Source organism: Paenibacillus sp. SAF-068 (assembly GCF_051967555.1).
Lineage (GTDB): Bacteria > Bacillota > Bacilli > Paenibacillales > Paenibacillaceae > Paenibacillus.
Genome location: NZ_JBQCJX010000001.1, coordinates 652,147 through 709,817 on the forward strand (window position 1 = coordinate 652,147; position 57,671 = coordinate 709,817).

Sequence of the window (57,671 nt, forward strand, 5' to 3'; positions counted from 1 at the left end):
CGGGATCCATGCCTCGTCCATTATCGGCAAACTGAATGCTGAATGCATCTGTGTGTTCACCAGAATGCACACTGACAACCAGGGTGGACTCGGGCGGATTATGAAGAAGGGCATTGGCGGTCAGATTATCCACAATTCGTTCAAACGAAGGAATATGGACAAGTCCATACACAGGCACTTCGGAAGGTTGGAATATGATGCGACCTTCCCCATAAGCCGGGTTTCGTTCAGCGCGCTGGATCAAATCACGGAGTAACGTATTTACGTCAGTCTCTTCCACCACAGGTTGATATCCCCCACTGCGTAATCGATAGGTCATGGCAAGGTCGTTGACAAGCCTGTCCATATACATGGATTTATCGAGCATAATGCCTGCAAATTCCCTGACTTCTTCCACGGTCCAGCTGTATTTATCCGCCTCAAGCATATGAGCATATCCCTGAATGGAGGAGAGGGGTGTCTTCAGGTCATGTGTTATGCCAGCAATCCACTCCTCCCGCAGAGAATCGGTCTGTTTCCGAAGTTCTTCATCTTGCTTCAGAGTGTGAGACAGGGCCTGCATGGAGCGAAGCACTTCAGCATACACGTTGTATTTTCGCTTCCACTTTCCATTACGACGCTGACTGCGAGGTACTCCGAAGGCTCCGGTAGGTTCCTCGTAATGTCCTCGCTCCAGACGCTGTAACCATTGGAGCATATGCAGCATGGGCGAGCCGAAGCGGTTGGCATACCAGAAGGCAAGCAAAATGAGCAGAATGATGATGGACAAGATCAATACAATTAATGCCGGTTCCAGAATAAAATTGTAGGGGTTTTGATTTCCGGTCGCCAATGGATCATTAGGTATGCTAATCAGCCAGGTAGCTTCATTCTGTTCGTCGTACCACGTTGCAACAGACATACCTGATCGACTGGGATAGCGAACTTGCAGAACAAGTTCCTGAATGGTGTATTCGCTAGGTACGCCCATGGCCGGTTTGTTATAGGAGGAGAGTTCGCTTCCTGATGCGTCCAATACTTGAAGATAAGCATTGGCGGTACGAAGGGCCTCCTGTTGGTCGGGCTGAAGATCAAGTTTTCCGTTGGTGAAAGCAAGGTCTGAACGAATGTTATTCATTAAGGACTTAGCAGGGTTACTCTCGCCATATAACAAGGTGAATTCCTTCCCATTTTTCTCCCGGATCAGCATCACAATCTGATAAGGGAACGGCTTCTGGCTTTCCCAGTATGCAATCAATTCCCCTGGTTTATAGTGAGTGGGGACATCAGCAGGTGTGTGATATTCATCAATGGCGTAACCTTGTTCATCCAGAACCTGGAGCCAACCTTTATTTTTATCCACTTGTTTCAGCAATTCGGGGTCATATCGGATCGTATTATCTGGCAGAATCTCTGCTGTATTAATCAATTGGTCCAGACCATTAACAGCAAAATCATCCACCAGATTCACTTCATTTACCTTTTGCACGACCCAGTAGGTAGCTACAGACCCAAGCAGGATGATAAGAACGACTGCACCAGCAAGCATCCCGATAAACCGGGTCATTAATTTGCGACGAATACTCATGGGCGTGACACATGTTCCGGCTGAATGAGCTTGTATCCCAGACCTCGGACGTTAACGAGATACACTGGATTGGAAGGATCAGCTTCAATGCGCTCCCGAATGCGGTGAATATGAACCATCACGGTATTGTCATCACTAATGGCTTCTGAGCCCCAGACCCGCTCATATAGATCAGACTTGGTGAAGATGCGATTGGGATGTTTGCAGAAAAAGAGCAGCAGTTGAAACACAAGCGCCGGACAGGATACGGATTCTCCTTCAACTCGAAGCTCACCAGCCCATTCCAGCACCTGGAATCGTCCAAAGTCGTACATGCCTTCCGGCATGCTGGGAGATGACGTATTTACGTTGGATGAGCTGTGATCCGAGATTGCTACTGTTTTTAAAGGTAAATAACGCTTCAGTAATGATTTAATTCGAGCAACGACTTCCAGCGGATTGAAGGGTTTGGGGACATAGTCGTCGCCACCAACGGCGAATCCCGTTAATTTGTCATAATCGGTTGTTTTGGCTGTCAGAAACAGGATGGGCGCATCGGTGACCTGACGTAGAAAAGGACAGATCTCCAGTCCGCTTTTGCCGGGAAGCATGATGTCGAGCACGATGCAATGGTACGTTTTGTTGTTGCAGGCCTCAATGGCAGCTTCACCTGTTGTTACGGTGTCAATATCGAGAAACTGTTCTTTGAGCAGAACGGTTTTGAGCATATGCAGAATAGCTTGTTCATCATCCACAAGCAGTATTGAGACGTTATCCATAGTTAGAAAATGACCTCCTGATGCTTCCATTGTGTTTATTGGTAATCATACCATCCTATGGGGCTGTATAGCGTACACGCTATCTTAACGGAATCTTAATTATGCAGGCTAAGAAGACATGGTGAGTTTAACTACTGGTAAGTTGGGGTTAGACGAAGGATAAGACTCATTCTGTACACTTAACTGGAAAGTATAATGAATTAGCAGAAGGGATGTTGAAAATGAACAGGGAAGGTCATGTGAAAACAGAGCAACAGACACATCAGATCGTTAAGCATAGGAAAGGTTGGAAGGTAATCGCAATTACCGTTGGAGCTTGCGTGATATTGTCTGCTTGCGGCAATGGTAAATCCATTACTTCCGACCAGGCGGAGCAGCAGTCAGCCGAACAGGCATCCAATAATGAAGCGAGCGAGAACTCCAATCAGGAGCAGAACTCAAGTTCAGAGGTGAGCGCAGTGGTTACACCGGACAATTTAATAGATACGTTGATGAAGGGTTCCATTGAAGATATTTACCGTCAGTTTAGTCCTCAGATGAAGGAAGCGATCACACTTGAAAAGCTTAAGACGTCTGCTGACGAGTTCCTGGAGGGAGTAACTTCCCTGGATCAAGTGTTCGCAGCTGAGATGAACAATCTGACCGAGTTCGCCTGGAAGGATCAAACAGGGACAAAAGGGATTCGAGCCTATTTTACCGAGGCCAATCAGATTGATGGTCTGTTGATCCAGCCGCTGGAAACGCATGAGGATACAGATCAAAAATTCACCAAAACCGAATTCCATTTCCCTTTAAAGGGTGAATGGTATGTGTTCTGGGGAGGCAACGATGTGATGTCGAACTATCATTATGAGCATGAAACGCAGCGGTATGCACTGGATATCGTACGGACAAAAGAACAATCCAGTTATCAAGGTGATGCAACGGTAAATGAAAACTACTATGCTTTTGGTGAACCGCTCTATGCAGCTGCGGATGGAAAGGTTGTCGACATCAAGAACGATATACCGGACAATGTACCGGGTGTCATGAATCCGGAAGAGCCGGCGGGGAACTATGTGGTGATCGACCATGGAAATGGGGAGTACAGCATCACAGGGCATATCAAAGAAGGTAGTGTTGCAGTCCAAAAAGGAGATAAGCTCAAGCAGGGAGACTTGATCGGTGAGCTTGGTAATTCAGGGAACTCCAGTGAAGCTCATCTGCATTTCCAAGTGTCTGATGGTGCGGATCTGTTCACATCGCGCTCCATTAACATTCGTTGGGTAGACCAGAGTCAGCAGTTAACGCGTGGCAACACAATACAGGGACTCCCAGAGTGAGGATTGAGTAACTCTCTGTCAGCATGTTGGGGATGACGAAGACTTCTACTTTCCATTATAATATCCTCTATGAGAATAGAACGATCTGGAATGATGGAGGAATAGCGATGAAGCTGGAAGATGTGCAGATTGAATATGCGCGCCTGGAGGACTTGCCGAGGATAGTAGAAATTTATAATTCCACCATTGAGAGCCGTATGGTCACTGCGGACTTGGAGCCGGTGACGGTGGAGCAACGTATGACCTGGTTCGAGGACCATTCACCGAAACATCGTCCGCTTTGGGTGATGAAGCAGGCAGGGCATGTGGTGGCTTGGGCAAGTCTCAGCTCGTTCTATGGACGCCCTGCGTATAATGGAACGGTGGAAGTCAGTGTATACGTGGATCATCAATGTCGCGGAATCGGGGCTGGCGGACGGTTGCTCGAAACCATATTTGCGGCGTGTCCTGCACTGGGCATTACGACCATTCTCGGATTTGTCTTCGGGCATAACGAACCGAGTCTGGGGTTGTTGCGCAAGCATGGTTTTGAACAGTGGGGATATTATCCCGAAGTGGCCGTGCTGGATGGCGTGAATAGAGATCTGGCGATATTGGGCAAAAAAATATAAGTGTCGTTCTTATTCGTGAGATAAGAACATGGAAAACCTCCAATCTAAGTAATAGGATTGGAGGTTTTTTTGTCGTTCGAATATCGTGCTCTCTATGAGAAATGGAGGTGCTATTTATACACCAAGCTGATGTTTAATCCCTTGGATCTGTCCCAGGTGACGCTCCTCATGATAACTTGCAAAGTCAATCCATTGGATCAGATCCATCTCACCGAATACGGGATGTGGGAAGGACTTGCTGCGCAGCAGGTCAGGGTCATGATCCAATGCAAAGTTATTTAGCGCTTGGTGGGATTCGTCCAGATCATTGCGTACATGTGCGAGTGCCTCAGGCGTTGCTGGAGGCTGAAGATGGGGCGGTGCATCAATGGAGCGGCTGCGGTCCAACGATAATTCATATGGTTTTTTGTCCACAGATGTAGTCTGGTTCTTCTCTAGCGCAAAGCGGGCTTGCTGACCGATTACATTCTCCATCAGATTCAAATGACGCAGAACTTGCAGGATACTCCATTGTTCGGGTGAAGGTTTCCGGTTCAATTGTTCTTCGTCTAATCCGGAGATGGCATCCCAAATCTGATTACGTATATCGTCATTACGAGTAAACATTGTACAATCTCTCCCTATCAGTGGATTCTGTGATGATATTGGCTGTGTATGTCCATTACCCAAAACGTGGATGCTTACTCTATAAGCAGAGTAATTGGAATAAGTAAGTGTGAAAATTAGCGACTATTAACCTTGTTAGATGAATTTATAATGAAATAAAAAAAGCCATTCTCGATGATCGGTTTATTTCAAAAAAGTACCAACTCCAAAAAAAGATTGACGGACAGACCCCGGCAAACTATAATCGGTAACAAGTAACTTCACATGTAAGGAGTCCTGACATGATATGTTAGTGATCGACGAGGTGTATCACCATACAGCATTGCAAATATCATCGTCCGATTTATTGTACCTTATTGAACGGCTGAAGGTCAAAAAAGAAAATGAGATCCAAACGCTCAAGCAGAAGATCGAACAGTTTGAACAAAAGCGTCGAGCGGAAGAGATTGCTTATCAATCATTGTCGACCGTACGCAAATGGTTTGCGGGACGCCCCGCATCCCATCATCAGGCGGTGGAATACATGGTTCAGGTCAAGGAACGTTTTCGCAAAATGGAACAGATTCGCAGACGCATTCGTGAATTGGATCAGATCGCAGAACGAATTAAACATCCGGACAGCATTGAGCGGGACGAGATTGAGCTTGCGCCTGATACAATCCGTGAGCTCAGACAGCTTAGTGAAACGGAGGATGTAGCAACATGACTTTGGAGACGTTAAGCACCGGGATCGACACGGTCTGGGTCGTACTGAGTGCAGCGATGATTTTATTGATGGAGGGTGGATTCGCCCTGCTCGAGGCTGGCTTTGTGCGTTATAAAAATAGTGTGAACATTATTATGAAGGTTTTTGCGGACATTACGATTGGAACATTGTTATTCTATGCCATCGGTTTTGGACTCATGTATGGTTCGGACGTTGGTGGTTTTGCGGGAGTAACGGGATTTTTCCTGAATGGGGATTTGTCTCATCTGGATGTGCCGGTATCTCTGGAGACATTCTGGTTGTTCCAGGCTGCCTTCACCATTGCCGTTATTTCCATCGTTTCAGGAGCGGTAGCCGAACGGATCAACTTCCGTGCTTATCTTCTGTATATCATATTGATGACGGCGATCATCTATCCAATTGGTGGGCACTGGGCATGGGGCGGCGGCTGGCTTAATCAGTTGGGGATGCAGGACTTTGCCGGTTCGGCTGTCATCCATGCGCTTGGCGGATTCTCGGCTCTGGCTGCTGCGATTATCATTGGTCCGCGTAAAGGCAAATACACGCCACTTGGCGTAAGTGCCATTGCACTTCCAAGCAATCTGCCACTGGCATCTGTAGGTGCATTTCTGTTGTGGTTCGGCTGGTTTGGCTTCAATGCGGGTAGTACACTCAGTGCAACGGATGTAAGAATTGGTCACATTGCGATTGTCACGATGTTATCCGCGGCTTCGGGTGGTGCAGTTACGCTGCTGTACACGTTATTCCGCTTCAATCGTTCAGATGCACCATCAGTCATTAACGGTTCGCTTGCGGGACTGGTCGGAATTACGGCAGGCTGTGCTTTTGTTGGTGATGTAGCAGCGATATTCATTGGGGCCGTATCCGGCTTATTGATGATGGCTGCCACCAACTGGCTCGACCGCCGGCAGATTGATGATCCAGTTGGAGCATTCCCGGTGCATGCCGCATCAGGAATGTGGGGCACGATTGCGGTAGGTTTGTTTGCCACGGATGGTGGATTATTCATGGGCGGCGGCTGGAGGTTGCTGGGTGTTCAGGCGCTTGGCCTTACAGCCCTTGTCATCTGGGGATTCGCCATGACCTGGATTGGGTTAAAGCTGATTGGCAAAATTGTGCCTGTACGTTCCACAGAAGAAGAGGAGGATTTGGGTCTGGATATCAGCTATCATGGTGTGATGGCAGCTCATCAAGCCCCCGAATTCCTGGACGGTGAGGAGCATATGCGTGCTTACCAGGAAAATTCTTCTGATCCAAATCGTTAAACGAAAATAATGGGTAAAGAAGTAGACTGACAAGGAGAGTCAGTCTCTTTTTTCTATATAAGTTGAACTACACATTTACACGAGGACGTAGAGGACAGAAAGAACCTGAAGAAGCGAAGCTAAAAGCTTTCTGCAAGAAAGCTGCTTCGGAAGCACACGGTTCGCCTACAAGCTTTCTGCAAGAAAGCTACATCGGAAGCATACGCTATCCCCGGATTTTTACCTTTGCAAAGGTGAATCTAAAAAATTCTGGGGATAACAGCGATCGGAAGGTTGTTCTGTCATCGGAGTGGTAAGTGTAAAATATTCTTAAGTTCAATTTATATAGAAGCAGGGAAAGACGTCCAGGCGGAAGAATATACAGGTGTGAACCTGAATATGTCTCAGCATAGGTGTATTGTCTGAAGGGGAGGATCTATATGATTAAGCCAGAACAATGTGAACGTCTGACCAGAAAAGCCCGTAAAACACTTGAGGAATATGGTTTGGGAGTTGCTGCCGATCTGCTGTTGTCCTCGAGCCGCTGGGGAATTCGTCTCGATGTATCCACACTGGACGAATACCGCAGGACAGGAAACTCACGTGTGGGTGGACATCCGGATTTGCCGAGTCATATGGAATGGCCCGTAACAAAAGAAGGCGTTCCAATGACTTTCCTGGCCCAGTTGAACCTGGTGGATTTGTCGCCGTATACGCCGAATGACGGGCGCGGAACTTTGCCTGAACGTGGAATGTTATACTTTTTCGTTGGCACGGATGAATCGGCTTGTCCCATTGAACATCGTGTGATTTTTGAGCCGAGTTCTCATAACCTCATAAAGCGAGAGCCTGAAGGGAATACCGCGCTGGACGAAGCCCCGTTTGTTGCACATTCGGTGACCGTGCTGCCTAATCTTGAGTTTCCTACATATGCATATATTGATGTCAATGCGCTGAATGAACTCTCGGAGCCACGGCCTGAGACCGATGAAACCGAAGCGGAAGTAAGTCTGTATGACCGATACCTTGAATTTGAGTCGAGCTGGAATCATCCAAGTACGCTGAACTGGGGTGGTATGTTTGGATATCCTGACGGGCAGCATCCGGATGCCGAACATCGGGCCTTGTTACAGATCGCATTGGGTGAAGAGTACGATTATGATGAGCAAGCGTGTGAGAATAAGCTGACCAAGCACTACGGCGGAGATGAGGATCGGACATGGCAGGAACTATCCGATACGCTGCTTCTGTTGAAGATAGATACACATGATGCCATAGGTTTCCAATGGTGGGATTGCGGGGAACTGCAATTTTTCATTCGCAAGTCTGACCTGGAGGCAGGGCGATTCGAGCAAACGTATTGTTCGTTATACTCAAGTTGAGCGATGATTTGAACTCATACAAGCAACAAAATGTCCTGAATCCCGTCTATATGAAGGAGGAAGGACTTTTTTTGTTCGTAGATTGTTAGATTTGGTGTATAGCTCGTTTATATATAGGGAGGGATATCTTGGTTGAAAAGCGATCATATGTTCTGTATAATGGGATGAAAAGGAAGTGTGTCTGTTGATTCAATCTGCGTTCAAACATATTGACGTGGCCGTGACATCGTTGATTGATATATGTGATCAGCTGTCAGAAGAAGATTTGGCCTTGACTCCAATTGAAGGTAAACGGCCTGTTGGAGAACTACTAGCTCATCTGTCTGTGATCTGCCGAGCGGATGTTTATATTTCCGAAGGTGCATCGGAGGAAGAGATGGCTCAATTCTACGCAGAGAATCAGGTGCATTCGCTCCGTGAGATCAAGCAGGCTTTAATTGATAACCAGATGTATCTATATCAACGGTACAGGCAGTTTAACACGGAAGAGTTGCTGCAAGTGACGGATTCGTACTGGGGAGCATCCTATAGTCGGCTGGAGTGGTTGCTTGAGATTATGGGGCATGTATATCATCACAGGGGGCAATTGTATACGATGCTGACCCTGACTGGCAAAGAACCCGAATCAGTGCTTTTTAAATAGAAATGATTACAATACATATAAACATGTTATGGGAAACATCATGGGTTGAAACGGGAATAGACCGACGATACTACACGCTATACGTGAAATAACGGAGGATTCGGGACGTGGAACAACACAATACATGGCGTACATCGATGGATAATACGTTGATTGACAGGTTAAAACAGATTCCTGAACTTGGTCAGGCTACACGGATTGAACCGATTATGAAGGGTTATTCAGCGGATGCTAAATTCAAAATGTTTGTCCCTGGCTATGGCCATGTGTTGGTAAGGGTATATGATGTTGCTGAGGAATGGACGAAGCAAAAGGAATATCAATGCTTGAAGAGCATGCAACAATTAGGTGTACTGTGTCCGGCAACGTTGGGCACAGGTAGATTGGATGAGAAGAAAGGATATATGATTCTTAGCTACATCGAAGGCGAAGATGCTTCCGAGAGACTGCCTCAACTGAATGAACAGCAACAGTGGGCCGTTGGCTTGGAAGCAGGAGCGCAGTTACAGCTGATTCACCAGTTGCCGATGGAGGAACAGACCGAATCATGGTACATACGCAAGAGCACGAAGCATCAACGTTACGTGGAGCGCTATAAACAGTGCCCTATCGTGATGAAAGAGGATCAGGCTATTCTAACGTTTATCGCAGACCATCTCGGTTGGATGAAAAATCGTCCGGATGGATTTCAGCATGATGACTTCCACCCGAGCAATCTTGTGGTTAAGCAGGATAAGCTCGCAGGAGTAATTGATTTTAATCGTTATGATCAAGGTGATCCCATTCATGAATTTTTGAAGGTGGGTTTGTTTGCTTCGGAGATCAGTATTCCATATTCCATAGGTCAGATTCAGGGCTATTTCGATGACCATGAACCGGATGAGTTATTCTGGAGATTGTATTCGCTGTATATGGCTATGGCGCTGGTGTCTTCTGTGGTATGGATTCAGCAGGTGAAGCCAGAAGAGACACATGAGATGATGAACAAGATTGAGCGTGTCCGTGAAGATCACGATGATTTTCGCAGTTTCATCCCTCGGTGGTATACTTTGAACAGATCGTGAATTATGGAAGGGAAAGGAATAATGCCGTGGCACAGCCAGCAACCATTCTGCTTGTGGATGATGAGCAGGAGATTATTAAACTGATGGAAATTTATTTTGGCAACGAGGGTTATCGGATTCTCACTGCGAATGATGGGCTTGAAGCACTGGAACAACTGAAAAAAGAGTCAATCGATCTCATTATTCTGGATGTCATGATGCCGAATATGGACGGAATTGAAGCTTGTATGAAAATTCGGGAAGAGCAGAAAATGCCGATCATTATGCTGTCTGCCAAAAGTATGGATATGGATAAAATCACCGGACTAAGCATCGGTGCTGATGATTATGTGACCAAACCGTTTAACCCCCTTGAACTTGTCGCACGGGCGAAATCCCAGCTACGCAGGTATCATACCTTCAATGAAGGTCGGGAGAACAAGGAGCACGAGTGGATTATTGATGATCTGGTCATTAATACCGATACACATGAAGTCTGGGTGGATGAGCAGCCGGTTCGTCTGACTCCGCGTGAATTTGCTGTTCTCGAATTACTGGCACGCCATCAGGGTTCAGTACTCAGTATGGAACAGATCTATCGCCAGGTCTGGAAGGAAGAATTCATGGAGTCGAACAATACAGTCATGGTGCATATTCGCAAAATTCGTGAGAAAATTGAACTTGATAGCAAACATCCCAAGTTCATTCAGACCGTATGGGGTGTTGGTTACAAGATGATCAAACCGCAATAAACATGTACATCGACAAGAAGTCATGTGACATGAACACAGGCAGGGAGTTCCGACTATGAATTCAAAGCTGATTAATACAGTTCGATGGAAATTTATCTATGCATTTCTGCTGAGTGGCATATTAACCGCAGTTATTTTGTACGGGGGCAGTCAGGTAGGGCAGACCATCCTGGAATCTCAGACGTATCCGAATTATTCCATTCCGGCCCAAGGGATCAGGTGGTTGGTGAATCATATCGGTTCGGGGCCTTTGATGATTGTGGTAGGCGTGCTCAGTTTTGTGCTGTTTTTTTTCTTGTTCTCTCGTAAGGTGATGCGGGTTCTGGATGAAATAACGGCAGGTATTCAGGAAGTTGCCAAAGGAGAGTTATCCCATCGTATCGAAGTGAAAACCTCGGATGAATTCGGAGTGGTTGCTGCAAGCATTAATCAGATGGCTGAACAATTGCAGTTATCGCTTCAGGAAGAACGTAATGCAGTTGCTGCCAAAAATGATCTGATTACAGGGATATCACATGATCTGAGAACACCGCTCACTTCTATTCTGGGATTTCTGGAGTACATCGAGAAGGATCGCTACCAGAATGAGATTGAGATGCGCTATTACGTTAGCATCGCCTATGAGAAATCCCTGACTCTTCGTAAGTTGATTGATGACTTGTTCGAATATACGCGTGTGAGTGGCGGGAGTCTTCCGTTGTCTTTGGAAGCGTTAAACCTGAATTCGTTTCTGATGCAGCTGGCTGAAGAGTTTGCTCCCATGCTGGAGGATGCGGGCATGACCTACAAGATCATCGGCGGGCAAGAGCCACTATGGATACAAGCTGCTCCGGGGGAACTTGTAAGAGCGTATGAGAATCTGTTCAGCAATGCCATTCGGTATGGTTCGCAAGGTAAACTCATGGAGATTGGGTTGGCTCTTGAAGGTCAAGAGGCTGTAGTCCGTATCAGTAATTATGGTGAACCGATTCCGGCACAAGATCTGCCCCATCTATTTGATCGATTCTATCGTGTGGATAAATCCCGTTCCCGTGAAACGGGAGGTACCGGTCTCGGGCTCGCAATTGCCAAATCGATGATTGAATTGCATCAAGGAAGTATTGTTGCTTACAGTGAAAATGGCAGAACTGATTTTGTTACCCGATTCCCTGTAACTGCTGCTCCGCCAAGTAATTAATCAGAGTAGTCATAATTAAGGATTTGCTAAGAAGTTAACTACTTCCTCATTAAGAAATATTCGGTATGCTACCTCTATTAACAATTTTTTATAGAGGAGGATACCGAATATGAAGAACCGATTCAGTACTGTAAGACTAGGATACATATACATTGGAGGAGCAAGCGCGTTACTGAGCGCAGCGCTCCTTTTTGTCGTTTATCACGTGCTGCGATTTGCGCATCGGCATGTCCTTCCGGATACCGCATGGATAACAGGTATGATGAACTGGGGAATCAACCATATCGGAACAAAGCCGTTCTTCCTTTTCATTGGTGGAGCTGTGTTTGCGATCTTTTTCTGGATTCGAACCCAGCAGATTGCGGAAGATCTCAGTCAACTTGCGCGCGGAACAGCCGAACTTGCATTGGGCCAGAATCCTGGAAGAATTGATGTTCTAAGTGGTGGTGAACTGCGACAGATTGCTGCGAATCTGAATACGATTGCTGTTCTTCTGCATGAGGGAGAAGACAAGGAGAATGCTCAGGCTGGTTCTACGCTGGTTGATTTACCGATAAAACTCACTCTCTACGGTATTCAATCTTCTCTGGATGAGATCATTCAAGGGCGGTGTCAGGACGAGACGGAAGTTCAACATTGGGTCAAGTTGGCGTACGAACAGACATTGCTGCTCCATCAAGCTCTGGAGATTACACAACGAGATAGACAGGAACACGAAGTTTCAATTGAACGGATACACAAGGAGCCTGAATGTTGAAGCACGGGAGCAAGCGATGGTTATATTACGTATTCGATGCAGCTGTGGTTGTCGTTTTGATGTTGACCTTTTTCTATCTCTATCTGATTACTTATGGCGAAGGAATGCTTCGCCATCGTCCCGAGGCTATGCAGGTGGCCGCTTCAACCATTATTACGAATGCAGAGGGGACCGAAATTTCGAGGTTGCTTACGCAGACCAAAGGGTATTCCGAATATGCTGATCTGAACGCCATGCCGGATTTATTAAAGAAGGCTTTTTTGGCTACAGAAGATCGACGTTTCTACAACCATGATGGACTGGATTACATCGGACTCGGCAGGGCCATTGTGCAAGACATTATACATATGAATCTGGGTCAGGGTGGAAGTTCCATCACGCAGCAACTGGCAAGGAATCTGTATTTGAATGGGAATAAAACGTTAAGTCGAAAGGTGAATGAGATATCGATTGCGATGGCCCTGGAGAAGAAATACAGCAAGGATGAAATTCTGGAGATGTATCTGAATCAGATCTACATGGGGCGTCAGCAGTATGGTGTAAAGGCGGCAGCCTGGCGGTATTTTGGCATTAAGGATATGCACCAGTTGGAACTATGGCAGATGGCTACATTGGCCGGAATGCCCAATGGTCCATCCCTATACAATCCAGTAGATCATCCTGAACTTTCCAAACAAAGACGTGCCGTTATCCTTGGACTCATGCATAAACAGGGACGAATTACACGAAAGCAGATGCTCGAAGCGCGGAGCGTCGATTACACGCCTCCTGAAACGATGTCAAATACAGCAAATTCACCGGGCTTGAGCGAGCCGGGATATGTGTCTGCCGTGGATGCTGTGATTCAGGAGGCTTCTCGGCTCACAGGCAGAAGTGAAGCGGAGATTCAATCGGCAGGCTGGGTTATTCAAACCGGGCTAGACCAACAGGCGCAACTGGCGATGGAAGACACATTTGCGGACACTACCCGATTCCCCGATGATCGCCACGACGAACTGGTTCAGGCAAGTATGGTGATTATCGACCAACATAATGGTGAAGTGAAAGCGATGATGGGTGGACGCAATCCCTTGAAAGGGGACATCAACCGGGCGATTATGGATGCGAGGCAGCCAGGCTCTTCTTTCAAACCGATTATTGCATATGGCCCTGCGTTGGAGTTGGGGAAGTTCAAGCCAGAGAGCATACTGCCGGATAAACGCATGAGTTATGGCAACTATCAGCCCAGCAATCTGGGTGGGCGTTACAGCGGTTCAATATCGATGTCCCAGGCCCTGCAAAAGTCCATCAATGCCCCAGCCGTATGGCTGCTTCATGAAACCGGACTGAAATACGCACATCAATTTGCCGCACGGCTCGGTATTGAACTGGGGCAAGAAGATCTAAACCTCTCGATTGCCTTGGGAGGTGTGCATCAGGGGGTGTCTCCAATGAAGATGGCGCAGGCTTATACCGTGTTTGCGAATAATGGAAAGTTGAATACAGCCCATCTTATACGCAAGATTACAGATTCCCATGGACGAACAATATATGCTCATAAGTCGGAAAATAAGCAGGTAATCTCCTCTGGCACGGCGAATGACATGACCAGAATGCTGCAAAATGTAGTCAGTCAGGGAACAGGAAGTCGGGCACAGTTAGGTCAGCACAAGGTAGCGGGTAAAACGGGAACAACACAGGCAGCATTACCTGGTGTGGGAAGGGAGGCCAATCGGGATCTGTGGTTTGTAGGCTATACGAGTAACTGGACTGCGGCAGTCTGGATGGGATTTGATCATACGGATGCAGAACATTATATGAGATCAGGAAGTGGTATTGCAGCTGATTTGTTTGGAGCAGTAATGAAACGTGCGATGCGATAAACGTCTAAACAAGGAGATCATAGGCCAGATGCTCCGTTCATCCTCTAAAGTACACCGAATCCAGATTTTAATGTATAATATGTTTTCTTATCCAGTGTACAAGGAGGTTGAAATGGAACGTAGATATAGTGACTCGGATACAGATATGGATATGAACTCGCTGCAACCCAAAACCGGTATCAGACCGGAACGGCCCGGTATCTCCGGCTTGGGCGGATGGCTTATACTGATTCAGATCAGTCTTTGGCTTGCGCTGGTGTTTCTCATCTCGGATGTATCGCAGGTGAATGTCATCATGGACCCTGCCAGATGGGAAGTTGACCGTGGTGTCGATCCTCAGATTTACACGGAGATGATCCGTCCACTCCTGTGGTTTGGTTTCATAAGCAGTACCATTCTATTGATCATCGTTATCGTGAATCTCACACTTCTATATAGGCGGAAGAGACAGTTTCCACGTATGATGATGGTGATGTACATGATGAATGTGATCATAAGCATCGTGACCTGGATTCTGATTGCGCGAAATGAAATCCCAAGAGATCAGCATGTGCTTGATGCAACTCCGGCTTTTCAGCTGATCGTACGATCCATTCTGACGTGCTGTATCTTCATCCCGTATTTCCTGAAGTCGGTACGTGTGAAGAATACGTTCGTGAAGTAAAAAGAATAGATTGAAAAAAAGTGATACGTAAGGCCCGCTGGCATACAGGAGTTCATCCTGTGTGCTAACGGGCCTTACGTGTGTTACATATGTAAAAACTAATCATTTCGATGATGATTTGATCCGGATCGAGGCGGGAATTCGGCGTATCATCTGGTTTAATACCTCGGATAGCACCAGGCCTACGGCAATGGCACCGGATAACATGAGTGCCTTGGCGGCCATCTCCATGGCGGCACTATAGTCATTTTGCACAAAACTCCGCATCGCATTATACGCCAGCCCACCAGGAACCAGAGGAATGATGCCTGCGACGCTGAAGATGATGACGGGTGCACGAAACATGCGAGAGAATACCTGGCTGATGACACCTACGGCTATGGTCGCTGCAAGTGTAGCAGGCACTGCATCTGCAGCATATTCAAGCACGATATAGATGATCCAGCCGATCATGCCGACAAATCCACCGTGAAGCAACATGCGCCGTGGTGCGTTGAAGATGATCCCGAATGCGGCTGAAGCGACAAAACTGGTTAAGGCTTGTTCAATAAAATGGAGCATATCCTGCATTCCTCCGTCTTACATAAAAAGTGAAAATACAACTGCAATGCCGGTACCTATGGCAAAGGCGGTCAGAAATGCCTCGGCTCCTTTGGATAATCCCGAGACGAGATGTCCGGCCATCAGGTCACGTACAGCATTGGTAATCAGCAGCCCCGGAACCAGCGGCATAACCGAACCAATAATAATTTTGTCCCGTTCATGCCCGACTCCCATATAGATCAGGAGAAAAGCGAGTATGCCAATAACAAAGGATGCCGTAAGCTCGGCAAAAAATTTGACTCGTACCAACCGGTGAAAAGCAATAACGGCTGCATAACCTGTACCCCCGCAGATCAGCGCAGGAAGAAAGTCGCTCCAGCCCCCGCCAAACATAATGGTAAAACAACCACTGGATAACGCTGCGGCCGTAAGCTGCACAGCCGTAGAATAGGAGGAAGGCTTGCCTTCGATCTGTACCAACAGATCATGGGCTTCCTGAACAGTAAGTTCCCCTTGTCCGATGCGGCGGGAGACCGCATTCACCTCGGATACCTTGTCCAGATCCGTCGTACGCTCGGAGATACGAATCAGCTTGGCGGGTTCGGTTGCATTAACAGAGAAGAAGATGCCTGTCGGCACAACGTAACTGTGCGAGTGGGGTAAACCCAGCGCTGCGGCCATGCGTTTCATGGTATCTTCCACACGGTAGGTCTCACCGCCGCTTTGCAGCATGATTTTGCCTGCGAGCAGACAGATGGCAATCACGCGGGATTGTTCAGTAGGGTTGCTGCCAATCATCCCCGTCTCGACTTGTGATACGGGTGATGAATCAAGACGTATGTATTCCAACCGGATCAAGCTCCGTTTCATAAGTGATATGGGGTGGTGCGACACCATTGTATCATATTTCACACGCTTGCAAGGAATCATACCGCACCATCCCCAAGACCATAAAAAAGCCTCGTTCCCAAGACTTGAAGATCTCAGGAGCGAAGCTTCGTGGAACAGGTTCGGATTAGGGGCACAATACCACTACATCAACAGTGTGATAACCAACAATTCATACAGCACCAGCGGCAAAATCGTGGGTCCAAACAAGGCGCGCGGTTCAGGGTATCCATGCATCGGAGTAACCTGAAGATACAAAATCCCCCGGTCTGCACTGATGATGACACCTTCCCACACTTGACCATCGATATTCTGGACTTGTACCTTCTTGCCTATGTGCTGCCGGGCTGTATGATGAAGCATATTCCGCACACTTTGCACGGATTGAAGCATCGGTTGATTGGCTTGATACACGACACGCGCGGATGGCGTGGATGTGGATTCAGACATGATGCACAACCCTTCCTCAAAATAAGTTCTTACTTCAAGGTATGCATCTGCCTATAAAAGGTGATTACACAAACGCCATGTCAAGGCTCCCGCGTCCATGTTCATAAGCCACTTTGCCCAATGCTCCATTCACAAAGGTGAGCTGGGGCGGCATATGACCGAGATCCACATCGTACAGTACAGGAACATCCAGATCCCCAAGTGCAGCGGATAGGGCATCCGTGAAATTGAAATCCGCTGTATCGGAATAACCCGCAGGCCGGCCGAACATGAACCCTTTCACGCCTGCAAACCAGCCAGCCTGTCTCATCTGCCACAGATGACGATAGATATCCCCGGCGCTCATCTCACAGCTCTCCAGATACCAGAGGTTTCCTTCATCTGCACAGTACTGATCCAAATAGGATTGCACGGGTGCATATGGGGTGCCGATTAGACAGGTGATTGTATCCATACAGCCGCCGATCAGCCGACCGGAGAACGCCACAGCGGTATCTGCATCTTCCGAGTGCCCGAGCTGTTTCCAGCGTGAAGGTGTATCGAGGTTAAATCCAGGCAGTTCCATTTTCCATGCCGATTGATAATGCGTGGAAGACGATTGTGTGATTTGTCCGCCGTAAGGGGTCTGTAATACATCAATCCAGCGCGCGGTCACCGGATCGAGGGCGTTTGATCTTAGATCCACATAATTGGTGCCGTGCGCTGTCGCTGTACCGGTGAGCAGGGTGTATGCGAATAAAAAGGTGCTGATATCCGAATAACCCATGACCCATTTGGGCGGCAATGTGTTCAAAGCTTCCCAATCCAGCAGGGGCAGGATATCCATCAGGAACTCTCCACCCCATGGAGGGATAATGGCCTGAATAGTTGGACTGCGGAAAAATTCATTCATCTCTTCGGCGCGTTCCTCTTTGGAGGCACTCACACATTTGATGTTCTGGCGGAGCGATGGGCTTTCCATCACGCCAAAACCAAGGCGCTCCATATTGCGTTTGCTTTCCTCAAGATAATGGTGCAGGGATTCGCCTACACCGCTGGAGGGGGCTGCCACACCGATTGTATCTCCCGGAGCGAGTGGCTGCGGATAACGGATCGAACGTTGATTCATTGTGGAAACACCCTTTCCTGTTCACATTACTCATCTTCATGAATATTTCCATTATATAGATTAATCCATTTATTGAAAGCATGTTGCGTTTAGATTAAGGGTTCACAGGAATATCCAACGAGAACGGTGACTTGATTTTCATCGGATAGGTGGAGATGTTCATCTTCACTTCCCCTGTCAACTTGGCACCATTTTCAATAGTAGAAGAAACAATCGTATGACTGTCATCCGTCCCATCCCACTACTCCAACTGGAGCCAGGAACTTCATATGATTTCCCTGCACTGTCTGTAACTTCCCTGAAAGCAAGAACGAATCCACCGTCCATCCTGCCAGCAACAGAAAAGTCGATAATTAGATCTTTGCCTTCGACCTTGCTGCCAAGCATCTTCAAACCAGGAGGGCCGCCTGTAATCTGGCGTGATTTCAGATCAAGCACAAGATCCAAATCTTCTTTATCCAATCCGGAGAAGCCGGATCCCTGTAACGTCAGCTTTTTCGGTATGGAGAAGTACATGCTTTCGAAGTAAATGGAGCGTTCATCCTCCCCTGTCGTGGTATCTGTTCTCCATGCGCGACCTTGTTCATCGACCAGTTGAAGATCACTGAGGCCAAATATTTTCTTCGTATTGTTAGGATCAAAATTCACATCCAGCACAAGACGGGTTGGATACAGAGTAGCCTGTTTCACATCAATACGCTGTCCATCCACTGTTAACGTCTGATTCACAGGAATGACTTTTTTCATGCCTTTGGTAAGAGTTTTGTCTACCGGGAACGTCATTTTCCACTCCTCGGTACTTGCTTTATCTCTGGATTTAAACACAACGCTTAGCTCCTCAGGAGGAGAGGCTTCATCTGTGAAAATGACGTCAATCATATTCTCGTGGACATTCTCGTCTGGAGAAGGCGTCGGATAAGCGTAGCTAAATGCAACAGGAAGGTTTTTACCCTTCTCATCCAGCAAATCGATGTCATAGTTGAATTTTTCGGGATCTTTCATACCTTTCATCGTGTAAAAAATAACCATGCGTGACTCGTCTGTAATAATGCCTTCAACGGTCACGGAAGCACCATCATGCTCGTCGGTTACCCCGACTTTCTGTAAGAGGGACTGATCAATCGCCATCATTAATCCCTTGTCCTGGCGAATCATGCTCACAATGCCTTCCATGCCGGGCAATTGCTCCACGAAGGATGCAAAAGCGGGAGAGACACGGATACATCCCGTAAACAGCAGGATGAGGGCTGCTGCCGAGATGGAACTCATGTACCAGCGCAGCCGGGACTTGCGTTTGCGGGCAGCCTGGCGGATTCCGGACTGCACAGCCTGATAGGCAGCATCCGGTACAGGCTTGGTTTCGTACTCCGTCTTGCGCGCATTCAGCCGTTCTTCCAATGCGTCAAATGATTGTTGTTCATCCGTCATGAGGATGCATCTCCTTTCGTTTCAAGTTGATTACGGAGCTGTCCGAGTGCCCGATGTAATCGGGATTTGACGGTTCCGGTCGGGATTTCCAGAATATCGGCGACTTCGGTTAGGGAGAAACCTTCAAAATAACTCAGGATAATAATCTGTTTGCAATCCCGATCCAGGTTGGATACGGCGGCGTCAAGATCGGGGTCCGCAGGACGATCCCAGCTGCTGGGTTCATGAATCGCGGTATCGGGACTGAAACGACTTTTGCGTTTGCGTTCGTCTGCGCAGTAGTTGAGCAGAATGCGGATGAGCCAAGTGCCAAAGTAGGATGGCTCTTTTAATTTTTTGAGTTTACGGAATGCCCGGAAGGTTGATTCCTGAATGGCCTCTAGTGCATCACCTTCGTTGTGCAGGTAGGCATAGGCGATACGGTACAGTCGGCTATGATGCAATTCCATTAAGGCTGCAAAAGCCTCGGCATCCCCTTTTTGTGCGGCGATAGTGAGCTGAGTAGGGGTCACATGGCTCCTCCTTTCGTGGATATGTTGAGTATTAGACTGTGCAAGGCGTCAAACGGTTCTTGTTTTTTGAAAAAATATAATGTATTGCGGTTTCTATAGAAGTTGAACTACGTATGTATACGAGAACGTAGAGGACAACACAAATAACCGTCAGACCTTCTCTTTGTGCTGCAAAAAGAGTTCTGGCGGTTGGTCATGTTATTGTCCAAGCTAGCTAAACATTATTGCTGCTGAGCTGTAACGGCTGCTCGCAGACATGAAGCTGTAGACATGTTACCGCGTTCAAGTGCAATGTCCAGTGGGGTCTGACCCGCTAAGTTCAGAGTATGTGGATCTGCATCATGCTGGAGTAACATCTCGATAAGTTCGGTCTGATCGGTATGAAATGCTGCCGAGTGCAGTGCATATTGTCCATCGCTATCCAGAATGCTTGTGGATGCCCCATGTTGGAGCAAAATGCGGATCACTTCGGGTGAACGTTCACCGGCAAGAGCAGCATGCAGTGCAGTATTCGACGGAATAAAGGAAATTTTTGAATGAGAAAGAGCATTCACATCGGCCCCATGCTCCAGAAGAAGTCGAACTGCTCCTGCTTGTCCATAATGAGAGGCATACCCCAGCGGAGTTAACCCATCCTGATTTTCAGTATTGGTGAGTTCCGGTTGAGAAGTGAGAATTGCTGCAATGGTTACCACATCTCCAGCCTGTGCAGCCTGAAATAGTTGATTCATCTGTTCTGCATGATTCATAAGGAAGTCCTCCATCGGATGAGATAATTTAATTATAAATGTTCCTCTTCAGAGGTTCTTCTTCATAATCACCTTTTTGCCCGCAGCTGGGAAGGAGAGCTATGAAAGCGTCTGGTAAATAATGAACTGAACGATCCGAGACTTTCGAACCCCACATCATAACAGATATTGGTTACAGACCTGTCCGTATCAAGCAAAAGTCGCTTCGCAGCTTGTAGTCTGCATTCAGTCAAATAACGATGGGGTGTAGTGCCGAACAGCTTTTTGTAACTTCGTAGAAAATGATTCACGGATAGTTGTGCAGCTGCTGCAGTCTGTTCAAGCGTTAACGGCTGATCATAATAGGCGGAGATATACTCATGCCCGACATAGACCCTTCGATATAACTCTTCTCTGGTTGAACGTCTGATCATATCCAGTTCGTTGATCTCTTGTTGAATGTTACGGTGTAGATCCAACATGTGAACGGCGAGATGATGAAGCTGCTCCTCTGTTGCCCAGGAATCCAGCATGTCTCGACTGTACAAGTTACGGAAATGATTCAGGGCTACGCCAAGCCGATTATGCATCACGTAGGTACGTTCTATCCACTCCATCTTGCTTGGGGGTGAATAACTATACGGCTCATCAAGTAGCCGAAGATCACTACTAATCAGATTTCGGCTAATCTCTTCCACATAACCAGTAGGAAAGAAGATGCAAAAGGATTCAACTGGAGTAGATGAATCGATGTGAAGACTATATTCCTGACCTTCATTCAGAAGTAGATAGTTCTCATTGTTGACTGCGAAGTGACCGCGACCCGCTTCATAGAGCGTTTTTCCGTTACGGAATGTTTTCAGTGATAGCCAGCCGTTGCCTTTCCAATCATATTGGGAGCTCGATTCATGCAGAATGAAGGGTACAGGTCGAGGAAGCGGAATCTTCAACACTTGCAAGCACCTCCAAGCTTAATTCTGGTTATATCGTTTCTTCACAGCTTCCAGCCCAGGTACGGCAAAACAGGCGAGTGGAGAGGGCAGATCATGGAGCGGGAACCAGCCGATCTCGCCGATGGCTCCGCCTTCTTCCAGATTACGAGCATGACCGCCAATCACCTTGGTGGAATAGAGCACGGATATCCAGTGTTCCTTCTGTTCTGGCTGGATCGTCTCCGCTGTGCAGAGCAGATGGTCGATGGCGATATCCAGATTGACTTCCTCTTTGATTTCACGGATCACGGCAGTCTCTAATGATTCATAGGGATCTACTTTCCCGCCTGGAATACTCCAGGTGTGCTGCTCTGGCTGACGATTCCGCCAGGCGAGAAGCACTTCGCCCCGTTCATTCAGGATGACTGCGCCTACGCCGATGCGAGGTGAAATGTCAGATTCAGCTTTGGGATCTGAACTTAATTCCGACAGGGACAGCGCAGCTTGTTCGTTCGCATAACGCTGCGAGAAACTACCCGCGGCGACTCGCCCAGATTCAGGTGTACGGGTAGAGTGGAATGACAAGGGAAGCTGAGACTGTGCCGACCATTCTTCCGCAAGAATACTCATCGAGATCAGGTCATAATGCATGCCATCCCGCAAAACTGCAGAACGCTGGCGCCCCTCTTCCCGGAATCCGGCTTTGAGGTATGCGTGTCTCGCGGCTTCATTGTATTCGATGACTTCCAGCGCAATCCGGTTCAGATTCAATTCGTGGAATCCATATCGAAGAATGAGCGCAAGGGCATCACTGCCGTATCCTTTACCCCGATCATTTTCCTCGCCAATACCAATGGCCAAACGAGCCGATCGATTGTTCCATTCCATCCGGTAGAGGGCTGTGAAGCCAATAAAGCGATTGCCCTCCAGTGTACGTAATGCAAATTCAAAACCGTTGTCTCGGCGGACAGACGAAGAACCCGTTTCATCCGGCGTTAGCGGAATAGCGATATCCGTATCCAAGTTGCGCAAATATTCATAATCATCTGTGAAGCGGGAGAGACGCATGCAATCTTCCGGGCATGGAGCCGCAAGCCTCACTTTGGAACCTTGAAAACCATTTAAATGACGTGGAGCCATGTTGCACCTCTTTTGTTCGATATAAATCAATCGTTTCTTCCCATTATACTACGAACAGGGGCAGATACCGAAAAATGGCACTAAACGAGCTATACACAGGGGAAAAAACACAAAAAAAAGCAGCCATCTCGGGCTGCTTGTACATTCATTATTTCAAATCATTCAGTAAATTCTTCATTTTTTTGTAGTGTCCACTGACCCGATCGACCATGTAGTTATACATGAGCTGATTCTCCGAAAGATTCGCCATTTCCTTGTCAATATCCACGTTATTGTTGTTGTTGTTCATGGCTGTCTCGTTGTTCTCGACAATTCGGTACTGTACGATCGAAGAGTTGGGATCACTGACAGGGAAGTGTTTCTCATGAGTCCGCTTCATGGCGAGCTGATCTGTTTTGCCATTCTCAACGATCCGTCTCAGCTCTTCCTGAAACTCTACCGTTTTCTTTTTGTAGTTGGGTGTGTCTGCATTGGCAATGTTATTGGTGATGGCATTGTGCTGTGCAGTAAGCGCTTGTAACAAGGATTCGTTACGTCTTGTCGTATTGGTTTCGATCACGGGCTCAGTCTCCTTCACTGCAGAGTAATACAGTTACTCTTTATAATAGAAAACATTGTTGCACACTGTCAACATCAGCAAAGAAAAAGACAAGCACATGCCGGAGGTCTCCTGTAAGGGAAAAACCTTGCCTTCATGATAACTTGTCTTAAATCTTGTCCTCTAGCGGTCAGCCTTGGAACACCTTCTTAAGAGGGCCGATTGATGTTTTTGCCGTAATAGATCTCATCCATCTCCAGCTTCAGCCATTCGGTGATCTCCTGTTGTTCCTTCTTGCTCAGCTTCTCCTTGGTGTATCCAAACAGGTAATTGTCGAGATCGAATTCCCTCAGTTTGCATTTGGTGTGAAAAATATTCTCCTGATAGACGTTCACGTCAATCATGTCAAAGCTGCTCTTGATCTCATCCGGAATGTAGTTCTGAATGGAACCGATCTCGTGGTCAATGAACAACTTGCGTCCGCTCGTATCCCTCGTGAATCCACGTACACGATAATCCATGATCATGATGTCCGTGTCAAAGGAATGAATCAGATAATTCAACGCCTTGAGCGGTGAAATCTCACCGCAGGTGGAGACATCGATGTCCGCACGGAAGGTACTGATGCCTTCGCTCGGATGGAACTCCGGATAGGTATGCACCGTAATATGGCTTTTGTCCAGCTGCATGACTACATTATCGGGCAATGGACCAGGAGATTCATCGAGAGATTCCTCGGGGATCTCCACGATGGGACCTTCGGAGACGAGCATCGTAACACTCGCACCTTGAGGCACATAATCCTGCTGGGCAACGTTGAGAACGTGGGCTCCGATGATATCGGAGACGTTGTTCAGAATTTTGCTCAGCCGGTCGGCGTTATATTGTTCATCAATATATTCAATGTAAGCTTCGCGTTCGTCTTTGGTTTTCGTATAACAGATATCGTACATATTGAAGCTCAGCGACTTGGTCAGATTGTTGAATCCATGCAGTTGAATGCGCTGCTCTGGCGTTAATGTCATGGTTGCAGTTCCCCTTATCCCATACGACATGATCATCGCAGTTTTACTACTACTTATACCCAACCTGCCTCGAAAAAAAACATATGTACGTCATTCTGGGTTCATTGGACCTTGATCAAAACCGGACAGTGTCAGAAGGGAACGTCCTCATCATAACCGATATCGTTCATACGCTCATCCTCCGCTACGGATTGAATATCTTCTGAAGTGACACTGATGATCGTATAGTCTTCGTTCTGTTGTTTCTTTACGGCTTTTTCCTTCACAAAACGGGGACTGCCTTCCCCGGCATCTTCGTCATAGACGAGCAGAAGACCGTCGCTTTTGCGCAACAACAAGTCATCTCGTGCAGTGAACTGCCACGGCCCGATATAAGGTTGATTGCTAATCGCACCGTAGTAGTCCACACCCGAGAGGATGGAACGGTAATACTCCTGTTTGTCTTCTTTCCATTGCTCTTCCGGGTTCTGAAAGGCAGTGATGATCGACAGCTTCAGATGCGGATACGTCTTCTTCAGATCAATCACCACTTCGCATGCCCACAGATCCACGCCGTATTGTCCCGGCGTCAGCACCCATTCCAGACCATCCTCGACAAGGGGAGTGAGACGGGAGGAGATGGCTTTTTTGATAAAAGGAATACCTTCATGCTTCTGTCCAAAAATCTGCAATTCATGTGCCCGGTAACCGGTAATTAACAGGTTTTTCAGTGTCCGTTCCTCCTTTCAGGCGTGATTGAATTGAATATGATCTAATGCGTTAACAGCATTCGGTTATTTCTCGGATGGAGTCTCTCCGCGGAACGGATATAGGAATGGCTTCGGAATGTCTGTTTCGAATGACATTAACTCATCTGTTGTGGGATGAATAAACGAGAGTATACGTGCATGAAGTCCGAGACGTCCGAGATCTCTCGTACGTGCACCATATTTTCGATCCCCGGCAATTGGATGTCCGAGATCTTCCATATGCACACGAATCTGATTTTTACGACCTGTCTCCAGACGTACTTCCAGCAGGGAGAAATCACGGTTCGACTTGAGACGTTTGTAATGAGTAATGGCATGTTGTCCATCATTCGGACGCGAGCTGGAGTACATTTTCAGTGTTTTGGTTTCCTTCAACCAGGAAGAGATGGTGCCTTCTTCTTTGGCTACTGCACCTTCAACAAGGGCAACATAGACGCGGTCCTGCACATTTTCCTTCCAGTTGTTTTGCAGCTTCTGTTGTACCTCTTCACTTTTGGCAAACATCATCACACCCGATGTATCCCGATCCAGGCGATGTACGACAAAGATCCGGTTTAGCGGATTGGTACGGCGTACATGCTCTGTCAGTTGGCGATAAGCCGTCAGGTCATCCGTCTTGTCAGCAGCGATGGACAACAGTCCGGCTTCCTTGCGGATCACAATGATATCATCGTCTTCATGCAAAATGTTAATACCCGTCAAGGATGGAGCAGCGACTGCACCCTCTTTGCGGATGTAGACAATCTGACCTGGCGTCAGCGCTTCATTAAACTTGGTTACGACTTTCTGATCCACGGATACCTGTCCGCGACCCAGAATGGACTTCACGGCATTCCGTCCCGACTTCAGATGCTGCAGCAAGAAGTTCAACAGTTCATCCGGTTCGATTACTTTATACTGGCGTGGTGGTTCCTGCTTGCGATAATAGGAATTGCCCGGGCGTTTGGAAGCACTGGCATTTTTGGATTTGTTACCTCCGCCTTTTTTCGGTGCGGCTGATGACTTGGCGGCGAATGGCTTCTTATTCTCCTCTGTATTGCGTGATGCGGAAGCACCGGATGATTTGGCAGATGAGAAGTTAGACTTGCCGGAGCGTGCTGCAGATGAACCTGTGTATGTTTTCCCCTTGGCCGATGCCGATGATGTTTTGCCTGTTGGACGTTTGCGTTTATTCATGAATAGTAATCTCCTTCTGAACAGCCTGTACCGCTTGTGTGCATACGATCCGTTCATTTCGTTATGCAGTTCAATATACCATTAACAGTCGACAAATAAAAATAGGTTCATGGAATCTGCTATACATCCAATCCGAAGAGTTGTGAGATTCATAGGATATGGTATCCCATAGCATTGGAGGTGTTACTCATGGGCGTGTTTCTCGATATGAGAACTTCGATGAACTCGGGAACCGTAGGACAGCCCGGTTTATCTCTAGGTCCATCCCCGGAAGCATTCGGCGCCATTGGTCTTCAGACCCAAGGTGTGGTGAATCCCATTATTACGTTGAACGGCACAGTAGGCGTTACGGGAGAACTGGGAGATACCTTTGTTGTGGAGCTGGTGCGGGGCTTCCTATACGATCCCTTCTATGTGATCTACCGTGCTGAAGGTACGATTGGACAGAACGGAGGTGCCGAGTTTCATTCGTTCACTGCTCAGGATCTATCTGCACCACCAGCATTGGAAAGTGTGTATACTTCGTTCATCTCGGGCGTGTCCACAGCAGTAAGAACCGGGCCGGAGATGTTATACGGCATTGCAGCTACCAGCTAGTTGTGAAATACGTAATGTGAATAGGCAGAGTGCTTCAACATCGTTTCTGTTGACGGCAGAGTTCGCTTCATACCCCAGAAAGGCAAGACAATGCAGCAATAGGTCTCGACCAGCGCTCAGCAAGAAACCCCCGACTCAAGAAGTCGGGGGTTTTTGCCGTACAAGCTTGTTCACGTTTCGATACAACTCACGAATCTGAAGTTCGGAGCTGTCCCGGGATCAGTTGGCTCGGCCTTTCAGAATGATGTTGTTGGCTTTGCCAAAGTCGATGGCAACTTTGCCTGCGAGTGCAGCTGTTCGTTCAGCAAGGATAACCGCGTTGACGCCGCAGGAGAAGAGAGCAACATCGAAGGTATGTTGATTATCCTGAATCCAGTGCAGCGTTTCATCCATTTGATCATAACTGTCGAAGGGCAGGGCATTCACGATGTTCAGATTGTACGGCTCATGTTCTAACATGACACGCAGCGCCTCAGTCTCACGAGTAACGAGTAGCACGCGCTTGCCTGCAAGCATCTGCCAGAAACGCAGGTTTTGCACCAATTCCCGATTGACACAGGCGTGACAAGTCATTGGAGGAGCGATGCCAAAGTGCGCAAATACCATGTCGGTCAGGGGTCTTTTGAGATAATCCGGAGCATTAATGGTACTGTCACCACGAGGAAGAATGCCCACGATATCGGCACGTTGCAAGGAAGAGGCGACTTCATCCCGGAGTTTCGTGTTGGGGAGATGAAGTCCCTTTTGTCCTAAGTTTGCTTTCTTGGCCCAACGCTCCTGAAGGACCTGTTCTGTGGTCCACACGGTTTCTTGAGACATGACGATATTCTCGCCATCGCCGACTCGTACAAGAGATAGCGGTCGTTGCTCCATGATTGCCGCTTCAAGTTGATCAAGTACATCCTGTAATTCAAGGTAAATCGAATTCATTCCAGTGGTACCCCCTTTGAAAATTGAACTGCTCTATTCTATGTTGTCAGTTACGTTAACGATATGTACGTTCGACCCGCAGGCAGCCTCTTTTGGTATATATCAATCTATTTATATGAAAGTTAGTACATCTGTCGGTACCGCTTCTATTAACGTTTCATACGCTATAGAGTGCTGGATTCAAAAGGAGATGTTGCTTGGAAATCATCAGAATGTAATAGAAATGTCTCATAGGAAGACGGCATCAAAACTATGAAAACAGTCTGTATCCGCCAAGCGGAACTTGCAGCGTACATGAGGAGGAATGTTATGTCCAGGAAAGTTGTGATCGAGATTAATTTTAACAATTACGGGATGGACCCGCAGCGCTTGACGCGGGAGTGGCTGGAGCGTCGGATGAGCATCTTCCGTACGTTCACATTGCATTGTCTGAAGGCACAGACAAATCAGGATTTCCTTACGGTGGTGAAGTTGTCCAAGGAATCGGGGGACCTGATGCGGGAGATTCTTGCAGATCAGGAGCCGCTTCCTTCCAATATTCGTTTTGGAACCAATATTGAGAGTGTGCGTGCCATTTTGGCGTTTGCTGAAGGTGCGGAGCAACTCTATATTGCCCGCCTAGATTCGGATGACCTGTATCATAAAACCTTTGTTCAACAACTCTACGATATTCAGCCACAGCCGCAGACGATGGCATTGATCAATCAGAACGGATACCTGTGGGACAGTGTGAATAACGAGATGGCACCAGCGTTTCACCGTTCTCCACAGTTCTATGTTTATTTATATCAGACCGCTGAATACGCAACAGGTTACCGGGTCAAGCTTCCGGGCAGAGGCACACATGGTAACGTCATCGATTTGCCGCATGAGCTTCTTGCTCCGCGCAATTATGTCAACATCGTGCATTCGAGTAATACTTCAATCAAAAAGGTACCACCCAAAGACCGGTTAAGCCGGGATGAGATGGCACAGGTACTACGCGAATTCATGATCTGATCAGGGAGGGATTCATCCATGATTCAAGGACAAACGATTCTGATTACCGGAGGAACAGGCTCCTGGGGTCAAAAGCTGACCGAGGTGCTGCTGGAGCAGAACCCGGCTGAGATTCGCCTCCTCTCACGTAATGAATACGCCCAGATTGCGATGCAGCGAGCATTCAACCATGACCCGCGTCTGCGATTCATCATTGGGGATATCCGGGATTATCGGGCAGTGGAAGATGCCTGCAAAGGCGTGGATGTGCTCTTCCATTTGGCTGCGCTGAAGCATGTTCCGGTCTGCGAGGACCAGCCGGACGAAGCGTTCAAGACCAATGTGATCGGCACGCAGAATATTATTCGGGCTGCGATACGTATGCAGGTTCCCAAAGTCATCGATGTGTCCACCGATAAGGCGGTAGATCCAATTAACGTATATGGCATGACGAAGGCATTGGGTGAAAAGATGATGATCCGTGCCAACTGGTTAAGTGAAGGTACCCGATTTGTCTGTATACGCGGGGGCAATGTGCTTGGAACCAGCGGCAGTGTCGTGCCCCTGTTCCGTCGTCAGATCGATGAAGGCAAAAGCCTGACCATTACGGATAAAGGCATGACCCGTTTTTTCCTGACACGTACCGAAGCCATACATTTACTGCTTAAGGCGGCTGAGGCAGCCGTGGGTGGAGAGACGTTTGTAATGAAAATGAAAGCTTGCAAGATGACGGAACTTGCATCCGTCATGTTGGAACAGGCAGGTCGTCCATCCTTTGATTACAAGGTGACGGGAATACGTCCAGGCGAGAAATTGCATGAAGTGCTGATCTCGCCCTTTGAAGCGCCGCGTACGTACCAATACGATGCGCAGTATTACGTGATCCTGCCGGAGCACAAGGACAAGAGCCTGACGGATCAGTACAGCAGCTTGCCCCGTGTGAACTTTTCCGAGTATCGCTCGGACAGTGCCATGATGAACAAGCCGGCCATTGCAAGGTTTCTGCGTGCAGGTGGATATATCGATTAGGGTGTGTCTCAAAACTCGATGGGAGTTTCAGACTCGCCCACCGATGGGAGGTGGAGCGTTTGGAGGTGGAAGGAATGGGAGAGCATCATCAGCACGAGCAGCACAAAGGAAATGAAGAGTTACAGCAACGCACCCTAATACAACATATTCATGATCGCTCCCTGAAAGCTGTCGTCATCGGTCTCGGCTATGTGGGTTTACCCATGGCCGTGGAGATGGCACAGGCAGGTTATCAGGTCCATGGAATCGATATCGATACTTCCAAAGTAGCCAAGCTGCGTAACGGGCATTCGTATGTCATTGGCATTGATGATGATGTTGTGCAGTCTTTGATGCGGGCAGGTTTGTTCTCGGCAAGTGATGATTATGCAGCGGTGGCGCAGGCGAATGTCATTGTGATCTGTGTGCCCACCCCTCTGACCGCTGAGCATCAACCGGATATCTCGTATATCTCGGCGGCGGTGGATGGCATGACTCCGTATTTGCAGGAAGGCAGCCTGGTTATTCTGGAAAGCACGACTTATCCGGGCACGACGGAAGAACGCGTAAAACAACCGATTGAAGCGGCAAATGGCTGGCAAGCTGGAGAACAGTTCTACGTCTGTTATTCTCCAGAGCGGGTAGATCCGGGCAGTGTGCATTATGGTGTGAAAAATACCCCGAAAATTATTGGCGGCTCTACACCCGCCTGTCTGAATTATGGTAAACAGTTCTATGGCTCGTTCCTCAACGAAGTTGTTCCGGTCAGTTCAACGACGATAGCGGAGACGGCAAAGCTGTTCGAAAATACATTTCGCAGTGTCAACATTGCACTCGTGAATGAGCTGACCCCGGCCTGTGAACAGATGGGGGTAAACATCTGGGAAGTACTGAATGCGGCGGCAACCAAGCCATTTGGTTATATGCCATTCTATCCAGGTCCAGGTATCGGCGGACATTGTATTCCAATCGATCCAATCTATCTGTCCTGGGCTGCAAACCGTCAGGGATCGGAGCTGCAATTCATCCAGCTGGCAGATGCAACCAATCGGCAAATGCCAGAGAGAGTAGTGAAGCGTGCCGCGGAACTGCTGGAGCAGAAGGGTGTAGCTATGCGGGGAGCGCGCGTTGTGCTGGCGGGTATGGCTTATAAAAAAGATATTGACGACCTGCGTGAATCACCAGCGCTGGACGTCTTCCGGCTGCTAAGTGAAGCGGGCGCAGATGTGGTTTTCACCGATCCCATGGTGCCTGTCTTCCGCAAGGATGACGGTACTATGTTGCATGCTAGTCCTGCGGGGCCCGAATTGTGGACAGGAGCTGATCTGGTGATCATCACCACGGATCATTCAGGATTCAATTATCAGGAGATGGCAGATCATGCGAAGCTGATCTTCGATACACGCAATGCAACGGCCGGATGCCACGGGGGAAATATTGTGGTGCTGGGTCAGCCAGTGCGTCATGAGGCTAAGGGTGTCCACGAGCAACAGGTACGAGTAGAAGGGGCAGGGCAAGAACAAGAAGTGAAGGTGGTAGTTGAGGATGCCGCAACTCGCCATGAAACGGTGAGCGATGCCGATGAGGATCAGGGAGATGCCGATGGCCAATCATGATCGTGTAAGTGAACGCTACTATGGCGAGATTAATTCGGAAGATTCTCATGAAGCGACGAGGACGCGTGTCCACTGGATGTGCCGTGAGGCAGCAGGCAAACGTATTCTGGATGTCGGGTGCAGTCAGGGAATTACTTCTATTTTGCTAGCACGGGAAGGATTTCGTGTCACGGGTATCGATCTGGAGGAAGAAAGTATCCGGTATGCCCAAAGCGAGCTAGCCAAAGAATCCAGGCCGGTACGAAACAATGTGGATTTTCGGATGCTGGATATTACGCAATGGAAAGCAAGAACGACCTTTGATACGGTGCTGCTTGGAGAAGTGCTGGAGCATTTTGCTCATCCGGAGACATTGTTGGTCCAGATTCATCGGCTGTTGCAAGAAGAAGGGACGCTGGTTGTAACCGTGCCGTACGGGTATCACCCGTTTTATGACCACAAGCAAACCTTCTATGCGGGAAGCCTGGCGATGACCCTGATGCCGTATTTTGAAGTCTTGAAACTCGAAGTTCATCATAAATATCTATGTTGCGTAGCCCGCAAACGGCGGAAAACACAACTGCATATGTCACCGACTTTAGATCAACTGCTGGAGTGGATGAACCTGGATCATATGCATTTTGCCGAGGTGGAGCAAAATCACCTCCGCGTAATGAAGCAGCGCAAGAAGGCACTGGACAGTGCGGTGGAGCAGGTGAAACGGCTTCGCCGTCAGGAGAGTGGTGAAGGGTAGCGGTGAAGGCAGGGCCAGGGACAGGGAAAAGGAAAAGGGATGCAGAAAGGGGCAAGGGCAGGGTTAGAGACAGAGGCAGAGGCAACGGGAGAATGAGAGTCTAAGTCAAGGACAGTCTAGTTCTAACGAATCTAAGCGACGCTATTTCATTAGAAAGCTGTGATAAAAGAGGAATGGATCCCTAAAATGCAAGGATAGCGCGCCTCAGATTCGTTAGATTTTCCAATTGGCTGAAATACACTCAATAGCGTTACCTCAGTTCGTTAGCCAAGGTGAGAATGATATGTATTCTTTGAAATGACATTTTGCAATACGCGTACGACAGGAAGGGGCTCAAAACGTGATCACCATCAGTCTGTGCATGATTGTGAAGAACGAGGAACGCACGCTGGCGCGCTGTCTCGACTCGGTTGCTGGCATCGCGGACGAGATCGTTATTGTGGATACTGGTTCATCGGATCGTACGATGGACATCGCTGCGGATTATACTGACCTGGTCTACACGTATGAATGGAAAGAAGACTTTGCCGCAGCGCGGAATGAGTCATTCGCCAAGGCCACGCAGGAGTATATCCTGTGGCTGGATGCGGATGATGTGCTGCTGCCCGCGGAACGGGCGAAGCTGGAGGTGTTGAAGCAACAGCTTCCGTCTGAGGGGGAGACGGCGGCTGTGATCTTGAACTACACGCTGGCCGAGGGGCCGGAGGGAAGTCCGCTCGTGACGGACCGACGGCTTCGCCTGGTCAAGCGGGCTGCCGGTTGCCGCTGGCATGGCCGGCTGCACGAGCAGCTTAGCTTCCCGCAGGGCGAGGTCATTACGGCAGATATTGCCGTCACGCATCGCCGCGAAGCGGGACATCATTCGGCGCGAAACGTGCGCATTCTGCGCAAATGGATCGCCGAAGAGGGCGTAGCCCAAGGTCGCCTGCTGTTCTATTATGCAGGCGAATGTTATGACCGCAAGCAGTATACAGCGGCGGCACGCGGTTATGCGAAGCTGCTGGAACAGCCAAGCGGTTACCGCGAGGATCGTCTCATTGCCTGTGCGCGTCTGGCGGAATGTCATGAACGGCTTGGTGAGCCAGGTCGCAAGCTCGGCGCATTGTTGCAGTCATTCCAGTATGATCTGCCACATGCCGATTTCTGTTGCGCCATTGCAGCCTGTTTCCATGAACGGCAGGAACCCGTCTCGGCGATCTATTGGTATATGCAGGCGGTAGACGTGAGCAGCCGCGATCCGGGTCTGCGCCCGGTGCCCGTGGCTTGCCGCACGTGGTTGCCACATGCCCGGCTTTCCCTTTGTTATGCCCATCTGGGCAACTGGGAACAGGCCTTGATGCATAACACCAAAGCCCGTGAGTATTTGCCCGACGATCCCGGATTGCTTGCCAATCGGCAGAAGCTTGAAGTAGTAGTGCGTAAAGAGATGAAGGAGCGGGAAGAACGTGGTGAAGTGTCACCTCGTAAGTAGGGAGACGAAATGGAACAGATAATCAACAAGCAGCCCCGCTTGACCGAAATAGTCGGTGAGTGGGGCTTTTACGCTTTCTCGTATCGCATGTGTATCCCTGTCATGGTGTAATGGAATTAAGCATTTTGGCGAAAATTTCACAAGGCTATACAGCGTAGAACTTCTGATGTGCCATGCATTGAAGATAACGCATCAAGATGAGAGCCGAGCATGAGGGCCGTCATTTAAGCTGTTAAGCTACTTTTACTTTTCGGGTGCGAAGCAGCGCACATACTGGTTCTTCATCCGTAAGCTTTTGCACGCCCAGCCCCGTCCATCATATATTTCCTCATCAAGGTTAAGCGTAATGCTCTCATCCGTGTATTCATTCCAGTTCTCAATTCGGAGTGTGTTTTCACTTTCCCATTCGAGATGGTTATTCCCGTGGTGCTCGGCACGATATATCGTTTTTACCGTGGAGTCCTCAGGGGCATCCGTCTTTTTCACATCGACCCAGATTGTAACACCGCCTGCCGCACCACCGTATGGTACGCCGTAAATCTCGGCAGTATATTCACCGTTACGCGAAGGCATGGAATAGCTCGATTCTCCTTTCTCAGAACGGTCAAAAGTGGAGAAGTATGGACGGAGCCAGAAATACAGGAATACGGAAGCAAACAGCACAAGAATCAATAATGTAAATATAGTGAGGACCGGGTGTCGACGAATCCAAGGTTTGCGAGAATCTGTAATGGATGAACTTGAATTAGCATGATTATTTTGATGCATAGGCATTGAACCTCCATTTGCAGCTTACAGTGAAATTTGTTTTGCAGGAATATAGATGTCCATCTCTCCATAGTGGTCCTGAGCCAGACTGCCATCAATTCTCTCAAAATAGTATGGATCACTCTTCTCGTACCCCGAATGACTCTGCCAATACTCATCGATAAATGTCCAGACACTGTCCAGATGGTCGATGTTGATCAGACCTGGGTGGAAATCACAGACGTATTTGAATACCGCATACTGGTTAGCTGGGACCTCAATGCCATTCAGCTCTTCAGGGATATGATCTAGACTGCTTACTTCTACAGACGGTTGATATGTGCTGTAATCCTCGTTAATTTCATTGGTAAACCCAATATACACGTTGGGTTGTAATACGTTAGGAATCGAATGAAAGTGTTTTTCATAGAAGTCGTTGCCTGCTGAATTAGCTTCATAGTGTTCTTCATTGTCTGCATATCGAATATGGGATTGTTGTCCGATGAGTTTCATGGCTGGTTTTCGTACATACGTTGGTTTGAATATGTATCCGTAGGGCAGCATTGTGATCATGGATGAAGTCATACGGGCTGTGAATTCAAGCTCTCCCGCTCCCTGTTTGCGGTATTGCAGCGGGGTGATACCGAAGGCCTGTTTGAAAGCACGTATATAGGATTGTTCATGTTCAAAAGCGTAATGTCCGCTGATATCAATAATCTTCCAGTTCAGATTCACCAATTGTTCCAAGCTGCGTGCCAATTTACGTGAACGAATGTATTCCCCGGGCAATTGTCCGCTTACATGTTTGAACATACGATGCAGGTGGAACTTCGATATATGAGTCACGGATGCCAGATGATCGAGCGTTAATTTGTCTTGAATATGGTCTTCTATGTAGTCGAATAACTTATCCAATGTATTCAGCAAATCTTGTTGCATATTAATCTCCCTTACTTCTGTTCGTACTTACAGCAATAAATGTTCATTTTTACCTTATCACCGATGATATCATAACCAAGTACATAATTTAATGACAAGATTGGAGAAAGCATCCATGTTAGTAGACAAACGAACTTACACGACGTTAGGCATGCTGACTCGATTATGGACATTAACGGGTAAGTACCGAATGTTTATCATTCTGTTGCTTTTCGCCGCATTTATGGTTTCCCTGATCGAGGTTGGATATCTGGAATCAATTCGAAGACTGGTCAAAGGTGCTACAGAATCCCAATTTCCGTTACTTTACTCAGGATTGATCATAGGCGTTTGCGTTGTAGTATTACGGTTGGTTGTAACCGCATTCATGACGTGGGTCGAGACGTTATTCCAGCAAAAAACATTATTGGCCGTGCAGTCCCTATTGCTTGGATCTCTCGGTAACACAGAGACACGGGATCTGGAACCCTATCATACGGGTGATCTATCTTCCAGGGTTTGGACTTCTGCCAAGGAAGCACAGAGAGGGGTAAATCAACACGGTATTGAACTCTCCAAAAATATCATTCAGCTGATCCTTGCATTTGCTTACTTCAGTTGGGTGAACTTGCCACTGTCGATGGCTATCATCGCATTCACGTTGATCTATCCTTTCGTAACGGTAGGACTGGGAAGACGTCTGCAACGACAACATGATCAGTTGAATACCAGTGCGGCCTCAAGAGATGAGATGCTGACTGAAATTATTCAAGCTCCGGTGGAGATCCGTAGCTATGGACTCGCGGCTTATGTATACCATCATTTTAAAGATCGAATGGATCAAGTGTTCAGACATTCGATGTCTGTATCTGTGTTACAACGACTATCAGAGGCAGCTGGACGAGTCTCAACGTATGGTGGGATGATTCTGATTCTTTATCTAGGCGGCATACAGGTACTGAATGGACAGATGGATGTGGGAGGACTGGCGGCTTTTCTGGTGGCGAGCAGTCAGTTAACTCGTCCGATTGAATCGTTATCTGGGCTGTGGAATGATTTTATTGGTTCTGCTTCTCATGCATCCAGAATTTTTGAGGTGCTGGATTTGGAGAAGAAGGATGGGGTGATTAAGACCAGTACAACTACATATGTACGATCTGAAACGAATTTAGGACAGCTTGAAAAGCAATCTAAACCGGCTGGCATCAACGTGCAGGATGTGTCTTATCGGTATGCAGAACAAGAAGAAGTGTTAACGGATATTTCTTTTGTAGCCGCGAAAGGAAAGCTCACTGTAATCACGGGGCCAAGTGGATGTGGAAAAACCACCTTATTGAAATTAATTGCCGGATTAGATACACCAGTCACTGGTTCAATCCAGGTTATGAATCAGAAGAACTCATTACATGATATGCACGAAGCTCATACAGAGCATGTCAATCAGGTGTATGTTCCGCAACAAAGCTTTGTTTTCACAGGCACGGTAGAAGAGAATATTGTATTTGGACAAGAAGGGATATCTGCTGATCAGGTAGAGGTTGCGGCCCGCATGGCTCACGCACATGAAGCCATTATGCGTCAATCGTTCGGCTATGGGACAGAGCTTCAGCTACAAGGTGGGACAATGTCGGGTGGTGAGCTTCAGCGGATTAGTTTAGCCAGAGCGTTGCTGAGGGACCCGGATATTCTATTGTTGGATGAACCGACGTCATCTCAAGATGCGTGGCATGAGCAACGATTGAATGAATTGTTTTCCTGTATCACTGCTGACAAAGGCACAACCGTTGTTGCAGTTACCCATCGATTATCACTGATCGAACGGGCGGATCAGGTCATCTATATTCAGAAGGGGCGCGTCGAAGATACGGGAACCCATTGTGAATTGCTGGATCGTCCAAACGGATATCGAAGCTATATTGCAGAGCAGGGCACAGGAGTGGAGGGACAGCATGAGTAACAAAATTGAAGATGCAGCATATGCCGGTGGCGTTGATGTGAGGAGCGTTCAAGAGAAAACTGGAGCAAATGAGACAAATGAAAATAATGAAATAAATGAAATAAATGAAATAAATGAAATAAATGAAATAAATGAAATAGAAGCTCGTCATCAGATGAACGGAAATCATATTCGAGATGACTCAAAGCAAGTTGCATCACTGAGCACCGTATGGCCTGTTATTTTTCGCTGGATGAAGCCTTATGGATTAGCGATATCGATCTTGCTCATTTTTATTGCAGCAGATGCAGTCTTCGATTGGGGCCTTGCCTTCGTGCAGGGATTCTTCGTTGATGCCATTCATGATGGGGGACAAGAGCAGTTGAAGGCTACGGCGATGATCTTTATCGCCATTCTGGCAGGATTTATTGTTTTACTCGCGATGCATCGTTATGTGCTGGTATGGCTCAAGGAATCGATGCAACGGGACATGTCCATGGATCTGTTGAAACTGTTAAACCGGATGCCCTATTCATGGGTGCGCAGACAGAAGTCCGGAGATGTGATGCTTCGTATCAAAGAAGATACCAAGCATGGTGCAGAAGTGGTAGAGGCTATGGCAGAGGGAGTTACGGTTATATTCATCATTGCTCTATCACTGGGATACTTGTATAGAGCAGATGCACGGGTTGCGGTTATCGCCTTGGTGAGTGCAGGGGTAATTTGGTTCACGGCTAGGTTATATGATCAGCGAATTGTTCATCTGTCCGATGAGGTCGAATCCAGGGAAGGTGAGTCACAGCAGCAGATTCAACAGTATGTTGAAGGATTACAGATGATTCAAGCCTATAATGCATCACCGTGGTTTCTCACTCGTTTTCGAACACAACAGGAATCACTTAACCGTGTTCAGACCAAATTGCAGATGACATTGAGCATGTCAGATAATGTAGCGATGGCGGTATTTGGTATGGCTCAGCTGGCAGCATTGTTCCTTATTGCTGTGTCAGCGGCTAGAGGAACCTTGTCACCTGGCATGGTTGTCGCAAGTAGTCTGCTGTTTGAACTGGTGGTGTGGCCAGTATTGGGCTTGTCCAGCCAGTGGAGTCAGATGCAAGCGAGCGTGGGTGCATTTGGACGTATCTCTGCATGGTTGAAATTGGCGGAGAACAAGAAGACAGACGCATCCAATACTAAGCATGAGGAGCTTGCACAGGGAATTTGTAATCAAGATCAAGAACAACTACAACAAACAGCAAACCGAGAGAACGAACGTGATATGCTACATCTTCAACAGGTTGCGGTAACCGATGAAGACAGCGGTCGGAGGATTCTGGATCAGATTACGCTTCATCTGGTTCCTGGTGAATTGGTTGCGATCGTTGGCGCCAGCGGAGCAGGCAAATCTACATTGTGCCAAGTGTGTGCAGGGCTGATCGTGCCAACGAAAGGCAGCGTATTACTAGGCGATAAACATGTTGCAGAGTATGTGAAAAGGGATAACCCATCCAGACTGGCGTACATGCCACAGACACCAACTTTTTTTACAGGAACGATTGAGGATAATATTCGTCTGAGCATATACGCTACTTTGGATAAGGTGAAGCTTGCGGCAGAGCAGGCAGGATTGCATGATTTCATCGATTCCCAGGAGGAGCAATACGCTACGATTTTGCAAGAGAAAGGGGCCAATCTCTCTGGAGGCCAACAACAGCGACTGTCACTTGCTAGACTATTTATGAGGTCATCCGATCTGTATATTCTGGACGAACCAACCTCATCCCTGGATCTTCAGACAGAACAGAACGTGATGAATCACTTGATGAACTATATGAAAGACAAGATAGGGTTGATCGCCACACACCGCATGGAGGTCGCTCGTCAGTGCTCTCGTATCCTTGTGATGGAGCATGGCCGAATTGTTGAAGATGGGACGCATGAACAGCTGATGGACAGGAAAGGATTGTATTATCGAATGAATGCAAAAGCAGAAGTTGTCGAGTGAGATTGAGGGGGTGCTGACAAATTCAATTGGGAGGTGTTGCAAATGAACGAACCGACTTTGAAGAAGGCAATGGATACACTGGAGTTCTTAAGTCAGGATCGGGAAGCACGTCGTTTGTATGAAGAGCGTCAGAAGTATTTGCATGATGAAGCTTCAATGATTGAGTGGGCTACGGAAAAGGGAATGGAATAAGGGTTAGTTGAAGGTGAAAAAGAAAGGCGATTGAAATAGCAAAAAATATGCCCTCATTCGGGATTGAAGTTTCAGTTATTACCAAGGCTAGTGATTTGCCGGAGTCAGAAGTTGAGGCGCTAAAAGATTAGCAATTGCACTTAAAATTCAAACAATCGTCTGGTCTCTAAAAAGGCATACGATTGTTTTTTGATTTTACTTAGAATGTTCAATCACATCTGAATCTACTTGCAATCTTTCCTATTACTCATGTTAGACCAGTGTTACACATTTGCAAAAGAACGTTTTACAGTAAAACGCGGTTGCTCATTCGGGGCTGGGCCGTTAAACTAAAGGGAGCGGCGTTTGCTTGACGGACAAGTCATGAGAACGCCATTTTGTTGTCAAGGATGCGGTATATGAGCCGCTTTCGGATGTCAGAATCGGATCGGACCAAGCTGGTGGAAGAACACCGGTGATAAGTAAGGAGTCTTTACATGAGTGTGCAAACACCAACTATTGAAGAAGCGCAGGGTCTCCTGCAAAAATATTATGGCTACCCCGACTTCCGTGAGGGACAGAAAAAGATTGTAGCCAGCCTGCTCGAACGTGAAGATACGCTTGGCATTATGCCAACCGGGGGCGGTAAGTCGATCTGTTATCAGATCCCCGCTCTGTTATATTCGGGTCTGACGCTAGTTGTCTCCCCGTTGATCTCATTGATGAAGGACCAGGTCGATGCGTTGACGACCGCCGGAATTGCTGCCGCGTATATTAATAGTACGTTAAGCGGCAAAGAAGTGAATGATCGCATCCGCGCGGCGCAGCGCGGTGAGCTGAAGTTGCTCTATGTCGCGCCTGAGCGACTGGAGCTGGATTGGTTCCGCGAGGAGATGGGCTATTTGCCGATCTCGTGCGTGGCTGTGGATGAGGCCCACTGTGTATCACAGTGGGGGCATGATTTTCGGACAAGCTACCTGGCGGTAGCGCCGTTTGTGGACAGTTTGCCGGAGCGGCCGGTGGTTGCGGCCTTCACGGCGACAGCGACGCCCGAGGTCATGGGCGATATTCTGCGGCTGCTGCGTTTGCAGGATCCGCAGACATACGTGACCGGACTTGGGCGGGATAATCTGGCGTTTAGCGTGCTGCGCGGCGAGAGCAAGAAGGACTTTGTCCTGAATTATGCGCGCGAGCATGCCAGCGAGCCGGGGATTGTATACGCTGCGACCCGTAAGGACGTGGACGATCTGCATCAGCGTTTGTTGCAGGCGGGATTGCCTGCTGGACGCTACCATGCCGGAATGACGGATGATGAACGGGCCCATAGCCAGGAAGCTTTTTTGTACGATGATATCCGGGTGATGGTGGCAACGAATGCGTTCGGAATGGGGATTGATAAGTCGAACGTACGTTACGTGATTCATAACAGCATGCCGAAGAACATGGAAGCATACGTGCAGGAAGCGGGGCGTGCGGGACGGGACGGAGAGCCAAGTCAGTGCATTTTGCTCTTCGGGGCTCAGGACATTATCACCCAGAAGTTCCTGATTGAGCAAAATCCGATGGACGGCGATCGCAAACAGAATGATTACCGGAAGCTGCAACAGATGGTGGATTACTGTTACACGACACGTTGTCTGCGCAGTGCGCAGCTGGACTATTTCGGTGAGGTGCATGACGATACGCCTTGCGGTATTTGCAGTTCCTGTACGGACGACCGCGAGCTGGTTGATATGACCATTGATGCGCAGAAAATATTCAGCTGCATTCACCGCATGCGTGAACGCTATGGTGTATCACTGGTCGCTTCGGTGCTCAAAGGTTCACGTGCCAAAAAAGTGCTTGATTACGGCTTCAACTCTCTGCCAACCTATGGTGTGATGGGCAATCGGACAGAGCGCGAAATATCGGAGATTATCAACGTGATGGTATCCGAGGGATATCTGATGCTGTCCGAGGGACAGTATCCGGTCGTTCGTTTGCAGCCACTGGCGGTGGAAGTACTTAAAGGCCAGCGCGAAGTGATGCAGCGTGTGGTCCGCAAGACAGCGGCAACGGCTTCCGGTACGAACTACGGCGGACGTCGTGGTCGCGATGCGATGCCATCTGCGGTTAATGAGACGGTATTTGAGCAGTTGCGTCTGATCCGGCGTGATCTGGCGGCGAAAGAGCATGTGCCATCGTACATTATTTTCAATGATGCGACCCTGCGTGAGATGAGTGTGGTATGTCCACAGACAGAACGTGACATGCTGGATATCAAAGGGGTCGGTGAGGTCAAGTACCGCAAGTACGGACTGCCGTTCCTGGAGTTTTTCCAGAAGCAATCGGGCGAAGAAGTCGATACGGATGATGATGCATTTTACGAGTTTGAGTAGTTATGAGAAGGTATAAGTAAGTTTGAATGAGTATGAGATAAATGTGAGCGAGCTTGGCTGGTTGGGATGTAGTAAGAATTTTTTTCATTCGCGATTTTAAGTCTTTGAAGTTCATGACACGTAAAGCTTAATTAATCAAAAAGTTGATAGATATGCTTCATGCAAGTCGATGGTTCGTCCATGAACGGTGGAAGCGTTCGGTAGAGGTTCGAGGCTAAAGCCTAAAGGCTCAATACAGTAAAATGTGGATATCTATAATGGATGGAATGCGAACGAGGTCTTTTACAGAGTGAAGTTGAGTTTGAAGTTGACTTTTTTGTCTCTGAGATGCGGACAAAAGATGGTGAATTGTCTTTCAAAAGGTGGACATTGTCGTTAGAAAGGTCCGACCCCCTCACATACAGCATGTAGTTTTGTTGTATATGTTGTGTACTATATGTTGTGATTTTTGTTTGGCGAGGTGTATGTGTCTTTTTTAAAAGAGTGTCCACTCTTTGAAAGACAAAAGTTGGATATGTCCATGAGACGTGGAATGGCTATGATTAAAGAGGTTTGCACGAACAGCATCCGGGGCAGGATGGCTGTGATGCTTTACTTTTCCCAAAAAATATATGGTCTGGGTGTCCAGGCAAAGGTTGTGAACCATGAAGGTTATTCTTTCTACATTAAATGCAAAGTACATCCATACCTCCTTGGCCTTGCGGTGTCTGAAGGCGTACAGTGAGAAGGATTTTGATATTGACCTGGCGGAGTATACGATCAAAGATCCAGTCATGAACATTGTGTCCGATCTGTATCAGCGCGGCGCGGACGTGATTGGTTTCTCGTGTTACATCTGGAATATCGAAGAGACGATCAAGGTCATTGATAATCTGAAAAAGGTTATGCCTGACGTGAAAATTTTGCTGGGCGGGCCGGAAGTGTCTTATGACACGGAATATTGGATGAACCGGATTCCGAATGTCGATTTCATCGTGATGGGTGAAGGGGAAGAGACGTTGCATCAGCTGTTGATGGAGCTGGAAGGAAGCAAGAAGTTCCACTTTGTCTATGGACTGGCGTATCGCAAAGGGGAAGAGGTTATTCTCATGCCAGGACGCCCGAAAGCGGATCTGAACGATCTGCCGTCACCGCATCGATTTGAAGAAGATATCCCGGAGCTTGGAAAGCGGGTTGTTTATTTTGAGACGAGTCGGGGCTGTCCGTTCAGTTGTCAGTTCTGTCTGTCCAGTATTGAGGTCGGCGTGCGGTATTACGATATTGAGCGGACAAAGTCGGACATTCTGTACCTGATCGAGAAGGGTGCGAAGCTGATCAAGTTTGTAGATCGGACGTTCAACATCAAGCGGGATTATGCACTTGAAATGTTCAAATTCCTGATCGAGAATCATCAGGGAACGGTATTCCAGTTTGAAATTACGGCGGATATTATGCGTCCTGAAGTACTGGACTATCTGGCAGAGAATGCGCCGCCGGGCACATTCCGGTTCGAGATCGGGGTTCAATCCACGAATGATCCAACAAATGAACTGGTGAAACGTCGCCAGAACTTTACCAAGCTGAGCCGTACCGTGAACAAGGTCAAAGCCAGCGGCAAAATCGATCAGCATCTGGATCTCATCGCCGGACTGCCGGAGGAAGATTACAATACGTTCCGCAAAACGTTTAACGATGTATTTGCACTGGGGCCGGAAGAGCTGCAACTTGGATTCCTCAAAATGCTGCGTGGTACGGGCCTGCGTCTGGATGCGGAGAAGTATAACTATACGTACATGGATCACGCACCGTATGAGATTCTGGGCAGTGACGTGCTGCCGTTTAGCGACATCGTGCGCCTAAAGCGGCTGGAAGATGTGTTGGAGAAATACTGGAACGCACACCGGATGGATCACACCCTGAAGTATCTGATGGAGCAGGAGTTCAACTCGCCGTTTGATTTCTTCCAGGCGTTCGGGGATTACTGGGAAGGTCAGGGTTGGCAGAAGATCGGGCACCAACTGGAGGATCTGTTTACACGTCTGCACAGCTTCCTCGAGTCGCGGAATACGCCGCATATGGATATCGTGCTAGGTTTGATGAAGCTGGATTATTTCCTTGGCCACAAATACAAACCGCGCAAAATCTGGTGGGAAGATCCGCTCCAGAAAGACCAGTGGGCGGGTTATATGAAAACGTTGGCTGAACGTCCGGAAGACGTTCGTCTGCCACGTGTTGCCGGTGCCGCTGGCACGGCATGGCTCGAAAGCAGCGGCACGGGTGCGAGTGCCGCTGTGGCAAGTTCGGCTGCTGCCGGGGAAGACTCTGCCGCAGATGCGGCGGGTGTGATCGGCAGCGAAGCCGGGGGTGAAGCGTCGCTCACTTCGGGCGACGCAACAGTGTCCGCCGCGGATGGAGCGGCGGACGGGGAAGACGGCAACGCTTCGCGTGCGTTGCCGATGACCTCGGCCATGACCGCACAGACGGTCATGGGTGCCCGTGCTTTCGCCGACCTGGGTCTCGGCGAAAAGGAACTGCAGAAGCACACCGTATTGGATGTGCTTCCGTTCCGGCTTGAGCGTGTGCTAGCTGGCGCCAGCCCGCTTGCCGCGAAAGGCCGGACGCTGCTGGTCGTAGTGTACCAGCAGCATGAAGGGCAGCAGGCGCAGTATTACACGCTGCCGCTGGGAGAAGAAGCCGCTGCCATGTAGGTGCGGCGGCCTTCCACAAGCTGCATGGCCAATTGGCATCATGCAGAAGGGAGAGGTGCCACGGCTTCGCGGTCGTGGCACTTTATTGGCAGACATCACGGCTATGCGCGGGTGATGCCTGCATTGATGAGCACCGCGTCAATGAACGTGGTGCATCCTCATAAAGTGCTTGCACCCATCGGGCGCAGCACCTCACCCTTAAGCGGCTTGCCGTTGCATAAGCCGCGCTCTTGCTTTACTTTTACAGCATGATATGTTTCCAAAAGCATCGGAAGGTCATCTGATTCCCAAACGGGATGAAGAATGATCTTCTTTTTTTGTTTGCCAGTTACATAGGATCACATGTCGAATTCAGTCAAAGGAGTGTTTCGTATGAATGATAAGACCAGAACCGAAGAGACATCACTGTACCTAAAGGTTAGCTGACTCACTACATGTCCATATTCCCTATAACGCTGTACATATTCAACACATTCATCAGATATCGGGTAGACGAATTTAGAAATCCATTCAGCGAAGCTAAACCTAGAATTCCACGATAACCTTCAGCATTGACGCCTGTACAATCATCAATCCTTAGGGGGCTCGACCTTCTTCAAGGAACACCACAATCCCATCCGGTAACTTTGCGAATTACTTCTTGTGTAATATACTTAGTATATTAATATTATGATGTCAGGGTGGTTTTGTGGAATTGCATTTATACGAGCAGATATATAGCTATATTGTACAAGAGATTAAAGAAGGTCGTTTAAACGAAGGTGACCGGGTCTCTTCTGAAAAAGAGCTGGCTGAACAATTTGGCGTCAGTCGTATTACATCTAAAAAGGCTCTGGAGAAATTGTCAGATTCTGGGGTTATTAAACGAATACAAGGAAAAGGTTCATATGTAGCCGATGGTATCATTGGAGGACAAGAACCGAAGCATTATTCAGAGGTAAGAACAACTTTGGTTCCTGAGGACGATAAGCGGTTGATCGGATTTATTATACCGAATTTTTCTGACGAGTTTGGCCTGGAACTTCTTAGATCGATGGAAAAGCGGAGTGTTGAGCATAATTATCAACTCATTATCAAGCGAACCTGGGGGGATCGGGATGAGGAAAAACGTGCGATTGACTTATTTATTGGTTTAGGCATCAAAGGATTAATCGTGACCCCCATTCATGGTCAACACTATAATTCTGAACTGCTTCGACTTGTATTAGATCGGTTTCCAATTGTTTTGGCCGATAGATATCTAAAAGGAATTCCAGTTTGTTCGGTATATACAGACAATAAGAAAGCAGCCATGGATCTTACGCGTCATCTGATTAGCAAAGGTCATAAAAAAATTGCCTTTTTATCTCCTCCGGAAGAGAACACTTCAACATTGGAGGAAAGACTGCTCGGATATACGTTTGCCTTCACCCAGGAAGGAATGAATTTGAACAAAGATTATGTATTGACGAACTTGAAGGGCACCCTTCCCAAGAACATAAATGGAACAGCGATTGAAAGTGATAAAGAAACAGTAAAGCATTTTTTGAAAAAACACCCTGATGTAAAGGCGTTTGTCGCATCGGAATTTCTAATAGCTACCATGCTGGCTCAAGTCATCCACTCGATGGGGAAATCTCTGGAGGAATTCGAAATCGTTTGTTTCGACTCCCTGAACGATCACCTGGGTCAACCCATCTTCACTCATATTAAGCAAGATGAGAAGCAGATGGGTGAATTGGCAGTGGATATGTTAATCTCTCAATTGCATGGAACAGCTGTTCCCGAGCTGAACATTATTAAACATCGTATGGTCGTGAAAAATAACGGGTAGGGTCTATACAAGTGCAGCTAAACAAAAGCAAGGATATTTGTTCAAAGTGTCGAGAAGTCCCGAGGGGCTTATCGGCACTTTTTTTGATATCAGACATATGAAACGTCGATTTCTATATCTAAATTAAAGCCATACATCATGAATAGGGATGTCGTAATATTGCAATTGACATGTTTTATGATGTCATATTAATATACTCAGTATAACTAGTGGGCTCCTATAACAAATTCACGGTGTTCATCATTTTCTGATTTTATAGTTCATATCACCAGAGTTGTTAGCGCTTACATAAATTGTGGATGATCAGAAAATGAAGTGGATTCTATAGGAATTCAAGTTAAACGAATTCATTTAACTTAAGGGGGACTTTGAATGAGGAGATCCAAAAGATTCGCATTTCCAATTCTTGTTTGCTTTCTGGTTATGTTACTGCTTGTAACGGCTTGTTCAACGAAGGGAGGCTCTGGTGATCAGGCCGGAGAGGGGATTACAACGGTTACGATGTGGCATGGTCTTACCTCCATTGATTTAGATAATATGAATAAAGTCGTGAAGGCATTTGAAGAGAAAAACCCTACGATCAAAATGAATTTGGTTTATACAGAATCTAACGAGGGATCCGACCAGAAGCTGCTGACTGCAGTCGCAGGCGGCAATCCTCCTGACGTTGCACTTTTCGATCGGTTCAAGGTCGGTACTTGGGCTGCGCAAGGTTCTCTGACTGACTTATCCTCGATGGCAGCAGAATCCGGAATACGTAAGGAAATGTATTATCCATTTGCATGGGAGGAGTCCAGTTATCAAGGAAAGCTTTATGCAATGCCGATGGATACGGACTCTCGCCTGCTATTTTACAATAAGGATCATTTCACAGAAGTAGGGTTGGATCCCAACAAACCACCACAAACGATCGCCGAGCTTGAAGCGGCCGCCGATAAGTTAACCATCAAGGAAGGTAAACGTTTCAAACGGATCGGGTTCATCCCATGGTATTCGCAAGGCTGGCTGTATACTTGGGGATGGGCATTTGGGGGAGAATTCCAGGATGCTGCCACCGGCAAAATTACGGCAAATGATCCTAAAGTCGTGGAAGCGCTACAATGGATGACCGACTTCGGCAAAAAATACAATGTCGAGGATATTGCGGGATTCACAAGTGCAGCGGGTACGGAGGAAATGGATCCGTTCATTTCCGGTCAAGTCAGCATGAAGATAAGTGGAAACTTTACGGTGAAGGGTATCGAAAAATTTAAGCCGGATTTAAACTACGGTGTTGCACCCATACCGACCCCAACAGGTACTAATTTTACGACATGGTCGGGAGGCGGGTCCGCTATTATCCCTAAAGGCGCCAAGAACGTCGCTGCTGCTTGGGAATTCCTCGAATTCTTAGGGAAAGAAGAGGGGCAAACGTTATTAAACGCTGATTCTCAAATTTCCGTTATTGATTCGGTTAACGACAAATACGGTTACAAGGACGATCCGATTATGAAGGAATTTATTAATATTTTGCCCAATTCACATAACCGCCCGGTTATTCCTGAAGGACAACTGCTGTGGAATGAGTTAGCTTCCGCTACGGAAAAGGCTACCCGCGGTAACGGTACTCCGAAAGAGAACCTGGATAGAGTAACAGAGACGGTTAATAAGGCTTTAGAAAAATACGACAAATAGAGTGCTCGGTAGGCAGGGGGAGCGAACTCTCTCTCCTTGCCTATTCATGAATGACAATTGGAAGGAGAATGTACATGGCGAAACTGGCCGATCCAGTTCAAGTAAAAGCAATTCCATCGGCAAGGAAACGAGCACTCCACAGAACTAACGTGATTGGGTGGCTGTTTGCTTCACCTTGGGCTATAGGGCTGCTATGCTTTTATGCAATTCCCATGCTAATGTCCATCTACTTCAGCTTCACTACTTACAGCATTCTACAGCCGGGTGAATTTATCGGAATGAATAATTATAAAGAGCTTTTTCATGATCCTCTGTTTTGGAAATCCATATACAACACGATTTATTTTACGGTATTTTTTGTTCCATTAAGTATATTTTTCGGTGTGGCACTCGCTATGATGTTGAATATGAAGGTCAAGGGTATGGCTGTATTCAGAACGATCTTTTTCTTACCTACTCTCGTGCCACAAGTAGCTCTGGCAGTTCTGTGGATGTGGCTGTTACATCCAAACTTCGGATTGGTGAACGGGATGTTAGCGAATATCGGTATCGAAGGGCCCGCTTGGCTTGGTGGTGAGTCGTGGTCCAAGCCCTCTCTCATTCTGATGTCGCTTTGGGGTATTGGGCAAGCTGTCGTTATCTACCTTGCTGGATTAGGAGACATCCCTGAGGAGTACTATGAAGCGGCGCAAATCGATGGAGCTAACTGGTTTCAGAAAACGAGAAAGGTAACCCTGCCTTTGCTCACTCCCGTTATTTTCTACAACCTTGTCATGGGAATGATTGGTGCATTCCAACAGTTTACTCTTCCCTATACGTTGACCAAAGGGCAAGGAACTCCTGCAAATTCCATGACTTTTTACGTCATGTATTTATATGAGAACGGCTTCAGGTATTTCAAAATGGGTTATGCCTCCGCAATGGCCTGGATCTTATTTATTATCGTTATGGCATTAACCGGAATTATTTTTATTACGTCTAAACGCTGGGTTCATTATCAAGGGAAATAAGGAGGAAGTAAGGGATGAATCCTACCGCTATCAAAAGAATCAATCGTGCGTTAGCCTATGTATGTCTAATTGTTGCTTCTGCATTTTTCATGATTCCGTTCATTTGGCTGCTTTCGACTTCTCTTAAACCACTCACACAAATCTTTACATTCCCACCAGAGTGGATTCCGCGTCCAATTCTGTGGAGTAATTATTCCCGTGCTGTTGAGTATATCCCTTTCTGGACATATCTGAAAAACACGGCGATTATAACTATCGTTAGTACGCTTGGTGTGATCATATCCTGTCCCTTGGTTGCATATAGTTTTGCCAAATTAGAGTACCGTGGGAGAGGTATACTTTTCTTTGTTACCCTTGCTGTTATGATGATCCCCGGACAGGTGACCATGATTCCTCTATTCCTGTTGTTTACTAAATTAGGTTGGGTAGGAACACCTCTTCCACTGATTGTACCCCAATTTTTTGGAGTGCCCATTTACATTTTTTTATTGCGGCAGTTTTTCATGGGACTGCCTGATGCCCTGCGCGAAGCGGCCCGCTTGGACGGCGCTAGTGAGTTCCGCATATATTTACAGATCATGTTTCCACTAGCCAAATCCGCCGTATTAGCCGTGGCATTGTTTCAATTTATGGGGAGCTGGACTGATTTCATGGGCCCCTTGCTTTATTTAACCAATGAACCATCTTACACGGTTTCGCTCGGATTGCAGCAATTTCAGAGTCAAAAGGGATCCGAATGGGGCCTATTAATGGCCGTATCCACCTTGATGACATTACCTATTATCGTTCTGTTCTTTTTTCTTCAAAAGACGTTTATTAGCGGCATTACATTTAGCGGTATAAAAGGTTGAACAATCATTTGTATGAATTAAGCCCCAGCGAAGCGGAACCCCGGGGATGTTAGGACGGACCATTCCGCGACATGGATCGGCTGTTATGGACCCACAGGCATCAATGGCATTATCAATCAGATCGCTCAGGCTCTGTTGGCTTGAGAGGCAGCTTTTAGATGAGGAGAAACATCCAGCTCGTGGTCTGTTCCCTAAGTCGTAAATGATTAGCATAGTCCCATTGTTAAAATTGTAAAATCGAAAGAAAACGTTATGCTGCACCTATGGGACGCAGTAGCGTAACAAAACTGCATGACCGATTGGCTTATGCAGCAGGAGGAAGCGCCACGACGATGAAGTCGCGGCGCTTTTTTGCGTGCATCACGGCGTAGCTATCGTGATGCACCAAGTGTTGCCATCATGAAAGTGTGCTCGAGATGGCAGCATGAGCACCGCGCTAATGCACGCGGTGGCAACCCCATAAGGTACTGCCCCATTGGGAGCAGCAACTCATCCTGACGTGGCTTGCCATTGCATAAGCCGCGCTCCGTTTAACCTTTTACAACACTAAAAGCATCATTTAAATCGGAGAAAACAACATGATATAATCAAAGCAAAACGGATCAAGGCAGGAGAGTTAGAGAGCATGGATGATTTTACGAAGAAACGCATTCAAAAGATTATGGACCATTACACGGAGAAGGCTGTACCCGAGCATGTGTAAAGTCAGGTAAAGATTAGTTATAAAATCAGAGGACAACATGTGACGTTGATTGAAGAAAGACAAGCCTTTCAAAGTGATCAATGGGTACAGACGCCGGTAGCACAGTTCAGTTTGGATGAGAGGGCATGGAAAGTGTATTGGCAGGACAGTAAAGGCAAGTGGCATTATATCGATGATATCGAACCGAACGAAGATTTTGAAACTCAACTCAAGATCGTGGACGAAGGTCATAACGGAATGTTCTGGGGTTAATTTTTCATATGTCAAATCGGCAACTATTGAAGAGACGGAGGCCACAGAATGGAACTAAAAACGTACCTGGCAGAGAATTTTCCAAACCTGACCTTAGAACCGCCTCTTTTTTATAATTGGGAAGTTGCAATACGATTCGAGCTTGGCAATCCTCTGATGTTTGGAATGAATACGGAGCATTACATGGAACAAGTTTATCATCGATCACTTGAATTATTTAAGGCTCTTCATGATCAAGAAGATGAAGTCCTATTCATAACTCAAGCTTATTTTGCAGATAAGCCTAAACACAAAATGAAGAAATTGAACCTGTACAGGAAATATATCAAAAAGAAAGGGCCGATTAGAGCCTTGAGCCTTGAGACATTTCCAGGTTTGGATTGTGAATCGGATGACATCCTAGACCCAAGGAACAACATGTATATGTACTGGACTAAATGTAGAGTTGAGGACTTGAAATATAATCAGTTAATCAAAGCTATATGTAATCATGATGTTGGAATTAAGCCAAAGATTTATCATAGGGTTTATTTCATTAATATAAGTAAGAAAACGATATTTCATATCTATGATGATAGAGGTTGCGATGTTATTTCAGCATCAAGGAAAGAACTCATGGATATCTATACAGGATATAACGATTGGATTCTAGATTATGATCGAGAGAGAATTAACAATGTATTTCTAGGATAATGCGGGAAAACTTAAAATTTAATTAATCATAAGCTCTAATAATTGTGCAATTATCGATTAAATATTCTAGGTAGCCCCATGAAGTTAGATACAAGTTATACTGTAATATTCATGCATTAGGCCATTCGTACTTGTTGGGTTAGAGAAAAGCAAAGAAGCCGGGGACTTAACCACCCGGCTTCTTGTAGATGATTTTTTTTAAAAAAATTGTAATGTTGCAATAAGAATATTCTCTCCACACTAAAGGGTGTTGTAAATTGTTAGGCTTATCACTGTTTTATTTTATCTAACGGTACGTTAATGGTTGCTGACTCGATTGGAGTTACTGTCGTTCCGTCTTGTTCAATCAAGGAAATGGTTATTTCTATAGAGCCTTGATTATCCAAATCTATAGAGATTGATCTACGTTGAAACTCATCAAACAGGCCTTCTGTTTTAATAACGGTATCTTCTTCAAACAATTCACCATTTTGATCATGGATCGTGACTTGGAAAATTCGATCTGGAATTTTTTTCGATTGATCCGGTTGATAGTTTCTTTTACTGTACCATAACCCAAATTGTAGTTTTTTTGAAGTTGGTAGGTAGTAGAGCTCTGTAAGATGTATATTTGGATTCTTTAAATCTTGATTCTGTTCTGTAAGCTGAATTGGTTGTTCATCGTTATTATATGGAGTATCCCATTGTAACGGTAATGTCGAACCATTTTTGAGAGCAATTAGTTCTCTGTCAGCATACCAATAAATCCCTACCAGAATTATAATGACTGAAAAAATTGAAATAATTAGTTTTCTTTTCACATAACATCCCTACCATCTTAGTTAATAACCTAACGGTTCTCTCCTGTTTTTAGTCTGTCTGATTCTATAAATCTAATGGAAAGCGATTTTAAATAAGAGGAAATTTTAAAGACCGCTATAGTGATAGTTTAAACCCACTGTTAAAAGGTGATAAAACCTCAAATCAAATCATACTTCTCCATAACGGAGTCCCAAAAATTTTTGTATTCTGATAAAACTTGTGCAGTAGAGGACTGAGGCATACTATATTGAGTTATCCCTTCAAGGCTGAATTTTCCGAGATTATCATTGATCAATCCATAATCACCAAAAGTATTTTTCATCAAAAAGAGTACACTTGTATCACCCTTCTGAAGTTCTACATAGTCATTAACTGTGTACTTGACGTCTCCTTCCAGGCTGGCAGGTTCAATGATCGTCAATTCATTCTGATCCGAAGGGAAATCGTCGGGTTTCTTCAATATCCTATCAATCTTGATGTTTGTCTTGGTGTGAAAAGACTGCATGGTTCCATCATCAAATACAGTAATAACATGCTCTCGATCTCTGAAATCGTCTGTTGCATGACCAATGACGATCAGTTCAGCGAACGCATCCAGCTTATCTATTTCGTGAAATGTCAAGGAGTTGGCCGAAAGGTTGACGATTTTATGAAAGTGCTCCTCCGGTTTCGATTGACTGTTCACGTAAGCGATTGCACCGATAGAGATAGCCAATATTACGAATAAAGAGGCTAGCACCATCTTCTTTTTGAAAAAAGACATGATCCTCATCCTCTCGGTTAGATTGGTATATTGGTATTTTGTTTCATTTCTACTATACACATATCTGAAAATTATTGTAAATTAATTATACATACTTGGTTTAATGAAATGAATATGGCTATTGGTTCTTTATTCATTCGTTCAATTTTATAGATAAGGGTGATTGATATGGATAAAGGACTCATTATATTCTTGAACGGAACTTCAAGTTCGGGGAAGACCAGCATTGCGATGGAAATGAAAAAACAGGGAGATATTCCATTTCATCATCTATCTGTGGATCAATTTCTTCATAATTATGATCAATTCATAGATACTACATATCCAGATATTAAACCAATAAGAGAAGTGGAACACCATGTGATGACAGATATCCTGTTTGAGCCCATCAACTCGTTGTACTGTGCAACGATTAAGCTGTTTTCGGAGATGGGTTTGAATGTTATCGTGGATACAGTCATCAGCAATGACAAGTGGTTTAACGAGTTTTATGATTTGCTATCGGACTATCCCATAATGTTTGTAGGCGTACATTGCTCGAAAGAAGAACTCACCAGAAGAGAGCAGAGAAGAGGAGATCGCGCGATTGGACTTGCCCATTCCCAGTTCGACTACGTCTACTCCTATGATGAATATGATCTGGAAATGAATACGGAAGAGCTAAGTTCAGCTGCATGTGCGGAAAAGATACTAGATTATATAAAGTCTGATCCAGACCAATCGGCATTTAAGAAATTAAACAGAAGAGAGGTGAAACATCATAAAAGAAATTCATTCTAGACCAAGGCTGGTAAGCTGGCGTTTTGATGATGAGGTCAGGTCGGATGATCCGAAGGAATGGAATTGGATAGAGATCACCATGGTTTTCACAGATGGTTCCAGACGATGGAGCATCTTATATACACCAGAACGTTTGCTAAATAACTTGTCTCGACCGGACATTGACCCACCAGGTCTTCATATGCAGCAACTGATTGTTGTTAGAAGCTATGAAGTGGATGATATTGAAAGAGTATTGTATGTTTTTGATGAAGAAGATAAATTGATCGAGGCATCAAGGGAATATCCGGAGTAGCTTTAAAATGATGTGTTATGGCGGACAAGGGGGAGTCATTGATGGAAATTAACGCTATGAATCCAGAAGATCATATCCAACACATGTTACAGTCAATCATTGAACAAACACAATCCATCATCAACGATAGTCGTAAACAATCCTTTGGTTCATTGGAATATTTCCTGGGACATATTTTGGAGTATCGGGTTAAAAAGCAATACATGACAGATGAGTGGCATATTCGCACACCGCGCTGGCTGGGGGAGTATGGAAATACACCGGAGGAAGAAGAGCTTCTTTCAGATATCTACCGAGTGCAAGCGTACATTGCAGAAAAGTTAAAGGGCGGATAAGCGACTCGCGATGTCGCATTAGTCCGACTAAGATGTCGCAAAAGTACATGGTAACACGATACGGAGATCGTATATACTCTCTTTATGTTTCGATAATGAAAATCATTATCAGTATTATACATAAGGGGGATTTACAAATGAAACAAGGAACACAGGGGCAAGCGGCTGGTAACAAAGCCTATGCTGCTCACAAATCACGATTATTCATGGGCTTGATGTTGGCCCTTATTCTTGTATTGACAGCTTGCGGTGCTGCAACAGGTACAGATAGCGGTAAGCAATCTGCAGCAACGCCAGCGGAGACACCTGCGAATGCGGAAACGCAGACGGACGGAGCTTTTCCCGTAACGATCAAGGGTATGAAGGGTGACATCACTCTAAACGAAAAACCACAGAAAATTGCAGTGCTTGATGTTAAGTTTCTGGATCAGATGTTAGCGGTTGGCGAGAAGCCAGCAGGTAGTGTTATCGCTGGAGGCAACACTGATTTCCCAGAATACTTAGGCGATCAACCGAATGGCGTAGAAGTTCTGGGTACACGGGACGAGCCTAACCTGGAAGCGATTGTTGCACTCGACCCGGATCTGATCATCATGACCGACTTCCAGGAGAAACAGTATGAGAGTGTAAGCAAAATTGCGCCTACCCTGGTACTCGATTTCTACGAAGACTGGCGTGATACGTTAGCTACGGTTGCCCAAGTTACAGACAAGCAGGATGAGGCAGAGAAAGTGCGCACAGCGTATGAAGACAAAATTGCCGGGCTGAAGACAAAATTGTCAGAGAAGCTGGGCGATGAAACAGTGGCGATCATTCGACCACGAAAAGAAGGAATTCGTGTTCACGGTATTGAGCATCGCATCGGCGGTATTATGTACAATGACTTGGGGCTGAAAATGCCTGCTCTGGTACAGGAGATTAATGAAGATGGTTCCGTAGAAATCTCGATGGAAAAAGTGCCTGAGATCGGGGCAGATCGTTACTTTGTGCTGTCGGATGAGCTGTTTGCGGCAGAAGCCGAGGCTATGCTGACTAATCCAGTGTGGAAATCCCTCGATGCTGTAAAAAATAACCTTACGTATGACGTGAACTCAACACTTTGGATCGCTTATTATGGCCCGCTTGCGATTAATCTGATTGTCGATCAGGCAGCAGAAGCCCTACTCGGATCGAACTAATATGAACCCATATCTCTCGACAGACTTATGGAAAGAGACGGTAGAGGATCATTCGATTTTGCTTGGTGAGCCGCCTGAACATAGTGTCCGTACCATTGCTTTGAGTGAGTTGCATGACGTAGAGGCGTGTCGAGAGTATATCCGCTGGTTTCAGAACTATATCGATGCGCCTGACATGAAAGTCGCAGCCTCCATGTTAGCCAAGCGGCTTGGCTATCTGTGGACGACTCCGCTCGTGACCGCGATGACGTTCCATCATCAGCATGTTACCTTTCAGCTTGAAAACAGCTTTCTCTATCATCCGGCGCTCTCAGATGATGAGGGCGGTACACGATTTCCTTTTCTGGCGGTGAACGGGCTTCAGGCTGAAGAACTGTCTGGAGACAGGAACGCATGGCGGGAAAAAGCGGTCCAGGAGATGTTTGCAGTACAGCTGACACCTCTGTTAAAGGCTCTCGCTGCGATTGCACCTCTTTCAATGACCATTCTCTGGGAGAATATCATGGTACGGATTGGCCGATTATTCGCTCCTGATGAAGGCGAGACGGAGCAGGAACGTAAGATCATTCGAGAGGACTTCTCCTATCTGACGCAGGTGGCATCCGGGCGAGTGTTTGGTGAGAGGAAGAATCCGTTAACACGTTTCACTGATTGTAAGGACAATGTGCATGTTGCCAAAAGTGAGCGGATCACCTGCTGTTTCTATTACCAGATGTCAGGGGAATATTGTCTCAAATGTCCGAAAATTGACAATGAGAAAGAATCTCAATTAAAATGACAACAGCAACAATTTTACCATTGCTATTGTCAGGAGATGAGAGAAATGCCGCTGCAAGAACAGAAAAGTCTATGGAGTGATACGACGATCAAGATGCTTGACGGGTATAGCGGTACTTTGCAGACAAGCAGTGTTCTTCACGAAACCGAATTAACCTCGAATGTATTGCTGCTGGCAATAGGCGGGGAAGGGGAGCTTGCAATGAATGGTGAAGTTTGCCACATTGGAGCTTCTTTTGCTTGTCATGTGGCGAAGGGAACATCCTTTACGCTGACGGCCAGATCAGACGAACTTTATTATATCTTGATTATGTATGAGGCTTCTTCCCTGGAAGGAGCCTCCCATGCGTTGCCCTCGTATCGCAAACATCCGCTGCAAACGTCGTTTATTCAGAACCCTGTCACGCAAGCGGAATGGATTCAGAATGCGGAAAAAATCGTTGCCAAATGGCGCCGCGGCGAAGGGCTGGAACGTTTTCATGCCAATGCGTTGCTCCAGGGGATGATCTACGAACTGATCATGGATTATGAACGTGGTCAAGGCGGAGGAGAGTCCGACATGGTGGATGTTGTCGTGTCCTATATATCATCGCATTATCGCCAGAATCTGGAGCTGAAAGAGCTGGCAGCCCTCGCTGGATGCAGCGTAAGGCAGTTGCAGCGACGATTCAAACAAGAGAAGCAGCTCGGGCCGATGGAGTACGTCATCCAGTTGCGGATGGAGAATGCGTCTAGGATGTTGCTCCATACGGATGCTTCCATTGGGGAAATTGCTGACAAAATGGGCTACCGCGACATGTATTATTTCAGCAGGGCGTTTAAGAAATATTATGGCGTTCCTCCGCTGCGTTATCGACTAGCTGCCGTTTCGGAAACAGATGAAAACTATGCTCAAGCCTTACTGCGGAATCGCACAGCTTCTTCGTACGAGTCGGCCCAAGGTCCGGTGATCTGCCATATGCGAGGTGAATATGAGGTTACTGAATCACCACAGCGTATCGCCGTACTGGATGTTCAATATGCCGACCATTTGCTCGCGCTTGGATTGTCTCCGGCAGGAAGTGTAGGGTCGGGAGGTGCGGTGGTCAATTTCCCTCAATATATCCGAGCAGGACTTCAGGGTACCGAATTACTCGGAACGTATGAGTATCCTGATCTGCTTGCGTTAGAACGATTGTCACCGGATCTGATTATCTGTACCGAGGTGCATGATCAGTATTATGAACGGTTAAGCCGGAT

Annotated in this window: 54 protein-coding genes and 2 pseudogenes (2 of these 56 only partly in view); 34 read left to right on the forward strand and 22 right to left on the reverse strand. The window is 46.9% G+C overall.

From position 1 onward, the window contains the following. Positions 1-1,567, reverse strand: the 5' portion of a protein-coding gene (locus ACTHPG_RS02760) for a sensor histidine kinase (RefSeq protein ID WP_440387575.1). The gene continues 194 nt to the left of window position 1, outside the view; only the first 1,567 of its 1,761 coding nucleotides appear in the window; it begins with the start codon at positions 1,565-1,567; its stop codon lies beyond the left edge, outside the window. Beyond that, positions 1,564-2,325: a response regulator transcription factor gene (locus tag ACTHPG_RS02765; RefSeq protein ID WP_440387576.1), complete on the reverse strand. Its 762-nt coding sequence runs from the start codon at positions 2,323-2,325 to the stop codon at positions 1,564-1,566. Before ACTHPG_RS02765 ends, ACTHPG_RS02760 begins: the two co-directional genes overlap by 4 nt. Before the next feature lie 221 nt (positions 2,326-2,546). Here ACTHPG_RS02765 and ACTHPG_RS02770 point away from each other — a divergent pair, with 221 nt between their 5' ends. Together ACTHPG_RS02770 and ACTHPG_RS02775 are read left to right on the forward strand one after the other, a co-directional pair. Then, complete coding sequence (locus ACTHPG_RS02770; protein ID WP_440387577.1) at positions 2,547-3,647, forward strand: M23 family metallopeptidase; 1,101 nt, start codon at positions 2,547-2,549, stop codon at positions 3,645-3,647. A gap of 107 nt (positions 3,648-3,754) precedes the next feature. Beyond that, on the forward strand, positions 3,755-4,258 hold the full coding sequence (locus ACTHPG_RS02775; protein ID WP_440387578.1) for an N-acetyltransferase family protein: 504 nt from the start codon (positions 3,755-3,757) through the stop codon (positions 4,256-4,258). A gap of 114 nt (positions 4,259-4,372) precedes the next feature. On the opposite strand, the gene ACTHPG_RS02780 is transcribed toward ACTHPG_RS02775, so the two are convergent. Next, positions 4,373-4,864 (reverse strand): DinB family protein, encoded by a 492-nt coding sequence (locus tag ACTHPG_RS02780; protein WP_440387579.1) that lies wholly within the window; start codon positions 4,862-4,864, stop codon positions 4,373-4,375. A gap of 286 nt (positions 4,865-5,150) precedes the next feature. On the opposite strand from ACTHPG_RS02780, the gene ACTHPG_RS02785 reads away from it, so the two are divergent. The 10 genes from ACTHPG_RS02785 (at position 5,151) to ACTHPG_RS02830 (ending at position 15,115) form a co-directional block, all read left to right on the forward strand. Continuing rightward, positions 5,151-5,570, forward strand: a complete 420-nt coding sequence (locus ACTHPG_RS02785) for a hypothetical protein (protein ID WP_440387580.1) — start codon at positions 5,151-5,153, stop codon at positions 5,568-5,570. Next, positions 5,567-6,856 carry an ammonium transporter gene (locus ACTHPG_RS02790; protein WP_440387581.1) on the forward strand — a complete coding sequence of 430 codons (1,290 nt, stop codon included), beginning with the start codon at positions 5,567-5,569 and terminating at the stop codon, positions 6,854-6,856. The genes ACTHPG_RS02785 and ACTHPG_RS02790 overlap by 4 nt, the downstream gene beginning before the upstream one ends. A 419-nt stretch (positions 6,857-7,275) precedes the next feature. Beyond that, positions 7,276-8,217 carry a DUF1963 domain-containing protein gene (locus ACTHPG_RS02795; RefSeq protein WP_440387583.1) on the forward strand — a complete coding sequence of 314 codons (942 nt, stop codon included), beginning with the start codon at positions 7,276-7,278 and terminating at the stop codon, positions 8,215-8,217. A 175-nt stretch (positions 8,218-8,392) separates the two neighbouring features. Next, positions 8,393-8,860 carry a DinB family protein gene (locus ACTHPG_RS02800; protein ID WP_440387585.1) on the forward strand — a complete coding sequence of 156 codons (468 nt, stop codon included), beginning with the start codon at positions 8,393-8,395 and terminating at the stop codon, positions 8,858-8,860. A 107-nt stretch (positions 8,861-8,967) separates the two neighbouring features. Beyond that, on the forward strand, positions 8,968-9,924 hold the full coding sequence (locus tag ACTHPG_RS02805) for an aminoglycoside phosphotransferase family protein (protein WP_440387586.1): 957 nt from the start codon (positions 8,968-8,970) through the stop codon (positions 9,922-9,924). A gap of 26 nt (positions 9,925-9,950) precedes the next feature. Then, entirely contained in the window at positions 9,951-10,655 is a 705-nt protein-coding gene (locus ACTHPG_RS02810; protein ID WP_440387587.1) for a response regulator transcription factor, read from the forward strand. A 55-nt stretch (positions 10,656-10,710) separates the two neighbouring features. Then, entirely contained in the window at positions 10,711-11,832 is a 1,122-nt protein-coding gene (locus tag ACTHPG_RS02815) for a sensor histidine kinase (protein WP_440387588.1), read from the forward strand. Between the two features lie 109 nt (positions 11,833-11,941). Next, a complete protein-coding gene (locus ACTHPG_RS02820) occupies positions 11,942-12,589 on the forward strand; it encodes a HAMP domain-containing protein (protein WP_440387590.1) in 648 nt (215 codons plus the stop codon). After that, positions 12,583-14,451, forward strand: coding sequence for a transglycosylase domain-containing protein (locus tag ACTHPG_RS02825; protein ID WP_440387591.1), 1,869 nt, complete (start codon positions 12,583-12,585; stop codon positions 14,449-14,451). Before ACTHPG_RS02820 ends, ACTHPG_RS02825 begins: the two co-directional genes overlap by 7 nt. Before the next feature lie 112 nt (positions 14,452-14,563). After that, the gene (locus tag ACTHPG_RS02830; protein ID WP_440387592.1) at positions 14,564-15,115 is read left to right on the forward strand and encodes a DUF2569 family protein; all 552 of its coding nucleotides are present in this window, start codon (positions 14,564-14,566) and stop codon (positions 15,113-15,115) included. Between the two features lie 102 nt (positions 15,116-15,217). Here ACTHPG_RS02830 and ACTHPG_RS02835 read toward each other — a convergent pair whose 3' ends face one another. The 14 genes and pseudogenes from ACTHPG_RS02835 to ACTHPG_RS02900 form a co-directional block, all read right to left on the reverse strand. After that, positions 15,218-15,676 carry a threonine/serine exporter family protein gene (locus ACTHPG_RS02835; protein ID WP_440387593.1) on the reverse strand — a complete coding sequence of 153 codons (459 nt, stop codon included), beginning with the start codon at positions 15,674-15,676 and terminating at the stop codon, positions 15,218-15,220. Between the two features lie 18 nt (positions 15,677-15,694). Further along, entirely contained in the window at positions 15,695-16,456 is a 762-nt protein-coding gene (locus ACTHPG_RS02840; RefSeq protein WP_440390105.1) for a threonine/serine exporter family protein, read from the reverse strand. Positions 16,457-16,690: 234 nt separating this feature from the next. Then, entirely contained in the window at positions 16,691-16,996 is a 306-nt protein-coding gene (locus ACTHPG_RS02845) for a hypothetical protein (RefSeq protein ID WP_090894577.1), read from the reverse strand. Positions 16,997-17,060: 64 nt separating this feature from the next. Further along, positions 17,061-18,104, reverse strand: coding sequence for a S66 family peptidase (locus ACTHPG_RS02850; RefSeq protein ID WP_440387595.1), 1,044 nt, complete (start codon positions 18,102-18,104; stop codon positions 17,061-17,063). A gap of 177 nt (positions 18,105-18,281) precedes the next feature. After that, a complete protein-coding gene (locus tag ACTHPG_RS02855) occupies positions 18,282-19,532 on the reverse strand; it encodes a DUF4179 domain-containing protein (protein ID WP_440387597.1) in 1,251 nt (416 codons plus the stop codon). Continuing rightward, the gene (locus ACTHPG_RS02860; protein ID WP_440387599.1) at positions 19,529-20,044 is read right to left on the reverse strand and encodes an RNA polymerase sigma factor; all 516 of its coding nucleotides are present in this window, start codon (positions 20,042-20,044) and stop codon (positions 19,529-19,531) included. Before ACTHPG_RS02860 ends, ACTHPG_RS02855 begins: the two co-directional genes overlap by 4 nt. Positions 20,045-20,265: 221 nt before the next feature. After that, complete coding sequence (locus ACTHPG_RS02865; protein ID WP_440387601.1) at positions 20,266-20,793, reverse strand: ankyrin repeat domain-containing protein; 528 nt, start codon at positions 20,791-20,793, stop codon at positions 20,266-20,268. Between the two features lie 68 nt (positions 20,794-20,861). Continuing rightward, the gene (locus ACTHPG_RS02870) at positions 20,862-21,725 is read right to left on the reverse strand and encodes a helix-turn-helix domain-containing protein (protein WP_440387603.1); all 864 of its coding nucleotides are present in this window, start codon (positions 21,723-21,725) and stop codon (positions 20,862-20,864) included. Positions 21,726-21,743: 18 nt separating this feature from the next. Continuing rightward, positions 21,744-22,145, reverse strand: coding sequence for an NUDIX domain-containing protein (locus ACTHPG_RS02875; protein ID WP_440390107.1), 402 nt, complete (start codon positions 22,143-22,145; stop codon positions 21,744-21,746). 210 nt (positions 22,146-22,355) lie between these two features. Next, positions 22,356-22,844, reverse strand: a pseudogene (locus tag ACTHPG_RS02880) (GNAT family N-acetyltransferase); the annotation flags it as partial. Positions 22,845-22,992: 148 nt separating this feature from the next. Further along, positions 22,993-23,403 (reverse strand): flagellar basal body rod protein FlgB, encoded by a 411-nt coding sequence (gene flgB / locus ACTHPG_RS02885; RefSeq protein ID WP_440387604.1) that lies wholly within the window; start codon positions 23,401-23,403, stop codon positions 22,993-22,995. Positions 23,404-23,591: 188 nt separating this feature from the next. Next, positions 23,592-24,407 carry an adenosylmethionine decarboxylase gene (gene speD / locus ACTHPG_RS02890; protein WP_440387605.1) on the reverse strand — a complete coding sequence of 272 codons (816 nt, stop codon included), beginning with the start codon at positions 24,405-24,407 and terminating at the stop codon, positions 23,592-23,594. A 131-nt stretch (positions 24,408-24,538) separates the two neighbouring features. Then, complete coding sequence (locus ACTHPG_RS02895; RefSeq protein ID WP_421898523.1) at positions 24,539-25,117, reverse strand: DUF1273 domain-containing protein; 579 nt, start codon at positions 25,115-25,117, stop codon at positions 24,539-24,541. A gap of 63 nt (positions 25,118-25,180) precedes the next feature. Beyond that, on the reverse strand, positions 25,181-26,332 hold the full coding sequence (locus ACTHPG_RS02900) for an RluA family pseudouridine synthase (RefSeq protein ID WP_440387607.1): 1,152 nt from the start codon (positions 26,330-26,332) through the stop codon (positions 25,181-25,183). Between the two features lie 189 nt (positions 26,333-26,521). Between ACTHPG_RS02900 and ACTHPG_RS02905 the strand changes: the two genes are divergently transcribed. After that, a complete protein-coding gene (locus ACTHPG_RS02905; protein WP_440387608.1) occupies positions 26,522-26,929 on the forward strand; it encodes a hypothetical protein in 408 nt (135 codons plus the stop codon). Between the two features lie 219 nt (positions 26,930-27,148). Here ACTHPG_RS02905 and ACTHPG_RS02910 read toward each other — a convergent pair whose 3' ends face one another. Continuing rightward, positions 27,149-27,859, reverse strand: coding sequence for a GT-D fold domain-containing glycosyltransferase (locus ACTHPG_RS02910; protein ID WP_440387610.1), 711 nt, complete (start codon positions 27,857-27,859; stop codon positions 27,149-27,151). Positions 27,860-28,168: 309 nt separating this feature from the next. On the opposite strand from ACTHPG_RS02910, the gene ACTHPG_RS02915 reads away from it, so the two are divergent. The 5 genes from ACTHPG_RS02915 to ACTHPG_RS02935 all read left to right on the forward strand — a co-directional run bounded on the left by ACTHPG_RS02915 (position 28,169) and on the right by ACTHPG_RS02935 (position 33,665). After that, positions 28,169-28,858 carry a glycosyltransferase gene (locus ACTHPG_RS02915; RefSeq protein WP_440387611.1) on the forward strand — a complete coding sequence of 230 codons (690 nt, stop codon included), beginning with the start codon at positions 28,169-28,171 and terminating at the stop codon, positions 28,856-28,858. Between the two features lie 18 nt (positions 28,859-28,876). Continuing rightward, on the forward strand, positions 28,877-29,866 hold the full coding sequence (locus ACTHPG_RS02920) for an SDR family NAD(P)-dependent oxidoreductase (protein WP_440387612.1): 990 nt from the start codon (positions 28,877-28,879) through the stop codon (positions 29,864-29,866). 65 nt (positions 29,867-29,931) lie between these two features. Continuing rightward, complete coding sequence (locus tag ACTHPG_RS02925) at positions 29,932-31,461, forward strand: nucleotide sugar dehydrogenase (RefSeq protein WP_440390108.1); 1,530 nt, start codon at positions 29,932-29,934, stop codon at positions 31,459-31,461. Further along, positions 31,448-32,194 carry a class I SAM-dependent methyltransferase gene (locus ACTHPG_RS02930; RefSeq protein WP_440387613.1) on the forward strand — a complete coding sequence of 249 codons (747 nt, stop codon included), beginning with the start codon at positions 31,448-31,450 and terminating at the stop codon, positions 32,192-32,194. The genes ACTHPG_RS02925 and ACTHPG_RS02930 overlap by 14 nt, the downstream gene beginning before the upstream one ends. Positions 32,195-32,555: 361 nt before the next feature. Continuing rightward, entirely contained in the window at positions 32,556-33,665 is a 1,110-nt protein-coding gene (locus ACTHPG_RS02935; RefSeq protein ID WP_440390110.1) for a glycosyltransferase, read from the forward strand. Positions 33,666-33,908: 243 nt separating this feature from the next. Here the strand turns inward: ACTHPG_RS02935 and ACTHPG_RS02940 are convergent, their stop codons facing one another. Next, the gene (locus ACTHPG_RS02940; RefSeq protein ID WP_440387615.1) at positions 33,909-34,433 is read right to left on the reverse strand and encodes a DUF5412 family protein; all 525 of its coding nucleotides are present in this window, start codon (positions 34,431-34,433) and stop codon (positions 33,909-33,911) included. A 24-nt stretch (positions 34,434-34,457) separates the two neighbouring features. Further along, positions 34,458-35,351 carry an AraC family transcriptional regulator gene (locus tag ACTHPG_RS02945; protein ID WP_440387616.1) on the reverse strand — a complete coding sequence of 298 codons (894 nt, stop codon included), beginning with the start codon at positions 35,349-35,351 and terminating at the stop codon, positions 34,458-34,460. Positions 35,352-35,466: 115 nt separating this feature from the next. Between ACTHPG_RS02945 and ACTHPG_RS02950 the strand changes: the two genes are divergently transcribed. From ACTHPG_RS02950 to ACTHPG_RS03000, 11 genes and pseudogenes are all read left to right on the forward strand, one after another. Beyond that, complete coding sequence (locus ACTHPG_RS02950) at positions 35,467-37,287, forward strand: ABC transporter ATP-binding protein (protein ID WP_440387617.1); 1,821 nt, start codon at positions 35,467-35,469, stop codon at positions 37,285-37,287. Then, on the forward strand, positions 37,280-39,271 hold the full coding sequence (locus tag ACTHPG_RS02955) for an ABC transporter ATP-binding protein (protein ID WP_440387619.1): 1,992 nt from the start codon (positions 37,280-37,282) through the stop codon (positions 39,269-39,271). Before ACTHPG_RS02950 ends, ACTHPG_RS02955 begins: the two co-directional genes overlap by 8 nt. Before the next feature lie 9 nt (positions 39,272-39,280). Beyond that, positions 39,281-39,594, forward strand: a pseudogene (locus tag ACTHPG_RS02960) (Rpn family recombination-promoting nuclease/putative transposase); the annotation flags it as partial. A 345-nt stretch (positions 39,595-39,939) separates the two neighbouring features. Beyond that, on the forward strand, positions 39,940-41,820 hold the full coding sequence (gene recQ / locus ACTHPG_RS02965) for a DNA helicase RecQ (protein ID WP_440387621.1): 1,881 nt from the start codon (positions 39,940-39,942) through the stop codon (positions 41,818-41,820). A 644-nt stretch (positions 41,821-42,464) separates the two neighbouring features. Further along, positions 42,465-44,507 carry a B12-binding domain-containing radical SAM protein gene (locus tag ACTHPG_RS02970; protein WP_440387622.1) on the forward strand — a complete coding sequence of 681 codons (2,043 nt, stop codon included), beginning with the start codon at positions 42,465-42,467 and terminating at the stop codon, positions 44,505-44,507. 688 nt (positions 44,508-45,195) lie between these two features. Then, positions 45,196-46,320 carry a GntR family transcriptional regulator gene (locus tag ACTHPG_RS02975; RefSeq protein ID WP_440387623.1) on the forward strand — a complete coding sequence of 375 codons (1,125 nt, stop codon included), beginning with the start codon at positions 45,196-45,198 and terminating at the stop codon, positions 46,318-46,320. A 372-nt stretch (positions 46,321-46,692) separates the two neighbouring features. Then, on the forward strand, positions 46,693-47,994 hold the full coding sequence (locus ACTHPG_RS02980) for an ABC transporter substrate-binding protein (RefSeq protein ID WP_339259722.1): 1,302 nt from the start codon (positions 46,693-46,695) through the stop codon (positions 47,992-47,994). A 74-nt stretch (positions 47,995-48,068) separates the two neighbouring features. Then, complete coding sequence (locus tag ACTHPG_RS02985; RefSeq protein ID WP_237176406.1) at positions 48,069-49,004, forward strand: carbohydrate ABC transporter permease; 936 nt, start codon at positions 48,069-48,071, stop codon at positions 49,002-49,004. A 14-nt stretch (positions 49,005-49,018) separates the two neighbouring features. Then, positions 49,019-49,855, forward strand: a complete 837-nt coding sequence (locus ACTHPG_RS02990; RefSeq protein ID WP_095289351.1) for a carbohydrate ABC transporter permease — start codon at positions 49,019-49,021, stop codon at positions 49,853-49,855. Positions 49,856-50,570: 715 nt separating this feature from the next. Next, positions 50,571-50,810, forward strand: coding sequence for a DUF3024 domain-containing protein (locus tag ACTHPG_RS02995; protein WP_440390111.1), 240 nt, complete (start codon positions 50,571-50,573; stop codon positions 50,808-50,810). 48 nt (positions 50,811-50,858) lie between these two features. Beyond that, positions 50,859-51,503, forward strand: coding sequence for a DUF3885 domain-containing protein (locus ACTHPG_RS03000; protein WP_440387626.1), 645 nt, complete (start codon positions 50,859-50,861; stop codon positions 51,501-51,503). 269 nt (positions 51,504-51,772) lie between these two features. On the opposite strand, the gene ACTHPG_RS03005 is transcribed toward ACTHPG_RS03000, so the two are convergent. Both ACTHPG_RS03005 and ACTHPG_RS03010 read right to left on the reverse strand, forming a co-directional pair. Continuing rightward, positions 51,773-52,303 (reverse strand): hypothetical protein, encoded by a 531-nt coding sequence (locus ACTHPG_RS03005; RefSeq protein WP_440387627.1) that lies wholly within the window; start codon positions 52,301-52,303, stop codon positions 51,773-51,775. Positions 52,304-52,461: 158 nt separating this feature from the next. Next, positions 52,462-53,067 carry a hypothetical protein gene (locus ACTHPG_RS03010; protein WP_440387629.1) on the reverse strand — a complete coding sequence of 202 codons (606 nt, stop codon included), beginning with the start codon at positions 53,065-53,067 and terminating at the stop codon, positions 52,462-52,464. A gap of 168 nt (positions 53,068-53,235) precedes the next feature. Here ACTHPG_RS03010 and ACTHPG_RS03015 point away from each other — a divergent pair, with 168 nt between their 5' ends. From ACTHPG_RS03015 to ACTHPG_RS03035, 5 genes are all read left to right on the forward strand, one after another. Further along, positions 53,236-53,847 carry a chloramphenicol phosphotransferase CPT family protein gene (locus tag ACTHPG_RS03015; RefSeq protein WP_440387631.1) on the forward strand — a complete coding sequence of 204 codons (612 nt, stop codon included), beginning with the start codon at positions 53,236-53,238 and terminating at the stop codon, positions 53,845-53,847. Between the two features lie 336 nt (positions 53,848-54,183). Then, positions 54,184-54,477 (forward strand): hypothetical protein, encoded by a 294-nt coding sequence (locus ACTHPG_RS03020; protein WP_440387632.1) that lies wholly within the window; start codon positions 54,184-54,186, stop codon positions 54,475-54,477. Between the two features lie 137 nt (positions 54,478-54,614). Further along, the gene (locus ACTHPG_RS03025) at positions 54,615-55,655 is read left to right on the forward strand and encodes an ABC transporter substrate-binding protein (RefSeq protein WP_440387633.1); all 1,041 of its coding nucleotides are present in this window, start codon (positions 54,615-54,617) and stop codon (positions 55,653-55,655) included. A gap of 1 nt (position 55,656) precedes the next feature. After that, a complete protein-coding gene (locus ACTHPG_RS03030) occupies positions 55,657-56,433 on the forward strand; it encodes an IucA/IucC family C-terminal-domain containing protein (protein WP_440387634.1) in 777 nt (258 codons plus the stop codon). A 45-nt stretch (positions 56,434-56,478) separates the two neighbouring features. Continuing rightward, positions 56,479-57,671: the 5' portion of a helix-turn-helix domain-containing protein gene (locus ACTHPG_RS03035; protein WP_440387636.1), read on the forward strand. Its footprint extends 529 nt past the window's final position; 1,193 of the gene's 1,722 nt are visible here — the first part of the coding sequence; its start codon is at positions 56,479-56,481; its stop codon lies beyond the right edge, outside the window.

Bases quoted from the DNA above. Each gene is read 5' to 3' on its own strand.
- ACTHPG_RS02915 (WP_440387611.1), top strand. From the start codon at position 28,169: ATGTCCAGGAAAGTTGTGATCGAGATTAATTTTAACAATTACGGGATG.
- ACTHPG_RS02945 (WP_440387616.1), bottom strand. From the start codon at position 35,351: ATGCAACAAGATTTGCTGAATACATTGGATAAGTTATTCGACTACATA.
- recQ (WP_440387621.1), top strand. From the start codon at position 39,940: ATGAGTGTGCAAACACCAACTATTGAAGAAGCGCAGGGTCTCCTGCAA.
- ACTHPG_RS02970 (WP_440387622.1), top strand. From the start codon at position 42,465: ATGAAGGTTATTCTTTCTACATTAAATGCAAAGTACATCCATACCTCC.
- ACTHPG_RS02835 (WP_440387593.1), bottom strand. From the start codon at position 15,676: ATGCTCCATTTTATTGAACAAGCCTTAACCAGTTTTGTCGCTTCAGCC.
- ACTHPG_RS03010 (WP_440387629.1), bottom strand. From the start codon at position 53,067: ATGTCTTTTTTCAAAAAGAAGATGGTGCTAGCCTCTTTATTCGTAATA.
- ACTHPG_RS02850 (WP_440387595.1), bottom strand. From the start codon at position 18,104: ATGAATCAACGTTCGATCCGTTATCCGCAGCCACTCGCTCCGGGAGAT.
- ACTHPG_RS02955 (WP_440387619.1), top strand. From the start codon at position 37,280: ATGAGTAACAAAATTGAAGATGCAGCATATGCCGGTGGCGTTGATGTG.
- ACTHPG_RS03025 (WP_440387633.1), top strand. From the start codon at position 54,615: ATGAAACAAGGAACACAGGGGCAAGCGGCTGGTAACAAAGCCTATGCT.
- ACTHPG_RS02770 (WP_440387577.1), top strand. From the start codon at position 2,547: ATGAACAGGGAAGGTCATGTGAAAACAGAGCAACAGACACATCAGATC.
- ACTHPG_RS02820 (WP_440387590.1), top strand. From the start codon at position 11,942: ATGAAGAACCGATTCAGTACTGTAAGACTAGGATACATATACATTGGA.
- ACTHPG_RS02930 (WP_440387613.1), top strand. From the start codon at position 31,448: ATGGCCAATCATGATCGTGTAAGTGAACGCTACTATGGCGAGATTAAT.
- ACTHPG_RS02990 (WP_095289351.1), top strand. From the start codon at position 49,019: ATGAATCCTACCGCTATCAAAAGAATCAATCGTGCGTTAGCCTATGTA.
- ACTHPG_RS02920 (WP_440387612.1), top strand. From the start codon at position 28,877: ATGATTCAAGGACAAACGATTCTGATTACCGGAGGAACAGGCTCCTGG.
- ACTHPG_RS02765 (WP_440387576.1), bottom strand. From the start codon at position 2,325: ATGGATAACGTCTCAATACTGCTTGTGGATGATGAACAAGCTATTCTG.
- ACTHPG_RS02910 (WP_440387610.1), bottom strand. From the start codon at position 27,859: ATGAATTCGATTTACCTTGAATTACAGGATGTACTTGATCAACTTGAA.
- ACTHPG_RS02845 (WP_090894577.1), bottom strand. From the start codon at position 16,996: ATGTCTGAATCCACATCCACGCCATCCGCGCGTGTCGTGTATCAAGCC.
- ACTHPG_RS02950 (WP_440387617.1), top strand. From the start codon at position 35,467: ATGTTAGTAGACAAACGAACTTACACGACGTTAGGCATGCTGACTCGA.
- ACTHPG_RS02780 (WP_440387579.1), bottom strand. From the start codon at position 4,864: ATGTTTACTCGTAATGACGATATACGTAATCAGATTTGGGATGCCATC.
- ACTHPG_RS02830 (WP_440387592.1), top strand. From the start codon at position 14,564: ATGGAACGTAGATATAGTGACTCGGATACAGATATGGATATGAACTCG.
- ACTHPG_RS02905 (WP_440387608.1), top strand. From the start codon at position 26,522: ATGGGCGTGTTTCTCGATATGAGAACTTCGATGAACTCGGGAACCGTA.
- ACTHPG_RS03020 (WP_440387632.1), top strand. From the start codon at position 54,184: ATGGAAATTAACGCTATGAATCCAGAAGATCATATCCAACACATGTTA.
- ACTHPG_RS02865 (WP_440387601.1), bottom strand. From the start codon at position 20,793: ATGAATCATGCAGAACAGATGAATCAACTATTTCAGGCTGCACAGGCT.
- ACTHPG_RS02775 (WP_440387578.1), top strand. From the start codon at position 3,755: ATGAAGCTGGAAGATGTGCAGATTGAATATGCGCGCCTGGAGGACTTG.
- ACTHPG_RS02840 (WP_440390105.1), bottom strand. From the start codon at position 16,456: ATGATTGGCAGCAACCCTACTGAACAATCCCGCGTGATTGCCATCTGT.
- ACTHPG_RS02785 (WP_440387580.1), top strand. From the start codon at position 5,151: ATGTTAGTGATCGACGAGGTGTATCACCATACAGCATTGCAAATATCA.
- ACTHPG_RS03015 (WP_440387631.1), top strand. From the start codon at position 53,236: ATGGATAAAGGACTCATTATATTCTTGAACGGAACTTCAAGTTCGGGG.
- ACTHPG_RS02900 (WP_440387607.1), bottom strand. From the start codon at position 26,332: ATGAATAAACGCAAACGTCCAACAGGCAAAACATCATCGGCATCGGCC.
- ACTHPG_RS02795 (WP_440387583.1), top strand. From the start codon at position 7,276: ATGATTAAGCCAGAACAATGTGAACGTCTGACCAGAAAAGCCCGTAAA.
- speD (WP_440387605.1), bottom strand. From the start codon at position 24,407: ATGACATTAACGCCAGAGCAGCGCATTCAACTGCATGGATTCAACAAT.
- ACTHPG_RS02815 (WP_440387588.1), top strand. From the start codon at position 10,711: ATGAATTCAAAGCTGATTAATACAGTTCGATGGAAATTTATCTATGCA.
- ACTHPG_RS03030 (WP_440387634.1), top strand. From the start codon at position 55,657: ATGAACCCATATCTCTCGACAGACTTATGGAAAGAGACGGTAGAGGAT.
- ACTHPG_RS02790 (WP_440387581.1), top strand. From the start codon at position 5,567: ATGACTTTGGAGACGTTAAGCACCGGGATCGACACGGTCTGGGTCGTA.
- ACTHPG_RS02985 (WP_237176406.1), top strand. From the start codon at position 48,069: ATGGCGAAACTGGCCGATCCAGTTCAAGTAAAAGCAATTCCATCGGCA.
- ACTHPG_RS02855 (WP_440387597.1), bottom strand. From the start codon at position 19,532: ATGACGGATGAACAACAATCATTTGACGCATTGGAAGAACGGCTGAAT.
- ACTHPG_RS02935 (WP_440390110.1), top strand. From the start codon at position 32,556: ATGATTGTGAAGAACGAGGAACGCACGCTGGCGCGCTGTCTCGACTCG.
- ACTHPG_RS02825 (WP_440387591.1), top strand. From the start codon at position 12,583: ATGTTGAAGCACGGGAGCAAGCGATGGTTATATTACGTATTCGATGCA.
- ACTHPG_RS03000 (WP_440387626.1), top strand. From the start codon at position 50,859: ATGGAACTAAAAACGTACCTGGCAGAGAATTTTCCAAACCTGACCTTA.
- ACTHPG_RS02980 (WP_339259722.1), top strand. From the start codon at position 46,693: ATGAGGAGATCCAAAAGATTCGCATTTCCAATTCTTGTTTGCTTTCTG.
- ACTHPG_RS02940 (WP_440387615.1), bottom strand. From the start codon at position 34,433: ATGCATCAAAATAATCATGCTAATTCAAGTTCATCCATTACAGATTCT.